35 protein-coding genes (1 of these 35 running past the window's edge) are annotated in these 57671 nt (G+C 40.4%); 12 read left to right on the top strand and 23 right to left on the bottom strand.

Annotated elements, in window-relative coordinates; all coding sequences use genetic code 11:
* From CWC18_RS07060 to fabR, 13 genes are all read right to left on the bottom strand, one after another.
* Positions 1–4377 carry the 5' portion of a non-ribosomal peptide synthetase gene (locus CWC18_RS07060; RefSeq protein WP_138674983.1) on the bottom strand. Its footprint begins 3615 nt before the window's first position, so the window shows 4377 of its 7992 coding nt (coding positions 1–4377); it begins with the start codon at positions 4375–4377; the stop codon falls past the left edge of the window.
* A gap of 9 nt (positions 4378–4386) precedes the next feature.
* Positions 4387–18177: a non-ribosomal peptide synthetase gene (locus CWC18_RS07055; RefSeq protein ID WP_138674982.1), complete on the bottom strand. Its 13791-nt coding sequence runs from the start codon at positions 18175–18177 to the stop codon at positions 4387–4389.
* Positions 18178–18250: 73 nt separating this feature from the next.
* A complete protein-coding gene (locus CWC18_RS21705) occupies positions 18251–18910 on the bottom strand; it encodes an acyltransferase (RefSeq protein ID WP_138591567.1) in 660 nt (219 codons plus the stop codon).
* Positions 18903–19799 carry a glycosyltransferase gene (locus CWC18_RS07045; RefSeq protein WP_138674981.1) on the bottom strand — a complete coding sequence of 299 codons (897 nt, stop codon included), beginning with the start codon at positions 19797–19799 and terminating at the stop codon, positions 18903–18905. Before CWC18_RS07045 ends, CWC18_RS21705 begins: the two co-directional genes overlap by 8 nt.
* A gap of 16 nt (positions 19800–19815) precedes the next feature.
* Entirely contained in the window at positions 19816–20733 is a 918-nt protein-coding gene (locus CWC18_RS07040) for a GNAT family N-acetyltransferase (RefSeq protein ID WP_138591569.1), read from the bottom strand.
* On the bottom strand, positions 20720–21451 hold the full coding sequence (locus CWC18_RS07035; RefSeq protein ID WP_171041049.1) for a polysaccharide deacetylase family protein: 732 nt from the start codon (positions 21449–21451) through the stop codon (positions 20720–20722). Before CWC18_RS07035 ends, CWC18_RS07040 begins: the two co-directional genes overlap by 14 nt.
* 367 nt (positions 21452–21818) lie before the next feature.
* Positions 21819–22880, bottom strand: coding sequence for a hypothetical protein (locus CWC18_RS07030; RefSeq protein ID WP_138591571.1), 1062 nt, complete (start codon positions 22878–22880; stop codon positions 21819–21821).
* 60 nt (positions 22881–22940) lie between these two features.
* Positions 22941–24413 carry an internalin gene (locus CWC18_RS07025; protein ID WP_138674979.1) on the bottom strand — a complete coding sequence of 491 codons (1473 nt, stop codon included), beginning with the start codon at positions 24411–24413 and terminating at the stop codon, positions 22941–22943.
* 9 nt (positions 24414–24422) lie between these two features.
* A complete protein-coding gene (locus CWC18_RS07020; RefSeq protein ID WP_138591573.1) occupies positions 24423–25268 on the bottom strand; it encodes a GEVED domain-containing protein in 846 nt (281 codons plus the stop codon).
* Between the two features lie 10 nt (positions 25269–25278).
* Positions 25279–26529 (bottom strand): hypothetical protein, encoded by a 1251-nt coding sequence (locus tag CWC18_RS07015; RefSeq protein WP_138591574.1) that lies wholly within the window; start codon positions 26527–26529, stop codon positions 25279–25281.
* A gap of 38 nt (positions 26530–26567) precedes the next feature.
* Positions 26568–28559, bottom strand: coding sequence for a Hint domain-containing protein (locus tag CWC18_RS07010; RefSeq protein WP_138591575.1), 1992 nt, complete (start codon positions 28557–28559; stop codon positions 26568–26570).
* Positions 28560–28678: 119 nt separating this feature from the next.
* The gene (locus CWC18_RS07005) at positions 28679–31960 is read right to left on the bottom strand and encodes a M4 family metallopeptidase (protein ID WP_138674978.1); all 3282 of its coding nucleotides are present in this window, start codon (positions 31958–31960) and stop codon (positions 28679–28681) included.
* Positions 31961–32258: 298 nt separating this feature from the next.
* Positions 32259–32864, bottom strand: a complete 606-nt coding sequence (fabR, locus tag CWC18_RS07000) for an HTH-type transcriptional repressor FabR (RefSeq protein WP_119862195.1) — start codon at positions 32862–32864, stop codon at positions 32259–32261.
* Positions 32865–32969: 105 nt separating this feature from the next.
* Between fabR and CWC18_RS06995 the strand changes: the two genes are divergently transcribed.
* Positions 32970–34106 carry an acyl-CoA desaturase gene (locus CWC18_RS06995; RefSeq protein WP_138591577.1) on the top strand — a complete coding sequence of 379 codons (1137 nt, stop codon included), beginning with the start codon at positions 32970–32972 and terminating at the stop codon, positions 34104–34106.
* Positions 34107–34148: 42 nt separating this feature from the next.
* Entirely contained in the window at positions 34149–35585 is a 1437-nt protein-coding gene (gene sthA, locus CWC18_RS06990) for a Si-specific NAD(P)(+) transhydrogenase (RefSeq protein WP_138591578.1), read from the top strand.
* Positions 35586–35650: 65 nt separating this feature from the next.
* On the opposite strand, the gene CWC18_RS06985 is transcribed toward sthA, so the two are convergent.
* Positions 35651–36886 carry a hypothetical protein gene (locus tag CWC18_RS06985; RefSeq protein ID WP_138591579.1) on the bottom strand — a complete coding sequence of 412 codons (1236 nt, stop codon included), beginning with the start codon at positions 36884–36886 and terminating at the stop codon, positions 35651–35653.
* Positions 36876–37511, bottom strand: coding sequence for a methylamine utilization protein (locus CWC18_RS06980; RefSeq protein WP_138591580.1), 636 nt, complete (start codon positions 37509–37511; stop codon positions 36876–36878). Before CWC18_RS06980 ends, CWC18_RS06985 begins: the two co-directional genes overlap by 11 nt.
* 202 nt (positions 37512–37713) lie before the next feature.
* Between CWC18_RS06980 and CWC18_RS06975 the strand changes: the two genes are divergently transcribed.
* Positions 37714–39756: a glycoside hydrolase family 97 protein gene (locus tag CWC18_RS06975; RefSeq protein ID WP_138674977.1), complete on the top strand. Its 2043-nt coding sequence runs from the start codon at positions 37714–37716 to the stop codon at positions 39754–39756.
* 360 nt (positions 39757–40116) lie between these two features.
* Here the strand turns inward: CWC18_RS06975 and CWC18_RS06965 are convergent, their stop codons facing one another.
* Positions 40117–40380, bottom strand: a complete 264-nt coding sequence (locus CWC18_RS06965) for a hypothetical protein (protein WP_138591582.1) — start codon at positions 40378–40380, stop codon at positions 40117–40119.
* Positions 40381–41054: 674 nt separating this feature from the next.
* Here CWC18_RS06965 and CWC18_RS06960 point away from each other — a divergent pair.
* Both CWC18_RS06960 and CWC18_RS06955 read left to right on the top strand, forming a co-directional pair.
* Complete coding sequence (locus CWC18_RS06960; protein WP_138591583.1) at positions 41055–41993, top strand: alpha/beta fold hydrolase; 939 nt, start codon at positions 41055–41057, stop codon at positions 41991–41993.
* A 179-nt stretch (positions 41994–42172) separates the two neighbouring features.
* Positions 42173–42856 carry a DUF1707 SHOCT-like domain-containing protein gene (locus CWC18_RS06955; RefSeq protein WP_138591584.1) on the top strand — a complete coding sequence of 228 codons (684 nt, stop codon included), beginning with the start codon at positions 42173–42175 and terminating at the stop codon, positions 42854–42856.
* A gap of 190 nt (positions 42857–43046) precedes the next feature.
* On the opposite strand, the gene CWC18_RS06950 is transcribed toward CWC18_RS06955, so the two are convergent.
* Both CWC18_RS06950 and CWC18_RS06945 read right to left on the bottom strand, forming a co-directional pair.
* Entirely contained in the window at positions 43047–43568 is a 522-nt protein-coding gene (locus CWC18_RS06950; RefSeq protein ID WP_138674976.1) for a GNAT family N-acetyltransferase, read from the bottom strand.
* The gene (locus CWC18_RS06945) at positions 43565–44767 is read right to left on the bottom strand and encodes an MFS transporter (protein WP_138674975.1); all 1203 of its coding nucleotides are present in this window, start codon (positions 44765–44767) and stop codon (positions 43565–43567) included. Before CWC18_RS06945 ends, CWC18_RS06950 begins: the two co-directional genes overlap by 4 nt.
* A 102-nt stretch (positions 44768–44869) precedes the next feature.
* Here CWC18_RS06945 and CWC18_RS06940 point away from each other — a divergent pair, with 102 nt between their 5' ends.
* The gene (locus CWC18_RS06940; protein ID WP_138591587.1) at positions 44870–45754 is read left to right on the top strand and encodes a LysR family transcriptional regulator; all 885 of its coding nucleotides are present in this window, start codon (positions 44870–44872) and stop codon (positions 45752–45754) included.
* 36 nt (positions 45755–45790) lie between these two features.
* Here the strand turns inward: CWC18_RS06940 and CWC18_RS06935 are convergent, their stop codons facing one another.
* Positions 45791–46954: an MFS transporter gene (locus tag CWC18_RS06935; protein WP_138674984.1), complete on the bottom strand. Its 1164-nt coding sequence runs from the start codon at positions 46952–46954 to the stop codon at positions 45791–45793.
* A 115-nt stretch (positions 46955–47069) separates the two neighbouring features.
* Between CWC18_RS06935 and CWC18_RS06930 the strand changes: the two genes are divergently transcribed.
* The 4 genes from CWC18_RS06930 to CWC18_RS06915 all read left to right on the top strand — a co-directional run bounded on the left by CWC18_RS06930 (position 47070) and on the right by CWC18_RS06915 (position 52213).
* Entirely contained in the window at positions 47070–47876 is an 807-nt protein-coding gene (locus CWC18_RS06930; RefSeq protein ID WP_138591588.1) for an AraC family transcriptional regulator, read from the top strand.
* A 142-nt stretch (positions 47877–48018) separates the two neighbouring features.
* Positions 48019–50718 carry a PKD domain-containing protein gene (locus CWC18_RS06925; RefSeq protein ID WP_138591589.1) on the top strand — a complete coding sequence of 900 codons (2700 nt, stop codon included), beginning with the start codon at positions 48019–48021 and terminating at the stop codon, positions 50716–50718.
* A gap of 438 nt (positions 50719–51156) precedes the next feature.
* Positions 51157–51489, top strand: coding sequence for a trypsin-like serine protease (locus CWC18_RS21420; protein ID WP_349304804.1), 333 nt, complete (start codon positions 51157–51159; stop codon positions 51487–51489).
* Between the two features lie 70 nt (positions 51490–51559).
* Positions 51560–52213 carry an XRE family transcriptional regulator gene (locus CWC18_RS06915; RefSeq protein WP_138591590.1) on the top strand — a complete coding sequence of 218 codons (654 nt, stop codon included), beginning with the start codon at positions 51560–51562 and terminating at the stop codon, positions 52211–52213.
* 59 nt (positions 52214–52272) lie between these two features.
* Here CWC18_RS06915 and CWC18_RS06910 read toward each other — a convergent pair whose 3' ends face one another.
* The gene (locus tag CWC18_RS06910; protein WP_138591591.1) at positions 52273–53166 is read right to left on the bottom strand and encodes a bifunctional GNAT family N-acetyltransferase/hotdog fold thioesterase; all 894 of its coding nucleotides are present in this window, start codon (positions 53164–53166) and stop codon (positions 52273–52275) included.
* A gap of 162 nt (positions 53167–53328) precedes the next feature.
* Here CWC18_RS06910 and CWC18_RS06905 point away from each other — a divergent pair, with 162 nt between their 5' ends.
* Entirely contained in the window at positions 53329–54018 is a 690-nt protein-coding gene (locus CWC18_RS06905) for a spermidine synthase (RefSeq protein ID WP_138591592.1), read from the top strand.
* Here the strand turns inward: CWC18_RS06905 and dtd are convergent.
* From dtd to CWC18_RS06890, 3 genes are all read right to left on the bottom strand, one after another.
* Positions 54015–54452: a D-aminoacyl-tRNA deacylase gene (gene dtd, locus CWC18_RS06900; protein ID WP_138591593.1), complete on the bottom strand. Its 438-nt coding sequence runs from the start codon at positions 54450–54452 to the stop codon at positions 54015–54017. The two genes, CWC18_RS06905 and dtd, sit on opposite strands and share 4 nt — an antisense overlap.
* A gap of 75 nt (positions 54453–54527) precedes the next feature.
* Positions 54528–55469, bottom strand: coding sequence for an alpha/beta fold hydrolase (locus CWC18_RS06895; RefSeq protein WP_138674974.1), 942 nt, complete (start codon positions 55467–55469; stop codon positions 54528–54530).
* Between the two features lie 30 nt (positions 55470–55499).
* Complete coding sequence (locus CWC18_RS06890; RefSeq protein ID WP_138591595.1) at positions 55500–56375, bottom strand: virulence factor BrkB family protein; 876 nt, start codon at positions 56373–56375, stop codon at positions 55500–55502.
* Positions 56376–56461: 86 nt separating this feature from the next.
* On the opposite strand from CWC18_RS06890, the gene CWC18_RS06885 reads away from it, so the two are divergent.
* Positions 56462–57109, top strand: coding sequence for a DUF2959 domain-containing protein (locus CWC18_RS06885; protein ID WP_138591596.1), 648 nt, complete (start codon positions 56462–56464; stop codon positions 57107–57109).
* Positions 57110–57671: the final 562 nt, after the last annotated feature.

Here is a 57671-nt window from a genome sequence, read left to right as displayed (position 1 = left end):
AACTCTTGCATTGTTTACTGTATTGGTCACATTTTGGATCAAGGCAGACACAGTCTCTGATTTTGATATATCAGTACGTAACGCCAGAGAGTTCCCAAAAAAGCCGAGTATATCTTGTGTCTGACCATGCTGCCTATTATCTGTCGGGCTGCCGACAATAACATCATTTTGACCACTAACTCGCGCCAATAATATATAAAAACCACTCAACAGCACATTGTGTAATGTAGTTTTCTCTGCTTGAGCGATGCGCTTCAAATCAGATGAAAGTGCTTGTGGCAAGACAAAATGGATATCATCACCTTGATGATCAGGCTTGTCTGGTCGTTGATAATCTAATGGCAATTCCAAGTTTTCATAATCTGTTAAAGTATCAGTCCAATACGTTAACGCTTGCTCTAGTGCCCCATTCTCTAGGTTTTTTCGCTGCCAATACGCATAATCACTATACGCAAGTGTCACTTGTGGTAAGTCCGGTACTGCCTTTTTCATCATGCTTTCATAAACATGTGTAACTTCACCAAATAAAATGTCCTCTGACCACCCATCAAATGCAATGTGATGGATTAGCACTAATAAATACTGCTCATCTGCACACTGATAACTGTGTATTCGTATCGGCACTTCTTCAGATAGTGAAAAAGGCCGAGCGATGTCATCACGTACATGAGAGTGCAACAGTGTTATATCTGATATTTTGCGTAAATTATCCTTTAACAAAAAGTCTGAACTCTGAGTATAATTTTCCCCATCATCCGCATTGATAACAATTCGATGCAACGGTTCGTGCCGTTGTATAACGAGGCGAAATGCCTCATATAGCTGTGGTAACAGTATTTCAGGTTTTAGCTTCATCAAGTAAGGCATATGATACAAACTAGTACCGGCTTCAAGTTGTTCGATAAACAGTACTCTTTGCTGTGAAAACGACAAAGGTGCTAAATCAAGATTCATCCGTGGAATCGTCATTTTGCTCCCATTGGCTAACTTTTCAGCCAATTTAGAGATCGTTTGACTCGCGAATAAGTCAGCCAATGGAATATCAACCTGCAATCGCTTTCTAGCCATTGCACTCATGCGAATAGCCGATATGGAGTTCCCTCCTAAGCTAAAGAAGTTGTCATTAATTCCTACTTTTTCGACCCCTAATAGCGCTTGCCAGATCTGGCATAATATTTCCTCAAGCTCATTACTTGGTGCAACAAAAGCTTGCTCTGACATGACATCAATAATGGGGAGCGCTCGGCGATTCACTTTTCCATTAACTGTCAGAGGGAGATGAGTTAAGGGTACATAATGGTCTGGGAGCATATACGCAGGTAAATGCTCTTTAAGCGCTCGAACAATTGTATGCTCATGCAGTAAAAATCCGCTTTCAGCAACGAAAAAGGCTATAAGTTGATTGCCATGAGGGTTCTGTTGCACAGTCACTAAGGATTGTTTAATCCCTTCAATACGGCTCAAAGCCGCTTCAACCTCCGCAGTTTCAATCCGGTAACCTCGAACTTTGATTTGATCATCATTGCGACCAAGGTACTCCAGCTCACCATTATCCAGCCAACGCGCTATATCTCCTGTTCGATAAAGGCGAGGGTGATGACATGGCCCTATCATTTCAGTAATTATTTTATTCGATATAAACCGTTCATTCGTCAGCGCTTCTCTATTTAAATACCCGTGGGCAAGTCCAGCTCCTCCGACATACATTTCACCAAATACACCTATTCCAGACAGCTTTTGTTCAGGCGTTAATATATAGACATTCATATCCGCGATAGGTTTTCCTATGAGCGATTGGTCCAAGTAATCATTAGGTGTTAACTCCTTATATGTAACATGCACGGTCGTTTCGGTGATGCCATACATATTGAACAACTTAGGCTGTGACACTCTAAAGTGCTGCCACCAAGGCTTAATTTGCGCAAGGTTTAGTTTATCTCCACCAAAAATAACGTACTTTAAACTACGAACACAATCCGGCTGTTCGATGGCCTGTTCTTGAAATAAATAAAACGCCGCAGGTGTTTGATTCAATACTGTCACTTTGTGTAAATGGCATAATTGAATAAACCTTTGAGTATCAAAAGTAATAGCCTTACTCGGGATAATAAGCTTCCCACCAAATAATAAAGCGCCCCAAATTTCCCATACACTAAAATCAAATGTATATGCATGAAACAGAGTCCATACATCCGTTTCAGAAAAAGAAAACGTATCATGCGTTGCCGAAAATAACCGCTGGACATTTTTATGGGGTTGTACGACCCCTTTTGGCTGCCCTGTACTACCTGAGGTATAAATAACATAAGCAGGGTCATCAGGACTTAAAATACAGTTTAAATTGTTCCCTCCCGACGAGATTGGCTTATCTGCCCATATAATGGCTAAATCTAGCTTACCTTCAGATAGAAATAACTCCTCAAGGTTATTAGTAACTGCACGATGGGTTATACACAGTGCCATTTTAGTGTCTTCAATGATAAATTTTATACGCCGTGTTGGATAATTTGACCCAATGGGCACATAAGCAACACCTGCCTTTAAACACGCAAGCATGGCAACTATCATATCAATGCCGGGCTCTAGGAGCAGGCCAACGAATGGGATACTCTGGTTTGTCTCCCTCATACCTGTGACTGAAAGCACAATATCATTCGCCACTCGGTTAGCACGGTTATTTAATGACTCATAAGTAATCGCCAGATCATCAGCTGAACCGTCAACAATCGCTATCTTGTTAGGGAATCGTTCCGCTTGGCGCTCAAATATTTCATGGATCAATTCAGAGGTAGTAGTTTCATGATTATCATTTTGTGACAACGCTAATATTTTTTTACGGTGCTGAACACTCAGTAGGTCAATAGTATCAATTGAGGTATTTGCATCTCCTATTACAGCTTTTAATGCTAATTGAAACATCTCAGAGAACCGTTGTACCGAGCCCTTTTTAAACAATGCTGTCGCGTAATTAAAGCGCCCTTTTAAATAGTTGTCTCCTTGCTCAATAACTAAACTTAAATCAAATTTAGCAGGGCTATAGCGACAATGATCTTCAAGTTCAATACTCTCATTGCTAAACAAAGCATTGCTTTCACGTGATGCCGATACTTGTTCATAGTTAAACATCACCTGAAATAGTGGGTGACGTGATGTATCACGAGTAACCTTAGAGGTATTAACCAATGCATCAAAAGGCAATGCTTGATTCGATTTTGCTCTAACAGTTAACGCATGCACATACTGGACAAACTCAGCAATTGAATCTTTGGGGTTTATCTGACACCTTAATACTATCGAGTTTACCAAACACCCAATTATACCGTGAGTATCTGCACTACTACGATTATCTGACGTAGTGCCAATGATCAGATCTCTTTGCGAACTGAGCCGATGTAATAATAAGTAAAATGCGGATAGAACTAATGTATATGGTGTCGTATTTAATTGCTTCGCTTGGTCTTTTAGCGACAATATGATGGTATCACTCAGTGAAAAAAACACATCATCGCCACGATAATCAAACTTAACCGGTCTCGGTAAATCAAGCGGTAATACGAGCGGAGTATGATCTTCAAGTAAGTCACTCCAACGACTGAGCTGACTTGCCAATTTACCTGATTGTAAACTGGATTTTTGCCATGTAGCATAGTCAAAGTAGTCGACTCTAGAGCGGGGCTGACTTACCACCCCCTCAGGTGGTTGTGCCTGTAAACATGCCGTGTACTCACTAATTAGTGTGTCTATAAAAACACGGTGAGACCATCCATCAAAAGCAATATGATGCCACATAATAAATAAGAATTTAGTTTGTGCAACAGTATAAATATAACACCGTAGAGGTATATCTTTTACCAAATCAAAAGATATCAGCATCTGAGTATTTATATCATCGAACATCTGTTGTGATGTTGCCATTGATACACGCTGACACACTATTTCGTCAGGAACGAATTGTGGATAAAAAACACCGTTAGGGTCAATTTGGTAGATAGTTTTTAATATGCGATGCTGCGTAGCAACACCATTAAGCGCTTGGCTTAAAGTCGTAATATCTACTTCACAGTGTAATTGCGCAATATAAGGAATATGATAAGCATTGTTCTTTTTTTCAAAGTGTTCAAGAAATAACATGCCCTGTTGCGCAAGCGATAAATCTGCAGGCCCAGTCTCTAAACAATATAATTCTCTCTCTAAAAAAGCTTCTTTATCATAAATCAAATTGTTTTTTAACAAGGCTATAAGGGCTGGTTTAGAACACTTAAGTTCCTCGATTAACGTCTTATCAAGTGTTTTAGGATCGTAGGAAACCTTCAAATCTTCGCCACTAATCCAAATCGATATGCCACCATCCTTTAACCTATTTAGCAATGAATACATCTATTTTCCCTACAGTGTTATTATTTCTTCTTCGCCACTCTCAGCAGTAACGTTGACTTGATACCATTCGTAAATGCGTGCAACAGTCTCTAATTCGTATAAATACTCGACTTTAAAAGTCGGGCCCAATAAGCACTGCATCTTTTTAGTCAACGACAAAGCCAAAATTGAGTTCCCCCCCATCCCAAAAAAGTTATCTTGAATACCAATTTTTTTAACATTCAATTCCTGCTGCCATTGTTCACATAATTGGACTGATAATGCATTGTCAGGTGCCACATAAGACTCGATGTAACTTGGCTTTGGTAAACCTTGCTTATTTATTTTGCCATTGATTGTTAATGGGATAGCGGAGATCTTCGTGATAGCAAAAGGAAGCATATAATGCGGCAGTGTGTTTTTGAGTTCACTAAACACCGCCGCTATATCTATTTCATTCGTATCAGTACTTACCACATAGGCATATAACACCGTATTGTCACCCTCACTGTGAGAGATAACCACAGCTTGTTCAATTGGAGTAATGTTGCACAGCACTCTCTCTATCTCAGATAATTCAATGCGATAACCCCGTAGTTTTATTTGGAAGTCATTTCGTCCTAAGAACTCAATTTCTCCTTTATTATTTGAACGTACCAAATCACCTGTTTTATACAAAAGATCAGACGAGTTATTCTGTTTTGAAAACGGGTTTTGGATAAACCGCTCAGAGCTCAGCGCTTCCCTATTTAAATAGCCTTGCGCAACACCCCGACCCCCGATATACAATTCACCTGGGGCCCCAATCGGCACAATCTCTCTATTTACATCTAAAATATATACGACAGTATTAAGCAAGGGCTTACCAATGTTATTGGCGCTATCACCAAGTTTGAACTGATGCATACTTGCACATACCGACGTCTCAGTTGGCCCATAGCCATTAAACACATCGCAAAATTGGCTAAATTTCTCAAGCACTTTAAGCGGTGCACTTTCCCCCGCAGTAATGAGCTTTTTAAGTGAAGAGGCTACGGTATAATCCAGCTGACTTAGCATTACAGGTGGGAGTGTTGCACACTCAATATGCTGAGCCGCGATCAACTCACCTAATGCAGTAGGATCATGACGTTGTTCATCTGTACAAATATGCAACTCATGACCATGTAGTAAAAAAACGAAGATTTCATAAACACTGGCATCAAAGACATAACTTGAAAACTGCAAAGCGCGTAATCTTTTTGGTATATCAAGAACGTCAACTGCAGAAAAAACGAGGCTCGTCGCATTACTATGTGACACCTTAACCCCTTTTGGGGTTCCTGTTGTGCCTGAAGTATAAATCACATAGGCCAAACTACTTGGGGTAATATTGATAGGCAATGTTGCGCTTGATACCTGATCCACTGCCGGGCTATCTAATGCCATCATCGCGACAGAAGCATCCAACGTTTCTAGGCACTGTTCAAGTACTCCAATCAAGTGTTGTTGAGTTAAAATGACACCCACCTCACTATCTTTGACAATGAATTCAACACGCTGGCTTGGGTAGTCAACAGCAATAGGTAGATAAGCAGCCCCCACCTTTAAAACCGCTAACATCGCGACGACCATATCTAAGCCTCGCTCTAAATATAGTCCAATGAGTCTGGTGCCATTCTCAGCTTTTTGAGTGTGGATACCATACGTATGAACCAGCACTTTAGCCAAGTTTTCAGACTTATGAGCTAACTGTTGATACGTTAATGTTTTCCCATCATAATTAAGAGCAATATCGTGAGGTCTAATATGCACTTGCCGCGAAAACAGCTCTGTTAATGTTGTCGCTGGTGCACTTAGCGCCTGTGAATCACCTAATATAGCAAGATCATTTGAACGATTCAGATCTTGCACGCATACTTCAGTTTGCTCTGCCTTAAGTTCACCAAGCGCACTGAGCATCTCCACCATATTTTTCATTAGATACGACATCATCTGCGCTTGCATCTTTGGCTGACATCCTATCAAAGAGGCTATAAAATAATCGGCAGTTCGTTCAACATTGAGCACCAAAGGAATATCTGAACGCACACTCTCATTATCAACTGATTGATATTTCGAATCGCCTGTTTCATCTTGAAAGTAAATATAATTAAAAGCACAATCAAATAACCGTTCATCAGCTTCCCAACAGTCTTCTATATACCGATAAGGGAGTTGTTTACCCTGTAGGATATGTGTTTTTTCACCTGAAATAGCCTGAAGCCACTGTGCAATTAGCTCACTTTTCAGAGGCTTGTTTAAACGAAACGGTAGAGTATTCAAAAATAGCCCAAGCTGTTTATCTCCCCCCTCTCGCTCCAAACGGTTATGCGTCACAAGCCCTATAACCAGTTCTGTTGCATTTTGAAAAGTGCAAAGCGTATAGTGATAGACAGCTAAAAATATGCATTCGACTGGTATTCTTAATTGCTGGGAAAGCACCAGTAATTGTGATGAGTGATCGACGCTAAATGTATGAACCAACTCCGCATGTTCTTTCCCATTGAAATTGGATGTACTGCTAATAATTGGCATATTTGGCGTGTGGTATCCCGCCAAATATTGCTGCCAAAAAGTGCGCTGCTTTTCATCATTGATGGCATTACGCTCTTGGCGTACATATTCGCCATAAACAGGCAAAGCATCTTTTATCCCTATTTCTTTTCCAGTAAGCTTGCTCTGATAGTCAGCCATAATTTCTGACATGAAACTAGCCACGCTCCAGCCATCAAGCAATGCGTGGTGAAAAGAGAAGACACATTGAAAGGAATCCACACCCACATCTATAATGACAAATCGATATAACCCGGCAAGGTGCACCTCAAACCCACGAGCTGATAATTGTGCTTTTAGGGTCTGTATATCTATAGACTGCACATCAATATTTAAAGACACAGACTCAAACTCCTGCACTAGATAACCATAATCTTCATTAATAATGAATGCAGTTCTCATGATAGGGTGACGCTCAATAGCAGACGAGATCACAGAAGAAAAAGACAACTCATCGAAAGGAAGGTGCACAGCATAAACCGTCACTTCGTTATACATTGCGCTATCTTGTTCCGATTCAATGAGCATAGAAATTTGCAATTGGCTCGCAGGATAAGCATCTTGACACGGTAAGTTGTATTGCGCATTCTGCCCATTTAACAATGAATAAGCATGATATGCCTCAACGTCTTTAAACAACGTTACTTCAGGTGCTAATAACGCAATAGTTGGGTATTTAAAAATATCAGCGACCGACAAGCCTAATGATGCCTGCTTACATACAGTCACTAATTTAATCGCTAAGATTGAGTCTAGACCCACGTTGAAGAAATTATCGTAAATTCCAATTTTCTCTATGTCGAGTGCTGTTTGCCAAATCTGAGCAAGAGCTAATTCAACCTGATTTCTTGGTTCACAATATGTACTTGCTGTTATTGTGACTGGCGGTAAATTTCGAAGATCAACTTTACCATTCGCTGTTAAAGGAAGCTTATCAAGTACCACATAATGCTGCGGTAACATATAGGCTGGTAAATATTGTTTTAGTCTTTCAGTTAGATACATTGATAGAGTCGGCACTTGCACTGCTGATTCAAGAGATTGTTTCATCTGCTGGTTTATACCTCCAACAACGATACAGTAATTGGTACCACCGTATGGACGAATACCCAGACAACAGCTCCCAATATCTTGAGCATATAATGCCGTTGTCAATTGCTGAGAATAATAACCAGAGTGAATGAGCCCTTTGATATCCTCTGTCCCGTTAAATACAAATAGTCCAGAGCCGCTTGCCAGCAATTTTTGCTGTTCTGATAATTGCTCAAAGACACTAAGTGAAGAAAAGTCAATTGCCTGTATACCATTACTAAAGCCAGATGGAACCGCTGGGAGAAAGTCAATCTCAGGTATCGGGAGTTCAGAAATAGCAAAGACCGTATCGGCTTTGGAGTTTACCTTGGAATTTAATAGCTCTAAACAACCAAGGTGATAATAATCCCCCTCAGTCTGGTCAAGTATTGTTAAATGCGGTTTCAAATCATATGTAGACAGTACACCGTCTAATAAAGACAACATATGCCCTAACTCTAAACACGCTAACCGAATACTATCTTCTTTATATATCGGTGTTATTGCAGGTAAATATAGACTAAATGTTAAGCTAAGCAAGCTATTGACATCGCTGTCAAAAGGGCCTGTTTTTTTAGTTATAGCCGACAGTGTATGTGCGACTGGCTGATAGTAATAATAACCGGCTTCGAACTCCCTATTCGATCGATTAATACCTACCGTTGTCTGAATCGCATAACAGCTACCAGCAGACGGGTATAAATACTTTGGTAATGAACGCCCTTGTAATGTCATCGCACTCAATGGTGCTAAAATGCCACATAATGTTTGCATATCAATGTCGGTTAAGCGTGTACCGTTTTGTGTTTTTTGAGGCGTAAACTCTAGTAACGAGTTTAAATTGTCCGGGCAGAGCTCGTGTGTGGCAGCTTCAAAAGTACGATAACTTTTCCTACTTCTAAATAGGGCTTCATCTAACGTAACATCCGCTAAGTTATAATCGGCCCGAGTAACAGCTTTAATACCTAATTGCTGAAGCTTAAATGCTTTAACTTGTGCTTCATCAAGCTCTGACTCTTGATGAGAACTCGCGACTAAATAGGCTATTAATTGATTATCTTGCACTACAATTGGCGCTTGCTCAACACCAGCTTCAGCTATAAGTTTCGCCGATATCTCATCTAATTCAATACGATAACCATTGACTTTAACCTGACTATCAACACGTCCTTCAAACGTCATATACCCATCTGAGTGCCATTTTCCTAAGTCACCTGTTTTATACAATCGACCAAGCTGTGGATGAGTAATAAAACGCGCCTGCGTTTTATCTAAATCCTGCCAATAATTCATGGCGACACCAACACCACCAATGTGTATTTCCCCCATAACACCAATCGGGCAGTGTTCTCCAAAGTCATTTAAAACAAACATTTTCTGTGAAGGCATTGCGTAACCATAAGGTATGGCAGACCACCCTTCTAGTACATCGACCACCTCATACCAGATTGACCAAATGCTACCCTCAGTCGCGCCTCCAAGACTCACTACTCTCATATTTGAATAGGTCTCTTTGAGCTGTTTAGCTAAATTAACAGGGATCCAATCCCCGCTGAGTAAAACAACCCGAAGTTCTGCCACTGACAAAGCAAAGTCTGTCGTATAATCAGTCAATAACTGCATTAACTGCGGTACTGTATTCCAAATTGAAATACGATAACGCGCAATCAGCTCACACCAATGACTCGGCTCTTTAGTACGAGAGGTGTCAGGAAATACGATTGTACCGCCTGCAGCCAATACACCAAAAATATCGTACACTGATAAGTCAAAGCTTAATTCAGATAACGCTAAAACATTATCCTCTGATGACACAGCAAAACGCTCATTAACAGCCAAAATTGTATTAACAGCCCCTTCATGCGAAATAGTCACCCCTTTAGGCTTTCCTGTACTACCAGAGGTAAATATGACATATGCGATATCGTCTTTATTAACTACTGGTAATGCGACCGAAGCGCTCGCTCCACCTGAATGAGTTATCACATCTTCAAGGACTATCCATTGATACTTATCAAATATATCACTTGATTTTATCAGCTGGGCATATTGAGTTTGAGACACTAAAACACGAGATACTCCCCCCTCAACTAAAACTTCATTAATACGTCCAATTGGCCAATCAATATTCAGTGGTAAATATGCTTTACCTGCTTTAATACTGCCCAGCACAGCGATTACTTGTAATGCGCTTTTTTCGCTTAATACTGCAATTAACTCTTCTTCTCTCTTCTGCTTTTCATACAAATAGCCTGCTAGGTAATGACTCATTTGCATTATTGCACGGTAACTATGTGCTCCTTTTTCATCAATCACAGCCACAGCGTCTGGATTAATGATCCCCCCCTGTTCACATATTGATATTAAGGTGTCTCCCACTGGAGTACGCGACGCATTATTTGCCTCAGCGATAACCTCTAAATCTCTTTGAGCCAGCGAAAGTGTAGGTTGCACATCTTGCCAATCCATCAATGACAATTTGATCACCAGATCATAGTAGTCATTCTGCATTTGCTCGATCGTTTCACACTCAAAAAGCTCCGATATGTAGTCCCATTCGATGACCATCCCCTTGGATGTTTCGAACACTTTATTATCTAGATATACTTGTGAGGTTTGTGTAATTGAATAGCCATGCTCAAGATAGCCGTTCATGACTTGCTCAGGTTCAGCAGCCTGACCCAACAAACTGGTCAGCACAACGGGACACAGCGCCTTATTTTGCGGAAACTGTAGCTCTTTTCTTACTAACCTTTGGAAATCAATACCATCGAATAAATTATGTTCAATATCTTCCCATAGTTGCTGTTGAGATTCCGTTAATGCCTGCTGCAACGACGGTGCATCTGTCCGCTGAAAGTTAAACAGCTCGAGAACCGTAAAATCCCCCCAGAGTTCGTTGATTTTAGAATGCAAAGGTAGGCGGTTAAATAACGTCAAATTAATACAAAATGAAGATTGCCCACTCCATTTGCATAAAACTAAGCCATATAAATACAACATCACGCTGGTCGGAGATATTTGATACTGCAATGCCCTTTTTTCTACTTTCTGCCATACTTCTTTTTCAACAACCCGTGAACGGCGTTTAAAAGTAGGCGACGTGATCAAATTAACTTGGGTAATTATTGGCAATTGAGCATCAAAATTATAATCGGCTAATTTGTTTTGCCAATAAGCCTTCGCATCATGGTACAACTGACTTGAGCGAATCATTTCATACTGATACATGTACTGACTAAATGTAATATCGAGCGTATTAGGAGCAACATCATCCATATTTTTGGCGTTATATAAACGAGCCAACTCTAAGAACATTGCATTAAGGCTGGTTGCATCCATAATCAAAGCATCGATACTAATATGTAGAATCGAACGATTATTAAAATGACTTATTTCAATATCAAATAACGGGAACTTGGTTACATCATACACTTTGTATGCCAAACGATTACGCAAAGCCATAAAAGCAGATTCTGATAATTGACCGTGCTGGCAGATGGGATAATAAGGTACATGCTCGAGAACGCACTGACTCTCTTGATCAAATATCGTCCTCAACGTAGGTTGCTCTGAAATAATACGATTTAGCACGCGCTCTAACCGCTCAGCATTTAAGCTGCTAAAAATAATTTCATCATAGCAGTGCGTTGCCACATTCCCCATTTCAAAGCTATCAAGCCGTCCATATAAATATGCTTGTTGAATATTTGTCAGGGGAAAAGGTTTGTCAAAATTCTCATTACTACAATCTACCAACTGATAGCCCGTATACTTGAAGCCTTCTGACATCGTCACTATTTTTTTAACTAGTTCACGAATGGTGGTATTTAAAAAAATGTCTCGGACATTAAGTTGGGTATTAAACGCAATATTAACTCGAGTGATCAAACTAATGGCAGTAAGTGAACTTCCTCCGATACGAAAAAAATCATCTTCAACTCCGAGCTCTCTCAATCCTAATACCGACAGCCAAATGTCTCTCATGCGCTCTTCTAGCGCTCCCTCCGGTTTTACAGTACGCCCTGATGTGTGTGATACAAAATGTGGCAAAGCCGTTTTATCAATTTTACCATTACGTGTGAGTGGAAGAGACTCAATAAATATAAACACAGCGGGAATCATATGTGTGGGTAATTGCTGTTGAGCCCAATAGAGTATGCGCTCTTTTAATCTCTCTGACTGCGTACTAGTTCGATATACCACTTCCTTTTCAGGAACAACATAACATACTAATTGCGGACTATTCTTCTGCTCAATTAACTGTGTAACACATGCTTTTACGTCTTTATGACTCACAATGTGATAATTAACCTCTTCAAGTTCAACGCGAATTCCTCGAATTTTTACTTGCTGATCAATGCGGCCACAAAACTCAAGCTGCCCATCAACAGACCAATACGCTTTATCTCCTGTCTTATATTGAACCTTTGAATCACCCGGTCCTGTTGTCACCAGGTTAAATTTTTGCTGTGTTAAATCTGCATTATTTAAGTACCCACGAGCTAACCCGACTCCACTGATACATAGTTCTCCTTGCGTCCCTATTGGTACAATACTGCCATGTGAATCTACCAACGAGACAGCATATCCTGGCAGTGGTCTGCCAATGGGGGGCATATAGTCACATGTCGGATCGGTAATAACAAAACTTGTTGCTACATGTGACTCCGTTGGCCCATACTGATTCACCAAAGTCGTATCACTGTTAGTTAGAAAGTCACAGAGACGCTTGGATAAACTTAGCGCTTCACCCGAAACAATAATTTCTTTCAGCGTACCTAATTGCAAGTTACCATCTGCAACCTCTTCAATTAAACACTGAAGTAAAGCTGGGGAAATAAACAAACGACCCACACCTAATTCAGAAATCAACCGGGTGATGAAGCCAATTTCTAACCGCATCTCTTGCGCAAATATAACTAACTCACTTCCTGTTGACCACGTCGTAAAAACTTCTTGTACAGACACATCAAATCCGATTGAAGCTAATTGTAACGTTTTTAACGGTGCTAAAAGTACATTATCTCTCTGCTGTGATTTTAATAAATGCGTCAGTGTCTTGTGCTGCTGTAACACCCCTTTAGGCACACCAGAGGAACCTGAAGTATAGATAACATACGCTAAGTCTTGTCCTGATACACTGCGGTCATTAGCTGATATATTATCAACTGGTTGTGATGCTAATTGAGGCTGTATCGATATATCATCTAAACAAAGTAATTCATATGAAGATACAGTTTGTAAGTTACTTAACAGGGCATGTGTTTCATGAGTGCACAATATCAACGACAGCTCTGCATCATTTATCATGTGCTGTAACCTAACTTCTGGATACTCGAAGTCTAAAGGCACATAGGCACCTCCCGCTTTCAAAATAGCCAGTAACCCGATACACATATCAAGAGAGCGCGGAATACATAAACCAACTAATACATCTGCTTCTACCGCATAATCGATTAAAGTATGTGCGAGTTGATTCGCTCGTTGATTTAATGCCTGGTAAGTTAACTGTTCATGCCCGAATGTCACAGCTATCCGATGTGGGGTATTTATCACAGTTTGCTCGAATAAATGCTGAATACATTCGATACCGTTATTACACCGTGAAGTATTTACCGAAGCCCATTTGGCAAAATGTGCTGTGTCGAACGCCGTCAAAACTGGCAACTGAGAAATTGGCTGATCCTGCTGCGCTACGACAGCATCGAGTACTTGTATAAAACTCTGATTTAACCTCTCAATACGTTCACTATTATATAGGTCAGTCGCATATTCCCAGTTTAATCGTAAACCCTGCTCTGTCTCTAACACTTCCAAAGAAATATCAAACTTAGCGGTACGAATTTCAGGATCATCAACTGTCACTTCTATATTGGGTAAGTCAAAAGCTTGCTCAATATTATTCTGTAAAACCAATAGCACCTGAAACAACGGAGCGTGAGATAAACTTCTTTCTACACATAACGCTTCTACAATTTTTTCAAATGGAAGTTGTTGATGTTCGTAAGCATTTAATGCACATTTTTTATTGCTATCTAACAATTGATTGAAGGTTGGATCACTCGATACATTACTGCGCAAAACGACTGTATTAGTAAAAAAGCCAATCAAAGAACTCAAATCGCTATGATCTCGATTGGCAACAGGTGAGCCAATCACAATATCATCTTCAGCAGAATAACGACTGAGCACAACGGTCAGTGCACTATGTAAGATCATAAAAAGCGTTACATTGGCTGTACGAGCATATTGTTGAAGTCTATGGGTTATATCTACCTTCACTACACTTGTGATCACTGCACCACAATGGCTTTGAACCGAAGGGCGTGGTCGGTCTGTGGGAAAACGATGAACACCCGGTAGTTCATCTAATGCGCTTAACCAATAATCGAGGTCAGCCTTTAAATAATCAGTAGTGAACAGCTGTCGTTGCCATATCGCATAATCTCGATATTGAATAGGTAATGGGCTTATGTCACTTAGAACTATACCTGTATAATGGCGATAAAGTGTATTAAGTTCATCGACTAGTACCGCAAACGACCATCCATCAGAACAGATATGGTGTGTACTCAGTAATAATACCTGCCTTGTTTCACTTAGTTTCACCAGCGAACTTCTCAGCATGAGATCTGTTGAGAGAGAGAATGGACAAAGTGCTTCCTGCTGCTTTAACTGTGCTAATTGTACCTCTTGCTGTTCCGGGGCCAATGTCGATAAATCAATTTCCGACATCGTAAACACATCATGTTCTAATACTGATTGGTAGGGTTCATCGCCATCATTTAGGTAAACCGTTCTAAATATATCATGCCGCCTGATTATATCATTCAGGCAATCATTCAATATGCTGACATCTAGAAGACCTTCAAATCGAAATGCTTCACAAATATTGTAGTGTGAATTCCCTGATTCAATTTGATCAATCAGCCATAGTCGCTGTTGTGCAAATGATAATGGAGCCTTTGAAATCGCACTTGCTGAAATACAATACTGAGACTGTACACTCGATGTCTCATGCAAGTGGCGGGCGAGCGTTTGGATAGTCGTATACTCAAACATATCACGTATCAATAGCGTCAGCTGTAAATCTCTACGAATTTGCGAGATCACACGGGTTGCCAACAGTGAATGCCCCCCTAGGTGAAAGAAGTTATCAGTCGAACTGATATGTTGCTCTTTCATACCTAAAACATCAGCCCAGATACGTCGTAATGATCGCTCAATATCGTTATTAGGCTCGATACAACGCCGATCGCTACCATGTAGAGGAAGCGGTAGTTTTTTTCGGTCTATTTTTCCGTTAACTGTAGTAGGGAGTTTTGGCAGAGAAATAAACACTGAGGGCACCATATATTCTGGCAATTTATTGCTTAGGAAAAGCCTTAATTCTGGTATTAATATCTCAGTATCGTACGTCGTATCCGAGGATACAAAATAAGCAACCAACTGCCTATTTGATTGCTCGTTAATACTTACCACTATGCCTTGCTTTATGCCGATATGCTGATTTAAGCACAACTCAACTTCAGCAAGCTCAACACGAAACCCTCGGATCTTTACCTGTTCATCTATTCTTCCAATAAACTCTAAATTCATATCCTCTTGATATCGGACCATATCTCCCGTTTTATATAGTCGTGCGTTACAAGACGCACTAAACGGGTTAATGATAAAGCTCTCTGCTGTCAAAGTAGGGCGATTCAAGTATCCTCGAGCTAACCTATCTCCCCCTATCAGTAACTCACCGACGCCACCTGGCGGCACCAATTGCATACTATGATTAACAATGTAAAATTCAGTTCGGGGCAACGGTTTACCAATCGCAATTGCACTCGTATCAATGGTTGGCGGCACAGTAAACAATGAGGCGGTAATAGTTGCTTCGGTGGGTCCATATGCATTCAATAATTGACAGTTATTTGCTAATTTACTGTCATTCCACATTACAGCTAACTTCATGGGTAAAACTTCTCCCCCCACAATTAGCTTTCTTAATCGATTACAACGTAAAAACGTGGCGTCGTCAGCCACTTGCTCAATAAACTCTCTGGCGAAGCTGGTCGGTAAATCAGCAATAGTGACTTTATTCTCTAACAAAAAATGCTTAAGAATATCAATATCTAATCGCTCTGACGGTGCTAAACATAATGTCGCACCTGAGGTCAACGAACTAAAAATTTGCTCTGTCGCAGGGTCAAAACCTAAGTTATTAAATTGTAGAACAATGTCTTGTTCTGAGATTTTGAGGTGTTGCCTGAATGCTTGAATATGTGAACTCAGTGCACGGTGTTCAACCATAACCCCTTTAGGCTTTCCAGTAGATCCTGAGGTATATATCACGTATGCCAAAGCACAAGGATCACTCTGCACTTGAAGGTCACTTGATGGCTGGCTGTTAACTAAAGTTTGGATAGGTAAGCTATCTCTCACAACAATGCGTAAATTATTTCCAATATTATCTAGCGCAGCCAACCTTAGTGCATATTTTTCCACACTTATTAGAAGTGCAACTTGGGAGTCTTCTAACATGTGCCTTAGCCTTTCATCTGGGTAAGACGGATCGATAGGTACGTATGCTCCACCGGCTTTTAACACCGCCAGTAAAGTAATAATCATTTCAATACTTCTTTCTTGGCATACCCCAATCAATGAGCCCGATACTATACCTTGTGTAAGAAAATATCTCGCTAACCGATTAGCACGGCTATTGAGTTCATGAAAAGTTATATACTCAGCACTATTAATAACCGCTATAGCATCAGGCTTTTTTTGAGCCTGTAACTCAAAATGTTGATGAATACAGCGAAGGCTAAAGCATTGCACAGCGCTCTCAGAAACCACAATACCTCGTTCCTGATTATCAAGTGCGTAAATATCCTTGATCTTTTTTGTCGGTGAATCCACCAGCGCCTTAAAATATGACATCAAACTATCAATAAACCGCTGTGCTTCTGCCGGTTTGAAGTGGCTCGTTAAAAAGTCCATTTGAAGTGTTAGAGTATTTTTTTCACTCCCCTCTTTTAGGGTCAGAGTCAAAGGTCGATTATCCTCTCCTTCGTCTAATTCAGTGATATGCTGATGGCTCAAGCGCGGCACCCTTAGCGCTAAATCATCATATTCTATGGCAATATCTGATTGACTTATTTCCAACCTTTCAATCACTTTAAATGGGTAACGTCCATGAGATTTGGCATTTTTATACGTGTTTTCAATATCCTTTATTAACTCTAACAGTGAACTATGTATATCAATATCAATGACAATAGGTACAGTGTTTTCGAGCACCCCAATTATTGGGCTTAACTCTGCACTGCCTCTGTTATCAATTGTCGTGCTAACGTACATGCTACTTTGTTGATTCAAAGTCGATATATACACACTCACGACACCAGCAAACAAAGTCCACTCACTCAGTTGATTATCAGCAACATATTGGCGCACTCTCTTCGTCAACGTTGCAGGAAGCGCTAAGGAGAAGCTCTGATAGCCTTGATGAGTATACTTTGTCGATAAATGAACTGGGTGACTTAAATTCTGACTCTGCCAAAAAACTTTATCACGCATATATTCATCACTCTGAATATAATCCTCATTCTGGCACATCGCTTTTGCATATTGGGGAAGTATCATAGTCTGATAATTCGTATTATCGGAATCTAGCTGCCTATAGGCTTGTTCAAATAATCCCCATAGGTATGCCCAGCTCAGTTTATCTAATAACAGTTTATGAGCGCGTAATAATATTACACTGCGATGCCCTGCTATATTAAACATCGACAGCTGATACAAATGTCCTTTTTCAACATTTATTAAGCACTTATGATCTTTGATGAATTGTTGAATTTCGGCATCATTCATTTCTGGCAAGCATAGCGTATTGCTAAGCGCACATCGCGGCTGTTCAAAATAACACTCGACTGAGCTTTCAGAGTGATTATCACTTAGCCTAATTTTTAAAACATCAATGGCTTCAATTAGCCTCAACCAAGCCAACTCTACCACCGTCGCTTGCAGTGGCTCTGAATAAGTTACATATTGAGTCACAATATTATCTCTATCAGAGATATGCGCTCGATACTGATTCTGCTGTAAAGGATGAAGGCGCAGCCTCTGACTATCGGCTCTTTTTGCTTTGAGCTTTGAATTGGTTTTTATACTAGGCACTTGCATTTATATTCCATCCTTAAATCAACAAAATTGGTTTTAATCTCTCTTACATAAAATATATGAGTAACAGTTATACTCAGCGATGCGATAGACGTTTAACTATTTGGCATGGGTTTCCTGCAACTACAGTCAGCGGAGGAACATTTTTGGTAACGACACTCCCCGCTCCGACTACAGCGCCTCTGCCAATTGTGACGCCAGGTAAAATAATGCAGCCATAACCAACCCATACATCATCTCCTACAGTGACTGGCGAAATTTTTATGCGCTGCTCTTCGTTGTCAGCCCCCCTGTCGGTTAATGCATGGCCACTTGAATCCATAATCACAACATTAGGGCCAAACATCACATTGTCACCGATTTCAACGGAGTCATAGCTGCAAATAGACGTGCCTTGTAAAGTGCAATTGTTACCTATGTTAATTTTGCCAAGGGGCCTACTAACCAATTTATTACATGACAACTTGACTGGAGGATTAGGAAATGCAGCAGCTTGTGTCGAGTCCATAAAACAATTTTCACCAATAATGATCGAGTTTTTAATCTCTTCTTTTGAAAATTGATAGCTGGGCGAGGCTTCATTGTAAATTGAGGTAATATAGACTCTCGGACACCCTTTAATTAATGCCCCCCGACCTAAGTTGAGTTTATTATTTATTGTTTTCTTCAACATAGCATCTGACAGTGATAAATCTTGAGTGGGGCATAAAATAATATTATTTTTATATCTAAACATAATCTTTAAGTAAGGCTTTATTGTTATAGTTATTTTTCACAATGGATTCCCAACCTAGGTTTTCATCACTTAAAATTTTAGTAATATCACATGGATGCTTTTTATGAATATAGGCACAGTTTGATGTAGATGTTTTAATATTATCTATCGTCGTTCTAGTATGCGGAGTATGTATTGCTTTTGTTTCTGACATAAATAGAAAATGACAATGTTCCTTATGCAACCGAATACCAAGCTCAACATCTTCACCTCCCCAACTTTGAAAGTACTCATCAAAACCGCCAATCTTTTTTAAAACATTTCGAGAAATAGACAAATGGCATGTCCAGCATAATAGCCATGGGGTAGTTATATTTTCAAAGTCAACATTCATACTTACCAATGAACGCTGTCGAGTATCAATGTAATCTACATTCCCATCCAGCTCAAAAAATAGGTTTTCTAATGATTTTTTATCTGAGAAAGTATGGGGCATATCACGCTGTGAAGGTTCAAACTCTTGCATTCCATAAGCACTACCAATGGCAACTAGTTTATTAGTTTTATTATGCTGATAATAATGTGACAAAAGTAGATCTGGCGCTGCCACCATACCTGAATCTAAAAACAAACAAATATCATAACTTGCTCTTCTAATACCTTTGTTTCTTGCTAGCGCCACTCTAAAACCAAGATCCTCTTGATAAATATATTTCATTGATAATAAATTAGAGTAGTTCTTTACCACAGAACTAGTATCATCGGTCGAACCGTCATCAATAACAATTACTTCAAATTTTAGCTGCTCATCATTTAACATGATATTTTGATAGCTCAATGATTTTAATGTGCTGCTTAGTAATTCACTACGATTATAGGTAGGAATAATAACCGAAATCCCTTTACTCATAATAACTCCAAAACTTTTATATGCTTATATATTTTGAAAGGTGAACATAATCCCATGCAACAGAAAAACCAAACCTTCCATAAATAGCAGCAGCATCTGATTGATTTATAAATGCATTTTTTGCTCCCTTTACTTTCAATTTCTTAATAGCGAAATCAAATATAAAAAATGCTAAAGATCCACCTCTATGTTCATTAGCAACACCAAGCACTGATGGTGCTCCACAGTCGGGCCCCATTAATTTAACCCAATTAGAACCTGAAAAAATTTCCCCAGGGTAATGCAACATACAAGTTGCCACGATTAAATTATTTATTCTTAGCACAACGATATTTTCATATTTTCCTTGGTCGATAAAATCCTTATAAAATGGATACCAATGAGGAAAATAACGAGAATGAAAATCCAGTAGCACATTAGTTTCTTCAGGTCTTACAAACCCTAAATCCATGCCTTGTGGTTTATGTTTACGTGCTAAAAATGCGGGAGACTCATAACGCTCAATATTGCAGATCTGATCTAATGAACTCCCTTTATTCACCCAGTCATTTGCTAAGAAGAATGCAATTGCTTCAACTCTGTCTTTAGGCATCGCACGCCACAATGGAGAGCTCAAAAAGCTACACAAGGTGGCTTTATTTACGCCCTGCTCCATAGCCTCATGCATAACTCGATTTAATAATGTCGTAGCAAGTCCACTTCTTCTGTGCTCAGGCACAACTACAATCACATAAATACTGACTTCACACTCAAAGATCTCATAGCTAATATATGCAATAGTCTTATCTTTAATTGCAATGGCTATCATTTTCTTTTCTTGTAACAACGATTCATATAAACCTTTTTCAATCGGCCATGCCTCCCCTAATACTTCATCCCATATACGGTATGTTGATCTATACCCTTGGTGAAACTCAAGTTCAGAACCTAGCATTTTTCATCCTTATTAATTTCTTTTTTTTATTACTGACCAGTGCATCAATCGTAACAAATCGATATCCTTGCGCTTTCGCTTTTCGAATCAGAATATCAATAGCTTTCGTAGTCGAAATACGAGATCCACCTCCATCATGGAGTAAAATAATGGCTTCATTATGTAAGTTTGAAAGTGCATTATTTGCTATTTTTTTAGGATTATCATCATAAAACCAATCTTGAGTATCAATCGACCAACCAATAACTTCACACCCATAGCGATTTATAATTTTTAGCTGAAGATCTGTGATATCACCAAATGCAGGACGAAAATATTGTGGTTTAAAACCTAAAACATCCTCCATTATATTTTGAGTTTTACGTATTTGAAGGTACATCAAATTAAAGTTGTTTTTTTGTGATGCCCAAGGGTGAGAGAAAGTATGGTTACCAATTAAATGTCCCTGCCTATACACATTCTTCGCTATTACTTGGTCTCTATATAAGCTTTTACCTGTCATAAAGAAAGAGGCTTTGACATTATGCTTTCTGAGAACAGACAATATATCGTTGGTATATTTAGATGGGCCATCATCGAACGTCAAAGCCAAACTTTTAGAGTTTCCATTCCCACACAAAATAAATTTATTTTTCAGAGATGACTGGCGTGAAAATTGCTGTAGCGGGACTTGACCCCACCCAGGTAAGTAAGGAGTTCTAACGTACTGCTTCTGCAAAATAAACCAGCCAAAAATTAAAATATAAAATGTATTATTAGATTTAACAAAATATAGGGACAATATCCACTAATAAAAAACCCAAAAAAAACACATAAAAAAAACAAAACCCTAAAAAATATATAAAAAAAAACAAAAGTAAAAATGAAAAATACTCATACAAGATGTTAGTAACAATGACAAAACACGAATACTCGTATAAAAACACAAAGTTCATAAAAAAGTTAAAATAATAAGCTTATCAATCATGTGTATATAATCGACAATCTTATTATTTTATTCTGCAGGAAAATTCATAATGAAAGTTAGGCGTGATTGACATGAGTAGTAAAGGAATATCGCGACCCCACTACATCAATGTCATTTTTTATAAGCATTGTGCTAACCAAGGAGATGTCATACATACACTGCGAATACCTTCCATATCACTTAACAAAGTGGTCGCACGTTCTACTTCCAATTGCGCAGCGTCGAGTTCACCGTCATTTGCAATCGCCAAAAATGCCCTCGCTCGCTCTAAACGCCTAACGGCTGCACCATATCGGCTTTCTATTTTTTTCCAGACTGTGTCATAGTGCGGATCGGTTTGTATATTGTGGGTTTGTAAAACATAATGACCTGACTCTTCATAAGAACGTGTAGTAATGCTTCTCGGTGCTTTCTCGATAGCTTTCAGATCTTTAGCCAACCCTGAATCTCCAAAAGCATAATCAGACAAACGCTGCAACGTCGTTAAACATGGCGTAATATTACTACCTCGACAATGCTGTGTATTGTTATTCAGCAAGGTGGTTAATTGTGCTGGTAAAGGCGCGCTTGAATTGGCGTCAATACTTAATACCGCATTCGCTGCATACTTCTCTATTAACTTGACCTTAGTGATCGTTTTTTTGAAAAAGAGTAACCGTATCTTAATTTTCGTTACAAAACGTTTGTAGTCAGCCTCTGAGCGAAAATGTAATCGGGTATTGATAAACACATCTCGGCCATAATCAAGCTGATATATAAACGAATTACCACAGTCGTTATTTTCATACCCTACCACTAACTGGCGATTTTCTAAGGTGCTATACCCTTCATCGAATTTCAGATGCAATTGTGACGTTAGGCTCAATTTATCGGTCGAATTACGGTGAGTGATCGAGGTAGAAACACTGCCAGCAATGATAAATAAGTTAACACCGCCATGCACTTCACCAAACGTTCTGCGACGCACTTGCGTTGCATTTAATCGCTGTAAATAGTCAAGCTCACCTGACATAGCGCTGTGATAACGGACTTGCCCTGTTACACATTTAGCATCAGGGGTATGCGACAGCAGGTTAAAGCCTCTCCCCAAATCGGCTTGCGTGTACGACTCAGTATAATAACGCTTGGAAAACACACTAAATGAACAACACAGTATTAATAGGCTCACTAATATTCTCATGCCTACTCCTTAGCATGGGCCAAAGTCATTCACTTTGGCCCAAAATTGTTAGTAGTCAGATTAAAACGCTGTACCATACGTGCTTAATGCACCTTCACACAAACGCCAATTTAGAATACCAACCGCGGGGGTTTTAGCATTTATGAAAGTAGGTGCCCAACGCATATTGCGATATTTAACACTCTCATCTTCAGCAATCACACCTGCTCTCACCGCTTCTTGACGAGCAAGCTCACACTGCTTCCAGTCAAGCCTGTCTGAAGAAGGCAATTGTAGTTGCGTTACATCATACCCTGCAGGGCACGTTTTACCGCGACGAGTACAATCATCTCTCATTTTCTGAACTTCAACCTCGCATGATGTACCAAATGGATTGTCACGACAAAATTGCGCTGCATTGAATAAGAACCATGCATTGTCATATGCCAGCTTTTGAATTTGCTCTACCGCATTGCTCTGAGCGTCAGGTAAATAGGCGTAATAGCTGGTCAATAGACTTGTTGCACGTTGCTCATCAAGTACTGCTTGTTTAAAATCATCTTCAAGCTCACTGATCAACCACTTAGTCGCATTTCTAACGGGTTGATAATTGGCTACCAAGGGTCTCACAGCTAAAGACGCACTGTCATAACGTGTCGTGTAATACCTCACCACGTTATAGTCGCTTAGTGAGTTTAACTGTGCTCTAAAGCCATCTTTAGAGTACTTCACAGCCTCATAGAACATATCAAAACATGGCTTAGGATTATCCAGTGAACACGTAATAATATTGTTTGGAATAATACTCAGTAACTGCTTTGGATCACCCCCATGTTGAATGGCACGCACTGTGATCTTCACAGATGATTTGGTGTCATCTTGTAAATATTTTAACTGGCCACCCACGTTGAATATGCCACCATATAAATCAACATCAAGGTATCCGCCAATTTCAGACTTATCACGGTTACTGCCATAATCGATTTTTAGGTTCACCATTATATTGGCGCCATACTCAATACCGCTGACAAACTCATCCCCAGCTAATTGCTGTAAACGCGCTTGATATTTATTGGCAATTTCGCTTCCTGCGGGCGATAAGGTATAACCTATGTTACTGTCCTCAGGTAAAAATAATCGTTTCTTCGGGGTACTGGTTGCACTGAATGTATATGAACTAGAATACGTACTTGAGGCCATCTCTTTTGCTAATGATGCGCCCGCTGATACGCGTACCACGGGAAAATTTACATCAATATCAACACTGCCATTTAATGTGCTCAGCAAGTCGTCATAGCTCATGTCGATGCCCGTTTTAAACTTGACTTCTGTGTTACCAAAAGTTTCATCTACACGGCCCGCTATCGGCTGTACATTCAAAAATCGATTCGTCTGACTATCATACGCCGTACCAATCGCCACGTGGTCATTGATCAACCCAGAAATGGTTGAGCCTGAATTCGTAGACACTTGATTATCTACGCTTGGTGCTTTTGCTAATGCATAGTGACTAGCCATGCTCAGTAGGAGCACTGTAGAATATAATGGTTTCATAATTAGTCCTTAACGAATTGTCACCAGGTAGTCTTCAACTTCACCATAATGAATACGGTTACACGCATCATCAGAGCCACCGCCCGCATCTGTCGCTACGCGCATTAACGTCACACCATCTAACTGCTCTGCAGGCACATTGACTGCAAATTTGAATATGCCGTCTGATGCTGACTTAAACACCATCTCAGATGTTGAGAACTGTCCATCTTGGTCCCAATCAATCCATACCCTCGCGGCGACAAATGATGGGTAATCAGGTTCTTTGTTTCCAGGAGTAATAGTCATTGATACCGTACGACCAGCAGACAGAGTCACAACTTTGCCAGATACCGCCGTGTAGTCTCGGCCGACTGATTCATGAGTAAAGTTATCAATGGATACTTTAGATACCCATTCCCACTCATTATCAAATGCAGTATTGTCGCAGTATTGATGGGCCAATATCGTCGTTTTTAAGGCAACAGGCACATATTCTGGCGGCATAGTGCTACAGGCATCTGTCGCACTATTACCAGCATGCCAATCATAAGGATTGGTAAAGTCAGTATTCGCAAATGTCAGGTATTGTGCTTTGCCTTGTGCAAGACGCTGCGGAGAAAGCCATAGCGCTTTAAGCTGGTTTAGCTTCTCTTCTTTACTGATAATTTGCGTAGTATCGAACGCACGTTCCCACACTTCGACTAATAAACCGTCGTAGCACTTTTCTAGCCATGCGAAGCGACCTTGCGCCTGCGAAGCCGTGAGTAAATCGCCTAATTCATTATAATTTGCAGTCTGTTCAAGCTCCGTGTTTGCCAGTGCACTTGATGCAACGCACAACACAGACGATGCTGCTAATAGTTGTTTTATCATGGTTATATCCTTATTTTAAAACTGCACTAAAGCTACTGTAATCTCGGTAATAACTGAGGTTTTGTGCCTCATATTCAATACAGTAATTGCCTTCCGGATTTTGCTCACAATAATCCACCATGTCGGCAAATAAATTTGCATTACTGCGGCTTGATGTCTCAATTTCACGAAGTTGTTCTAGTTCAGAGGTAGAAAACTGTGATGCGTAGTAACGCTGTAAATTTTTCGCTCTACGATAGGTAAGGCGCTCTTCAATCCAGCGACTGGTTAACTCTTTTACCACTAACTTTGTTAGGTAATTAACCGCAACGTAACCCTGAGCAGGCACAAGTTGTTGTAACTGCGGGCCAGAATCTTGGTAATCAGCTAAGTAGGTATCTGTCACGTTATAATCATCTAGCGAGTTAAACTGATTGATGTAGTCTGTTTTAAGGTATTTAACAGCCGATTCAAATAATGCGAAGCAAGGTTCTGGGTTTAATAACGTACAGCGCATAATGCCATTAGGGATAATGCTTAATAGACGATTAGGATCGCCACCACTTTGATAACCACTCACAGAAATCTTTATTGACTGACGTTTACTGTCATCTAATTTCTGTAATTTACCATCCACCTTAACTTTACCGATCCAGTCAACACTTAAATACCCGCCAATGATCCGCTTGTCCGATTCGTTGCGATAATCAATTTTCATATTGATCACAACATTAGACCCATAAGCAAACCCATGCACAAAGCCATCACCTAGATTCTTCGCTTTATTACCGGGCTGTGCCACGGCTAAGTCTAGCGCGGCCTGTGTTGGCAGGTACCCTGTCGTCGAAGACGGCATTAACATACGCGCTTTGGGTTTTACCGATGAATAAACCGTATAAGTACCGGTATACTTATCAGCACTGATGTCTTTGGCATAATTCGCACCTGCATCCACCCGTACCGCCGGAAACTTAAAGCCGGCATCCACTTTACCATCGATCAGCTTTAACGCTTGCTCATAACCTAAATCGACACCGACTCTAAAGTCGATTTTAGAGTTACCTAAATCTTCAACTTCAGCCCCTGTAACCGACTGCAAGCCAAGAAATACATTGCCTTTACTTTTATATGCCGTCCCCAGTGGTACCGTATCAAGATTATCAGTTCCTTCAGATGAGATAGTTACATCCGTCGCTTTATCAAATGATGGGACCATGGTTGCAGCAAAACTTGATGTACTCATCAGTGCCAATAATATAGGGGTATAAACAAAAACTTTCATAATGTCCTCCTTGTACGGCCCCGTAGGGCCGCCATCATTTATCGAATGCTATTCAGGTAATCTTTGTGCCAAGGTTCCGGCAAACGATTTAAGACATCTTGTTGCGTTTCAACTTCATTCTTAAACTCATTATCACTTTGCATCCCTAGGTCACCGACTTGAATGCCATTGGCAAACATACTGAATGTTTCACCCTCTATTTGAATATCGTCGTGTTTATTACGTTTGAGTCGCAGGTTATAAACCTTTCCGTCAAATTTCACTTCGTCTATTTTGGTAATAAACTCTGTTTTACCCTTAGTATGAATACGTTCACCTAGTTCTAGATCTTTTGCCCAAACCGATTGACCAGATTGGGTGATCACAGGATGCGACTCAGTTAACAGTAATTTTTTCCCTTCACGCGTGGTTAACTGGATCATAGGGATCGCTTCAACCCCGATAGAAATATCGGCAATTTCAAGATCTAATCTTTGTGCTGGGTTAAACTGGCTCGCACCAACAACCGTGTCACCGACTTGTAACATCTCGATAGGTAATTGCTTTCCACCCGGCAGGGTGATCAAGCTCCCTTCAGCTAAACAGCTATAGACAATTTGCATTTGTGGATAATCTGTTTTATCCCAAGATGAATTTAAACCTGACGAACCAATGACATGTACTTCAGGACGCGCACCTTGGCTTGCTCGAAGCTCATTATCTAATGCAAGATTCATGATCCAGTTAGCATCTTGATAACGGCCATACAATGATGCATCACCAAATACGCCTTGATTTCTTGGAATATTCCAAGAAATCTTGGTCATGATCCTTCTGCCAGTGCCTATATATTCAACATTTAGATTGTCAGCAAAGAAATTCTGAATATCTGTATACTGATGACCTGAAATAGTAGACGCACCGCCACCTTCTTTCGTTTGAACAAAGATATTGGTGCCAAAATCAGCAGTGCCTGGTTTCTCTACTTGCCCACCATCGACTAACTTAATCGTCCCATCACCATTGTCTTGTACATTAAGTACTGTCCAATCAGGGCGATAAATACGCGTCACTTTACCGCGCATCACATATTCGCCCACAAATGGAATTTTAAGTTTTAATTGGTCATTTGGTGTATTAGTTGGATAAATATTTTCATAGTCACAATCACCATAATTACGGTTTAAACACACGATAATTTTTTGGTCTGGTGTTGTAGCACCCGCTTTTGAGCGGACATCTTTTGGATGAATAATGGTAGCCGTATTACCATTTAAAATACCAATATCAGCAGTAATACTCATATCTGTGTCTGACTTCGCAGCAAACTCTGGTGCCACATAACCCAGCTCAGCCAAGATTGCTTCTTTTGAATATTCTACTTTTGAATTACGGTCTTCAACGACTTCATTACCATTAGCATCGGTTGTTACCACAGTCACCCATGCATCTGCGTAGACACGCTCAGCCGTTTTCAATTTAGCCAATACATCTGCGACTTTTGCAGCGGAGTAAATTGATTTACGTTTTTTCTCTGAACCATCACCAAAAAATTCAGCATAACGAGGTAACGTGATCGAGCTTCCCTTCTCATCAACTAAGGTAATATCAATAAAGGTGTAGTCAGTCGTCGTAATCTCACTATTTAATGCAGAAACAACCAAGTATTGATCATTTGTGCCTGGCCAATTTAATACTTCATAGCCCATATGTTTAAAGAACGTGCATAGACTGGTGTGATGTGCATCACAGCTCGCAGAGTTTCCACCAATCATTTTCTGGTTTAATGACGCGTCAACTTGGTGACCATTTTCTAATTGTTTATTAATCAAAGAAAACAAGTGCGGTCGGTTCTGCTTATTGAGGCCGTATTTGTTTAATCTGTCTTTTAAAGCTTGATTTTTAGTTTTGTCGGTTAAATTGGCTTTTTCAAACCCTTGCGCAATATTAAAAGGTGCAGCGGTTTGTGTACTTAACTCTGATTGAGTTGCATACGCTGAGATAGACGCACACCCTAGTGCAAGCGCAATTGATAAACTGAGGACTTTCATCACTTTTCCTTATTATTTTGTAACTAATCAAATTGAATTTTGAGCACGTGCCCAGGGTCCTCATATCTTTGATATGAGGACCTTACTGCTGTAAATTGGTTAAAAACTCGATGGCTGGATTAACTGCCGTTGACTGTGAATTCAATATCTTCAACTTCGCCATAATCAAAGTTGCGACATCCATCGCTGCCATGTTCTGAGGTTGGATGCTCTTCTAAACGTGCTCGCAGTACATACTTTCTGCTTTTCCACCATGAGATCCATGGCAGACGAATAGACTGACTGGCTTTAATACGACACTCACCATTACGGCAATCTTTGGTGTAATTACTATTTACATCGTAATAATTCGCTTCACCGACTTGAAATGACTCATCGCGATCTCCATCAAGCCAAATCGTAAAGCGCACATCACGGTTATCACGATTCAATAAATTATCAATGGTGCCTTCATCCAGCACATTACTGCGGATATCAACATTCAACTCAAGACTATCTTTAAACTCCAGATTTGTTTGATGCTTCACATAGCCATTAGCGTTGGTGCCCGAAGAGCCTGTAATTAAATGGCGTGAATAAATTGAAGTCCACAGGTGCATTTCATCAATATAAATTGTTTGTGCGTTACTCGGGTTGTTTATCCCTACCTCACACTGTGCAGGTGCGCTCAAGGTGATTTGCTGTGAAAACTCATCGAATTGGCCACTATCATCCTGATAGTCAACTCGTAAATTAACCGTGTAGTTTCCATCAACAAACGGGTATTGCACGTCATCAGGGTGCTTTTTGGTACTGCCTTGATTATCGAAGCCAAAGCGCCATGTATAACGAGGCTGCCTAATGTCATTAACTTGTGAGGTATTGGTAAATGTAACACGATTATCAGCAGCAATTTGATAGGTAAAGCCAGCCTCAAGTGGGAGTTCAGGTATTTCAACATCCGCTTTTAAGTCTACAATCTGAGACGCTTTTGCATAGCCACAGGCGTCGTAAAATGCATATTGGCCACCTAATGAAATACGCATTAATCCAATACCTGCCGAAATCGTGTCTTTGAGTTTAAAGGTCACCTGGCCGTTCGTGATGGTTTGATTAGAGACCATCATTTCACTGTCTGAGAACAAGCCATCGCGGTTATTATCTAATAATACCGACACCAATTTACCATTAAGCGAGCTATCAAACTTAACCACTTGCTGAACGTGTTTATTTAACACATGTGTATCAGTTAGCACACTTTGATATGGCTGAGTGTTTAATGGTATTTGCTGATCATTCACCGTAATCGAAGACAAACTAGACTGCCCTTGAGCCTGTACTGGCGGGCACGCAGCTTGTACCGCTCGACTATAATAATGCCTGTACCCGACCAATTCAGTGTTGTCAGTTTTTAATACGCTTAGCTTAAAGCGGATCAAATCATCAATATTTACCAATCGCTCTCGCTGTAAAAATGCATGAATTGCAGTGGCGCTGTTTTTTTGCCAGCGCTCAATAGTTCCATCCCCCCACTCAACCTTAATGGCTTTTATTTGGTTCGCAGGAACAGTACTTAACGTATAACTTACAACGTCGTATTGAATCGAACCTTCGAAATCAAGTGTCGATAATTGACTATTTTGCGCAACAACACCTACAGAATGTAATGTGGCATCTATTTGCTGTTTAACTTCGTTATTTGTGCCTTTATGAGTAAAGTAACTTGCCTGATCAATCAGGCACATACCAGCATCTTGAACTGACATTCCTTTAAAAAAGCAATTAATATTGGCACGTAAGAAGAGTTTAAACGCATCTTGAATAGACCAATTTTGAGTTTTAACCAACTCATAAAATGCCTTTCTAAATACCCCTGAGGTTTCGTAAATTGACTGACTTGGGTTGTATGACTTGAAATGATCAATACTTTTTCCATCCCAAGATGGCATAGCAAAATATCGTCCACCGGTGTCTTCGTACAATACATCCCAACCAAACCACCATTTACGATTTCCTCTATGATTGGTATCACTGTCTAATGACTTACGATTAAAAGCTCGAGAGTGTGCATAAGAGCCTGATACGTTTTGCGATAAGTAATCAAACACTGCAATACTAGCAATATCTGAAAATGCCTCATTTAATGCGCCATCCTGGCCTGTTGCATTAAGCTGGCTGTTCCAATATGTCACCGCGTGGCTTGCTTCATGGGATACAATATCTAAAGTTGTATGATAATAATGCGTACCGCCATAGTTACCGGTGCCATAATTTACATAGGTATCATCCCAATTTGCTTGCGAATTACCATGAGTGTTATTACCCACATTTTGCACCAGTTGTTTAAGACAAAAGCCTTGCGCATCACATTGAGTTTGTTGATTAGGATACATTTCAGCCAATAGCTTGTGATAGTACTGCATCACCAAACCCGCATTGAAATGCGCATCATTCACACCTGAATAACTAAAATAATCATAATATTGATCATCCACGCTTGTTTGCTCAAAGTGCTCATTATTACCGGCACATTGATAACTGGCCGCGCGCGTTTTATCACCTATATAATCAATCGTTTTGACGTACGGGTTCTCTAGCGTACATACCCCTTGCTGTTTTGACACCACAAAAGGGTAGCCTGAAAAGTCGGAAAATAACGACGCTTGGGGATCTGTAAAGAGTAATTCAGATGCAGCAAGATCTGCTGGGTCAAACTTATACGATAAACAGTTTTGCATACTTGCAGGCGCTGGAGAGTAACAAATAGCCCCTAATTTCTCATTGCCGCCAATACCGCCACCCGTAACAAAGCTTTGCTGCGATGAGAACCCATCAATATCATTTTCTTGGCGTAAAACTTTAAAACTCTGAGCATCCACTATCAAATTAACACGGTTCGAAGGAGTGATTACATTCGCAACAAATACTGCCCGCAAATCGTCACCTTCCAAGGAAAAGGCTTTGCTCACTTTAGGCTCACTCACAAATGCAACGCCATCAGTGTGTAAACGTTGAACCAGCTTTTCTTTTATCTTTTTGTCACTTAACTTGAATGGTGCTGGGTGAGGAATGCTAAACCCTTCTTCAACTAACAGCGCATTACCTAATCCTTGTTCGATATTTCCAGCCTTATCAACCAATAAGACAAATCGATTATCTAGTACCGGAATATTGCCAAGGTAGACTTGGTAATGCTGGTAGCGCCCATTTGCGCCTATTGTTTTTACTGCCTGATAATTAACTGTGAGCTCGCGCTGCTCTAGTTTATTAGCAGCACGCTTGCCTAGTTTAGGGTTCAGAAGGTGCGCTTGGACTTTAGGCCACACATGACTTTCATTGACTAAAGAATACTGTTCGATAGCGTGGCTGTTCAACGTCACTCCCATCAAACCGCTTAATGTTAACCACAACCGTTTTTTCATTCCGACTCCCTCGATATACCCGTTATAGAACTTTTTAATTTACGTAAAAAAAGTGTAAACATTCTATTTAGAGTAAGGTATCAGAATTAACAAATGAATAACAAAAAAGTCTTATATCGGATTAAAAAACAATCAACACATTGATATCAGGGAGTTAGGCTTAAAACAAAAAATTAACACCGCTACAGTGAGAAAAATCAGCCTCAGGTAGTTTGAATACGTACCAAAAAAGTACTAGTAGAAATTATTTAATATATATTACAATGAGTTAAAAAACACTGTGTAAAATAAAATACAGTTAATGGCTACCATAATGTGCTGATCCCCTCGCAATATAACGCAGTTGCCATACTAACCGCTCTGTTAGCTCCTCTAACTGCTGGCTATCTTGATCTAACGCATCAGCCCCCGCGTTAAACACCAGAATAACCATTGCTTCAGCTTGCATATAGGCGTGATGTTTATCGCATGGCGTCTCAGTTTCTAAATAATGCGCTAACTCTAAAGTAAAGTGTTTAATTTCTCGCGCCACAGCAGCACGAAACGCTTTAGATGTGCCTGAACGTTCACGAAGTAATAGTCGAAATTGGTTACTCGATGTATCAATAAACTCCATGAACGTCTGCACTGAAGTGTTAATCACACTTCCCCCACTGGCAATACGACGTCTGGCTTGTCGCATTAATTGACGTAGCGTCAAACCCGCTTCATCAACCATGGTTAATCCCAATTCATTCATATCTTTAAAATGCCGATAAAAAGAAGTCGGGGCAATACCAGCTTCACGCGCAACTTCTCGTAGGCTTATATTTGAAAAACTATGCTCAGCGCTTAACTGATTAAAAGCGGCTTCAATAAGTGCTTGTCGAGTTTTTTGTTTTTGCTGTGCACGAACACCTGACATTTTTCATTCCATATTTAATTAGATCAAACATTGTAGAGTCTAATACTTGACGGCAGCAGAATGAAATACTATTTTAGCGTACAAGTGTACGCTGAGATTTAAACAATGAAAAAACCGCCGATTATTTGGACAAATTTGCTGTTCTTTAGCCTGACTTTTCTGGCAGCCATCACATTAGTGCCCTGGTATGGCTATGAATATGGCTATACTGCTACACATTGGGCTGTATTCACAGCTTGTATGTTCTATGCAGGATTATCAATTACTGCTGGTTATCACCGCTTGTGGGCCCATAAAGCCTATGATACACACCCTGCTGTGCAGTGGGTATTCGCCATTGGTGGAGCATTTGCATTACAAAATAGTGCCTTGCATTGGAGTAGCGACCACCGAGTTCATCACGGTCAAGTCGACGATCCAGTTAAAGACCCCTATGCTGCAACAAATGGCTTTTGGTATAGCCATATTGGTTGGATGTTACGAGACCATCAGGGCGAAAACTATGGTGACTACAGTAATGCCCGAGATTTACAGCGCAACAAGATCGTGATGTTCCAGCACCGCCACTACCTAAAACTCGTGCTAGCAACCAATATTGGCATTCCCTTACTACTTGGCCTATTAGTGGATGATGTCATTGCCATGATGCTACTCGCTGGTTTACTGAGATTAGTATTGAGCCAACATTTCACTTTTTTCATTAATTCATTAGCGCATATTTGGGGCTCTCGCCCTTACACAGAAAAAAACACCGCGCGCGATAATGGCTTTTTAGCGCTTTTTACTTATGGTGAAGGGTATCATAACTTCCATCATATTTTTGCTAGTGATTATCGCAATGGCATCCGCTGGTATCATTACGATCCCACCAAATGGATGATCCGCGCCATGGCAGCTTTGGGTTTAGCGTATAAACTTAAACGTACGCCTGTAGAGCGTATTGAAAAAGCCAAAGCAGAAACCTTGCTCATTAAAACCAAAGTTCGCTTAGCAAAATTGCCTTTAGCGCAAGATAAGCTTACATTGTTACAACAAGAGTATGAATTGCTTATAAAAAAGCTCCAAACATTTTGCTCTGTGCAAAAAGAATTATTAGAAGCAAAAAAAGATTCCATGCGCGAACAGTGTGATAAATCAACACTCGCAAAACAGTACCAAGAATTAGAAGCTGCTTGGCACGAGCAAAAACAAGCATGGTTGGCATTAAACGCGAGGCTGTTAAAACCGTCATTTAGTCTATAACTAAATTTCACAGCCTCTTAAGAGACAGATTGAGGAGAGGCTGTGACTAAACCAAAACAAACCCCTGAAACCCCACAAGCACCAAATTATCAATATGATGCAATTATCATTGGGACTGGCCCAGGTGGTGAAGGCGCAGCAATGAACTTGTCAAAGAGTCAAAAGCGCGTCGCAGTGATTGAGCGTCAACGAGCAGTTGGTGGTGGCTGTGTACATTGGGGTACCATTCCTTCCAAAGCATTGCGTCACTCAGTTAGCCGGCTTATCGAATACAAAGCCAACCCGCTATATCGCTTTACCGGAAAACCTCAACGTCATACATTTCAAGATATTTTGAATCACGCCAGTGCGGTTATCTCTAAGCAGTCGAATTTACGCAGTAGCTTTTACGATCGCAACCGTATTCACCTATACCAAGGTGATGCCAGTTTTGTCGATGCCCATACCATCAAAGTTCAACATGAAGATGGCTCCCAAGAATTACTCACCGCACACACCATCGTTATTGCAACTGGCTCTCGCCCCTATCGTCCCCCAGAGGTTGATTTCAGTCACCCTCGAGTGTATGACAGTGATACTATTTTAAGCCTTAAACATAACCCTCAACGGGTCATTATTTATGGTGCAGGGGTAATTGGCTGTGAATATGCGTCAATCTTTAAAGGGCTTGGCGCCAAAGTAGATTTAATTAATACCCGAGATCGATTACTCGCTTTTATGGATGCGGAAATATCTGATGCATTAAGCTATCACTTTTGGAACAGTGGTATTGTGATCAGGCACAACGAAGAGTTTTCTAAAGTAGAAGGCAGCGAAGAAGGCGTTATCTTACATCTTCAATCAGGCAAACGTGTAAAAGCAGATTGTATCTTGTTTGCCAACGGCAGAACAGGTAACACCAATGGCCTAAATCTTGCTGCTGTTGGTTTAAAAGCGGATGGTCGAGGTCAACTTAAAGTCAATGAAAATTACCAAACTGAACTCGATAACGTCTATGCTGTAGGTGACGTAATAGGGTATCCAAGCCTAGCCAGTGCTGCATTTGATCAGGGCCGCATTGCCGCAGATGCGATTGTGCAAGGCGATAGCGCTGATAAACTCATTATTGATATACCCGCTGGCATTTATACGATTCCCGAAATGAGTTCTGTAGGTAAAACAGAGCAAGAATTAACCGCAGCAAAAATTCCCTATGAAGTTGGCCGTGCACAATTCAAACATCTCGCCCGGGCACAAATTACGGGCACTGAAGTTGGCAGTTTAAAACTGCTGTTTCACGCAGTAACAAAAGAGCTACTCGGTGTACACTGCTTTGGTGAACGAGCCTCTGAAATTGTTCACATTGGTCAAGCCATTATGGAACAAAAAGGGCCCGGAAATAACGTAGAGTACTTCGTTAATACCACATTTAACTACCCAACCATGGCAGAAGCATACCGGGTTGCTGCGCTCAATGGCTTAAATAGGTTATGTGATTAAAATGAGCAATATATGATCAATCGACGTCATTTCCTAAGTACGGCTAAGATTGATCATTGATTACTCTAGAATTGGTATTTAGCCGTGAGCCGCCAGAGGTTTTCGTACGCATTTTCATCTCGACCTACAGGAGGTCTAAACGATGCCTGTGTATCTAGATATTGCCATTCTGCGCCGACTTGCCAATGAGCAGAAAGCTGTTTCTTTAGATTAACAGTTACAGAGTTCGTCTGACTGGCATTTGGATCAAATTGCCAAATATCTTTGTCTATCACTTTAGAGTGCTCTACACGCGCGCTGATCCGATAACGCTGCCAAGTATGGCTGAACATCACAAACCAGCTATTAAAATCATTGTCTACGCCGCGACGCTCGCCCATTGCAGTATTGCCAAACATCGCTTGCATAATGAATTGCGTTTGCCTCGACAATTTACTCCGCCACGCAATATTCCAGAACTTCGTATCCCATGCATATTGCCGTGTTTTTTGGTTAAGTACTGAGGGATCACCGTTGTTATCATACCAATATAACCTTAGCGTATGCTTTTTTAAGTATTCAACATGTGTTCCTACATAATAACCAAAGCGTCCATCCACTTCACTAAACGGCTCTACAAATTGCCCTTGCTGCGCTAATTGGGGTGCCCTTAATGCGTATAATGGCGCAAATTGTATACGCTCATTGATCACTGATTGCCTATCATGAGGCGCAAAACCTCGCCACGCAAGTAAGGTCCCAGCCGGATCATTTCCCTTATATATGGCCCCTAAAAAACTCATATCATATTTGCTACGAAATCGTCTCGCAGGGCGTTTTAACTCAAATTCTGCACCAAACGTGCGAACTTCTTCCCCAATCCATGCGTTAAGTGCTGAGTACTGGTAGGTGTATGGAGATGACCAAGCAAGCGCTGGATTCTCTAATGACATACGCGGGTAAAAGGCACCAATACGAGAACGAAACTGATATCGTTTTGCCAAAGGTTGATAACTTAAATATGCCTCTGTAAAACCCAACTTATGACTCGGATCAGGAACATATTGCGCTACAGCATGGCCCGACCAAGCTGAGCTTAAATCAAGCCTCCCTTCAAGGGTCGCCCTAGACACGTTCAGTCCATCACTGTGTTTACCAAACCGGCTCATACCCCAACCACCAGATGTCCATGATGTTTGCTCACCACGTTCATGGGCACTGATCTCTACCGTACCATGTAATTGCCCTTCAAACGCACTCGCTTGATATGCTAGCCATGGCAATAAGTACAGAGCCCATATCTTGCCATTTTTAATATCCATCTGTTTCGTCCGTTAAAAAGTCGAACTTTTCAAGCAAAGGCTGCTTTAACTGGTACTGTACTTTTTGTGACACATCTTTAATTGTCAGTACCTGTGATTCTGGTTTATCCAAATCCTCAAATCGCTCATGCCATACATGTAAGTTTACACTGCCTAGTTGCTCAGGGTTTAATGGTAAATCAATCTTGCCTTGTTTATCCGTTAATCCATACACGCCCGAATTAACTACCAATATATAACCCAACATCCAGTCATGAATATTACACCCTAATTCAACCACCCCGGATTGTGTAAACTTAATAGGAGCTTGTGGTTTATCGCGGTATAGCTTTAATTCAAACGCTTTTGGCTCAGAAAATGAGTACACATGATGTAAAATAGAATCAAAGTTAGGAAACTCAACCTGTGCCTCTTGAGGTATGATCAACACATGCGGTATGAAATTACGATCTTTTTGCCCCATATTATATTTTTTTAATAGTGATGAAGGTTCTACGGACCATAAACCTCCTTCTAACCAAACAGCGGCACCTGCCAACGGCTGACCCAATGTATCCTTCACCGTTACTTCCAAGGCTTGACAAGAAAACCCAAAAAAGCATGCTAACCCTATAACTTTTTTCATTTTTTACCAATCATACTATGTTAAACCGTATGTTTTTCAGTATAGATTATCGACTCAAAAACTCGCATTTTTACAGAGATATAAACAGACCGGTCTAACCAAATTAATCATTCACCATGAATACGTATGCAGCCTATTCACCCACTATTTCTAGCAACGTATGCTTAGCCTTACTCGTAAAATGATTATTAAAAAGGCAGTTATGTACTTACGCATCCTAATGTCAGTGGGTATCACCTTGTTTTCATCACTCGCATTTACTGCCAGTCACTCGGTCTGTTCACCGAATAAAGCAATTACAGTCACTGTCAATGATGATAACGGGCAACCAACGTATCAAGTCCGATTTAAAGATCAGCTCATCATTGATAACTCAAAGTTAGGGTTTGATTTTCTACGTCATCCTGCCATGCGTAATAACCTCACTTCTTCCCAAGTACATACTGTCTCTCACCATGCTCAGTGGCAGCAACCTTGGGGTGAAACACGGTTGATCACGGATCACCATAACGAGTTAACCCTCTCATTCGTCGACAAAGACACTGACGCCACGGCTTATAAATTACATGTCAAAGTATTTAATGACGGCCTTGGGTTTAGATATGAACTCAATAAGCCTCATGCCCTTAATATTACTCGAGAGCTTACAGAGTTTGCCTTTGCTAATGGTGACAAAAGCACCGCGTGGTGGATCCCCGCACGAGGTTGGAATCGATACGAATATACCTACAACACCACTGCGCTGCATGATGCAATGCATGTGCACACCCCTTTCACTTTAAAAAATGCAGCGGGTGTACACATCAGTATTCACGAAGCGGCACTGATAGACTACGCAGCCATGACACTAAATCAACGTCGACCAGGTACCTTCATTGCCGACTTAACCCCTTGGTCAGATGGTATTGCAGTGAAAACAAACGGCACCTTTAACACCCCTTGGCGTACGATTCAGATTGGTGAGCATGCCACCGATTTACTCAATTCACACTTAATACTCAATTTGAACGAGCCCAATAAGCTGGGTGACGTATCTTGGGTAAAACCGGGCAAATATTTAGGAATATGGTGGGGCATGCACATTGGAACGCACACCTGGAGCAGTGGTGAAAAACATGGTGCTACCACTAAAAACACCAAGGAATATCTTAACTTTGCTGCGCAATATGGCTTTGATGGGGTGCTTGTTGAAGGATGGAATACAGGGTGGGATGGAGACTGGTTTTTCAATGGCGATGTTTTTAATTTTGTTGAGAGTTACCCTGATTTTGATATAGACGCGATTAGTCAGCACAGCAAAAAAGTAGGTGCACAACTCATTGGTCATCATGAAACATCAGGGAATGTCAGTAATTATCGCACGCAAATGAAAGACGCTTTTACGCTTTATCAACAAGCCGGTGTATCACAAGTCAAAACAGGATATGTCGCCGATGGTGGTAACATCAAGCGCATTGATGAGCGAGGTCATGCCCGCTTTGAATGGCATGATGGGCAATTCATGGTCAACGAATACTTAGATAATGTGATACTTGCAGCGAAATATAAACTCAGTATCAATACCCATGAGCCCATTAAAGACACAGGATTAAGGCGCACCTACCCAAACTGGCTTTCCCGCGAAGGTGCACGCGGACAAGAATTTAACGCATGGGGCACACCACCTAACCCTCCTGAGCACACCACATTACTACCTTATACACGTATGCTAGCAGGGCCAATGGATTTTACCCCTGGCATCTTCGATATGAGCTTTAATGGTTTGGGCGATAACACAAACCGTCCACAAACCACGCTCGCCAAACAACTCGCTTTGTACGTTGTCTTATACAGTCCTATTCAAATGGCTGCTGATCTACCTGAGAATTACCTCGCCAAACCAGATGCCTTTCAATTTATTCAAGATGTGCCAACAGACTGGGAACAAAGCATCGCATTAGCAGGTGAAGTGGGGGATTACATCGTATTTGCTCGTCAAGAACGACAACGCGGGAAGTACGCTGGAAAAGATTGGTACCTCGGTGCTATCACGGATGAGCACCCTCGAGTAACCAAAATTAAGTTAGATTTTTTGGATAAACACACAGAATACGAAGCCCATATCTATCAAGATGGCGAAAAAGCGGAATGGAAAAATAATCCATACGACATACACATTAGTAAAAAAAGAGTGAAAGCAACTGATTCACTGACTTTGAAGTTTGCATCAAGTGGCGGCACTGCCATCCGTTTTAAAGCGCTGTAATCATTGGAGAATATAGAAATATCAAAATTGTCAGTTTAACGACTAAGTTAAACTGACAACCTAGTTATGCTAACGCGTTATTGTTGAACTGCTGGAGCGCTGCTATTGAACGGAAAATCGTTATATCGTTTATCATAGATACCTGTTGCGCAATAGTTATTACTTTCCCAGGTGCCATCCTGATAAAGCACACGTGTTACACATGCAGTTGCGTCTGAAATGAAATCTTTGCCATAACGGCCATCTTCGCTAAAACTACAATATGTTGAAGTATTACAGCGCCATCAAACACATAACTATAAATCACAACATCAATTACGTGCGCTGGTAAAAATGTCATCGCGCGATCACTGTCGAGCATCATTTCAGCGGTATCTTGATTGGTAATATTACGTACATCCTGCTCAGTGAGTAATGCTGAGCAAGCTTATTTAATGCGACTTTGCGACTTGCTTTGATGGCTTGTTGACCATACAGATCGAGTACAGGATTTGTGCCTATAAACCCAGTTCTTTCTTGTGACACTGGGTTTTGCAACCAACATGGCAAGCGTGACTCTTTTACGGCCTCTTTTATTTGTGTTATTGCTTGCTGATAGCGCTCAGTAATCGTGTTGCAGCCCACTACTGATGCAAATCATTCCCGCCTAAAATTGACCTTACAACTGGGGGACTCATTCGCTTTTTTTGCGCCTTAAAAGGCCTTGATACACATCAAGGCACAGCCTACATTTTATTCCCTATAGAAGCTAAGCCCCATCACTAGACAAAGCACACCGACGTTACGTCACAGAGTACGATAAACGTGCAAGCATGGTACGTATTTCATACGCAAAGCGCCTAGCATATATACAAAATTTAAAGATCTTTACCGCCCATAGATAGATCATTGTGTAATAACTAACTTATAAGACTCAAAAAACATAAGAATATCAGTAACAAACCCTAAAGAAATAACTTGTTAGCAAACGAAAAAAAACACCCAACATGGAAACATAAAACACACTCAGCAACATAAAAAACACCTAAAAACATTAAATAAACACACCGGCAACAAAACCGGATCACATAATGAGCAACTTAACAATCAAGCTGGTAATTCACGCAAATGTTACCAGTGAGAGCGTTCTCTAAGATTGGTACTCATTGCCTTTAAAAAGACGATCCACCTTAGATCCTTTGATTTAAATTGACCTTATCAACCACGTTCTTTTTTTAGACTCAAGAGGCGCACAAAATGTATACTAGCCAGCTATACTCACTCACACGTTTAATCGATTAAAAAGTCATACATACAACGTGGCAATACAACAGATCCAAACAAAAAGTGGCCTGTATATTCACTACCAAGACGAAGGGAAGAAAAGTGCACCCGCTATTATTTTGATTATGGGGTTAGGTGCGCAAATGACAGTGTGGCCTGATGGGTTTTATGATGCTTTAGTAAATAATAATTTTCGGGTAATACGATTTGATAACCGTGATGTTGGGTTATCTAGTCAACTTAATGAGCGCGATGCGCCCAGCTTATTTTCAATCTGGCTTAACAAGCACTTTTCTTTGGGGAAAAGTGCACCTTATTCACTTGAAGATATGGCAGAAGATGTGATCTGCCTGATGCAAGAACTAAAAATATCACGCGCCCACTTAGTCGGAGCATCTATGGGAGGCATGATCGCGCAAATCATTGCGGCGAAATACAAAAAGAAAGTCTTAAGCCTCACCTCTATCATGTCGACTCCCAATGTAATAAGCTTTTCTGCAACCACTTTAAAAACAATTGTAAAACTTGCCCCATGGAGCCTAAAGCCAGCGACACGTGACGCTGCAATTAATTACAACGTCAAGCTCAATCAAACAATAGGGAGTCCACTTTTTCAACCTCAAGAATCAGTCTTAAAAGCGCAGGCAGCTGAACAAATTGATAGAGCACACAATCCTAGTGGCATAAAACGACAGCTCTGTGCGATCACAGCCACTGGAAAAAGAACGCACTTAATCAAAAAAATTAAAGCACCCACCTTGGTGATCCATGGGGCTGCTGATCCACTTTTTCCTATTTCTGAAGGCATTAATACCGCTAAACTCATTCAAAAGTCCAAGCTTAAAATAGTTCCTGAGCTTGGCCATGATTTTCCGCCTAAGCTCATGGAAAAAATAGCGCACTGGATCAGCAAACATGTTCGCTACGCGGAAAAAATACGCATCCAAAAAAAAATTAAAAAGCTCACAAAATAACAAGCCATACAGAAATATGTCAGCGCGTTTTTTAACTATAATTTAGTCATTATTACTATATTATAGTGTGTAAAATAACATCAAAAATTATAATATACTGATAGTAAACAATAAAATAAATGGTCTTAATATTGCTTCATACTGTGTAAGTTCACTCACCAGACAATAACGGAGAATGTATGTCAGTCCCAACATCAGATAGACCCCTAGAAAAAGTAAAAGAAGAAGTCATTGATCAACTGATCCTAAATTATAGCCATGGTGAGATCTCGGCAGATGCGTTTGAACGCCGACTAGATCAAGCATATGCATGCGACGCTCCAGACGATCTTACGGCACTAACAGCCGATCTTCCGCTACAAACAGATCCACGCTATCAAGCAGAAAAACTATCGTGCGTACAACCTAAATTCACGGCATCAACAGAAAATAATGCCCAGCTAAATATTACCTCAATTTTGAGTTCTGATAACCGTTCTGGGGCATGGGTAGTACCTAAAGATATTTATATTAAAAATTATTCAGGCTCTGTCACACTCGATTTTAGAAATGCAGTATTTACACACCCTAACGTTACGATACATATCGATTGTATTTTGGGCAGTGATGCGTTCATCGTCCCTGATAATATAGACGTCACCACCAGCACTAAAAATATTTTAGGATCGGTTAACAGTGATAAGAGCTCGCTTGAAAACGTCACAGTCACTGGGCAACGGCCGCATTTACATATTAAAGGCAGAGTGATTTTGGGCAGTGTTGATGTCACGATGAAGCAATCTATGAAGCAGTCGCTAAAGCAATTTGCTGATCATCTTAAAGATCTATTTGATGATCAAAGTAAGCGTAACAAATCACATTAATGTCATTGTATACAGTACAAAAAAAGGCGCTTTAACTGGGTGACTGAAATCATAAAGAAAATTACTCATACGGTTATTCTGTATGAGTAACACACTCCAATGAAAGATTGACTTTCCCCCCTTAGAATGATCACGTTCATTTCAAGCTCATATTACTGATATGAATAAAGCGCAAAGCAGAATAATATGCTTAAGGACGACAGATACCATAGCTATAGGCATCTAACCGCTCACCTCCAATTAAAAAGTGAGATTTAAATACCCCCTCTCTTTGCATCTGCAGTTTTTCCATTAACCGCCATGAGGGCGTGTTATCAACAGCACATACCGCCACTATTTTTATAACCTCGAGCTGTGAAAATAACTGTGTAATGAAGGCATCGACGGCTTCAAAAGCATACCCTTTGCCTATCACCTCTTTTTTTAGTCTATATCCTATCTCTCCGACTAAACTGGTCTTGTTGATATACTTAAACATCACTTCCCCGATCAGCTCATTCGATCCATTAAGTGTAATGGCCAGCGCCAATCTCTGGTTTTCTTCACCTAACCAAGGCTGACAATTCTCAACTAAACGCTGCTTTGCCTGTGCAAAAGTGATCTGATCGCTGATATAACGAGATGTTTGTGGACAACTACGGTGCGCAAAACTCGCGTGAAGATCCGCCATAGTCATCGGTCTTATTGTTAATCTGGATGTACAAAATTTCATTCTCTATTCCCTACTACTTTGCGCGCTATATGCTGAAAAACATCATTAAAGAAAATCCTCTGGGGTAATAACTTAAGCCAAGCGAATAATAATAACGCAGCGGCTAACATAGTTACCCAGGCAAGGTCATTAAGCGAATGTATGAAGTAAGCATTGCAGCCTACAGCCAATAAAGTGAACCCCAATAACTCAACCGCCCCCACCAATGCATTCGCACTGCCGGCTTGTGCAGCATAATGCACACCAAGCAATTGCATATAAGCTGCAAAATAGCCCCCAAAAACAACCATGATAAAACCATATCCAAGCAATGCATTAAATAGACTAAATGGGAGTAAGCTGTAACACATGGCGCTTACGATCAATAAAGGCCAAAAAAACGCAAACAAGGCAAGTTCATTCATCGTTTTATGCAAACATTTACTGATAAATGCACCGATCAACAACCCACTCATTGGCAACATCATCACCATGCCAAATTGCTGTTCCGTGAGTTGAAAATACTGCTGTAATAAAAACGGAAAGTACAATTGAGTCGTTAAATAAAGAAAAGTGGGCAACCATTTAAATGCTGCAATCGCAAGAAACTGACCTTCTTTTAGTAATTGGCCATATTGTCTTAGCAAATACTTTGGTCGAATGGAGTTCATCGCGGGCACATAAGCTCCGATGGGTAATATCCACCAACCCACCACGGCTGTTACACTAAAATACCCCGCTAATAACCATGCTATAAATTGCCAATTTGCCACATACGCAAGCGTTCCCCCGATGAGAGGAGCCAATATCGCAACACCACTGGATACCAACGCCAACTGAGCCATCGCCATTTTTAATTGTGGGCCGCTTAAAGTCGCGATTAATAATGTTCTACTTATTAATAAAGGCGCTGCTGCACCAATGCCTTGTAAAACACGCCCCACCGTGAATAACTCTGCGGTCGTAGCCACTGCACACAATAAAGTGCCAAAGATGAAAGTACTTTGACCCGCAAAAAAAATAGGCCTATCACCGAACTTATCTCGCAGTGGTCCTACAACTAACTGCGATGCGCCCAAGCATATAAAATACCCCGTGACCATCGCTTGGCTTTGCACTGTACTTAACGCCAAACTGTCTGCTATTTGAGGTAATGCAGGTAAAAAGATTTGGCTGGCAAGCTGCGAACATGACAACAATAAAATAGCCAATCCCAACATATACTATGTTCCATACAGAGTGATTTTTATACACTATAATCTTTACTTTACTGACTAAAAACACTGTAATTGGCAAAACATTATTTCTTACTAGGAATTAATATGGATTGGCTAACTGCAACCCGCAGCTTTACTGCACTCGTTAAGCATAAAAGCTTTACCGTAGCAGCTGAACACCTAGAGATCTCAGCTTCGGCAATGAGTAAACGGATCGACTGGTTAGAAAAACAATTGGGTTTGAGCTTGTTTACACGTACTACTCGACAAGTAAATCTCACTGAAGAAGGACACAGTTTTTTACCCAAAGCAAACGCACTTCTCAGCCAATTTGAAGAAATGATAAATCACAGTCATGAGAGCACCAAAGTACCTACAGGTACCTTGAAGATTGCAGCAACACTAGCTGTAGGCAGTCGCGTGTTACTGCCACACATTAGACAGTTCTTAAGCCTTTATCCAAAAGTGAACGTGCAGCTTAATGTTCTTAACCCTGGTGCATTACCAGATTTACAAAACGATTTAGTGATCACTCGACAATATGATGAATTTGATTCATTAGCACATAAAGGAACACGGCTATTAAACTATCAAATGCAGTTGTTTGCCTCACCAGATTACATTGATAAACACCCACCAATAAAAAACCTCCAAGAGCTTCAAGCACACAAAATGCTGCTCAGTAACTATTATCAAAAAAAAGGCCATATTGAGCTGAGTGACGGAACGCGCTTCTTATTTCAGAATTATAATTTTGTGTCTGACAATTTAGACTCAATTTTAGAAGCGGCTATTCAAGGTATGGGAGTTATTTTTATCTCTCCTACTTATATCAGTAAGCAACTTGGTGAAGGTAGCTTAGTGCCTTTATTCCCTTCTTTACACTCCGCAACCAAACAGCTTTGGGCTTACTACCCTAAAAGCACCTTTGTGCCACTCAAAACCCGTTTATTTATCGATCATATAAAAGAAGGGCTAACGGCGTTATAGCCGTCAGCCAATAAGAAATCGATGTTCACTGATACATTATGAGCCGCGTAATGACAGCTTATCTAAATGCAGCGTAACAAATTGGCTCAATAACAGTGAGCACGCAGCTAGCCCCGCACCAAAATAAAATACTAGGGCTTGGTCGTACAGCCACACCATACCGAAAGCTGCAGGAATAACCACTGCAGCAATATGATTAATGGTAAAACTCACACTGGCCGTCGCCGCAATATCTTCAGAATCTGCAATTTTTTGAAAGTATGTTTTTAATGCAATGGCCATCGCGAAAAACAAATGATCGATTAAATACAACGCCGCCGCAAACATAGCAGAGTCAACGACCGCATAACCAATAAAAACCAAAACAAGGCCCGAGTACTCAATAGTTAGCGTTTTCTGCTCACCTATTTTACTAATCATCTGTCCAATCTTTGGTGCCACAAAAATATTTATAAGATGATTAACCATATATAAGGCGGTGATCTGCGCCACGTCAAACCCAAACTTTTCAACCATCAAAAAGCCCGCAAATACCATAAAAATCTGTCTACGTGCCCCAGAAAAAAATAGCAGTATGTAATACAAACTATACTTTTTACGTAAAACAATTTTTTTATGCTGGGTCGACGACATGGTAAAGGAAGGAAAAGCAATAATAAGGTATATCGTGAACAATAGCCCTACCCCGCCAATTGATAAATATAACCATGGGTAGTCTGTCACAAAAAAGGTAACAGACAACCAAATCGCAGCATAAGTCAGCAATGAGGCCATTGACTTAATTGACATCAGCCGTCCTAACTGTTGCGGGGCTTCATTTTTATTAAACCACTGTAAACTCAGCGATTGATTGATTGTTTCAAAGTAATGAAAGCCAATCGACATTAAGACCGTTGTAGCATATAACCCATAAATAGTGGGAAATAGGCCTGTCACCGCAACCCCTATTGACAATAAACACAAGCTGACCAAGGCAAATGTTTGCTCCTTTAAAACTAATAATACAAACACGGCAGTAAAAGCGAGTAAGCCGGGGATCTCTCGTAAGGATTGAAGCACCCCCATATTCGCACCGGTAAATTGGGCAGCTTCTATTGCAAAGTTATTGAGTAACGCCATCCATCCAGCAAACGTGATTGCCATAATAGACGTAGCGATGGCTAAAAAACCAAATGGGGAACGCATAGTAACCAAACTCATTTTGTTATTCATATTACCCTTCCAAAGCACAACAAAGTTTATGATCAAAATCTATCGATTGTTTAAAGAACGTGATTATTGTATGCTCAAAAATAAATGACCAAAATTACCTAAAATGACAGATGGTTTATCAGATCAGACACAAAACCCGTGGCAAAGTGTAAAAGCTCGCATAAAACTTACACAGATCGATAAACCCATTTATCCACGACCAACAACTATGCCGCCTTGGCAACACGTACAGACTCACCAACATACTTGGGGTCAATTAGCCTATACAAGCAATGGCGTATTGACGGTTAGGACCCCTGTTGGTCGCTTTGTTATTCCACCTGACCAAGCACTTTGGATCCCACCTAATCTGCCCCATGAGACATTTTGTCGCTATGGCGGGCACTTTCGTAGCGTCTATATTGAAAAAAAGTATGTTGATGTTTTAGGTGCCGACGCAAAAATACTCCATGTTGATGATCTATTAAAAGCGATGATTTTAGAAGTGTGTCGGTGGCCAACCGATTATGCTTTAGACGACAGCACGCTGCGCTTTGTACAAGTATTCATCGACAGGCTCAAAATGGCACAAACCAGTGCATTTTTTCTCCCCACGGCTCAAGACAAGCGCCTCATACCTATCATTAGTGAACTACACGCAAACCCAGGTAACCCCAACACATTAGAACAATGGAGTGAACAAGTTGGCGCCTCAAGTCGCACACTTAATAGGCTGTTTAATAGAAGCTTTTCGATGAACTTTAGCCAATGGAAGCAAAAGCTCAGAGCATTGCGCGCAGTTGAAATGCTCGAGGCAGGTCATACTCAGCAAATAATTGCTGAACAACTCGGCTTTGAATCAAGCTCTGCGTTTAACACGGCATTTAAAAAAGCATTTAACTGCACGCCAGGGCAATATTTAAGAAAATAACGAGGTCCCCCCCTCACATCTCATATTATGCATGGTTCATAATATCCTAGATACATATCGTAAAATGATTACTTTCATACCTATAAATAGTACAATTGCCATTGAAGACTTCTTTATTAATGATACTAAGAACTAGGGAACTATGAATAGATTACATACATCTAAAGGATTAGCAGTATCGCTTCTTACTTTAGCTTTAACCGCATGTGGCGGTGGCAGTTCTAACTCATCTGCTCAAACACCAGTCACAGGTACAACACCTACAAATGTAGCACCTGAAATACCAGATATCTCTGATTTAACCGTTATGGAGCGAGCAGAGCTGACTATTACTGCAAACGCAACAGACTCTGACGGCACAATTGCAAGCTATGCATGGGAGCAAGTTTCCGGCACTACACTTACAATAACAGGTTTGGAAACGGCAAGTATTCAATTCACAGCACCTGATATAGATACATCTGAAAATATTGTTTTGCGCCTCACTGTGACAGATGATAAAGCAGCGACTACAAGTAAAGACTTCTCAGTATCACTTGAAGCATATGAGGCTATCTCTGAAGAAAAAATTAGTGATCAAGCCCTATTGAGCTGCGCACTCAGTACAAATATGGATATGGGTTCAGATTCACTGACATGTATTAACAGCCCAGTATCAACATTGGATGACTTGAACAAATTTACAAACTTGAAATCAGTACATTTAGAAGGTACTCAAATTTCAGACATTGCGCCTTTAGCCAATATAAGTTCACTACAAAACCTCACCTTAATAAATAACCCAATTGATGATATCACTGTTGTTGAACAACTAGAGTCTTTAACGACATTATCAATTGTTCAAGGTGCCTACGGCTTTGAAAACCAGACAATCAGCCTAGATAAGTTTAGTAATTTAACACAGCTGACATTTAATGCAGAGCAGCATTATTATCATAGTAGATTGCATATCAAGTTCAATACACTGCCAAATACTCTGACACACCTGAACTATGTGAAAGGTCGTGACTTTGATGAAGCGCATTTAAGTACACTCACTAATCTCACCCATTTAAAATTAGACTCTGTAAGTGTAAATGAAGCCCATATAAAGCCCCTTATTAACCTAGAAAGCTTAGCGCTGCGTAAGATTAGTAACTTCCAATCATTGTCATTTCTTACTGTAATGCCCGCAATGAAAGAGCTTTCTTTTGAAAATATATCAGCTGCCGACTCAACCGCACTCTCTCTTTTAACAAATTTGACATCTCTGTCATTAGTAAATCACAACTTCACAGATTTAACCTTCATTAGTGCAATGACTGACTTAGAAAAGTTAGTGCTCCAAGGTGGATATTCAAGTTCTGATTTTGATACTGCGCTTCTTAGCGATCTAACTGAACTAACCGAATTAGTAATTACTAACTATGCACTGGTGAGTCCAGAAAATTTGGCAAACTTGACCCAAATGACATCTCTGATACTAAACAATACTGATCTGAACTCAGTCAGCTTTGTAAAAAGTATGCCAGAGTTATTAAAATTTGATGTGCGCAACAATTCAGAATTAAATGACATTGACTGGTTAGAGTTCACCCCAAAAATAGAGTACTTGAATGTTGAACGTATTGGCAGCATTAGTAACTTATCAGTTATCAGTCAGCTACCAAATTTATCAGAGCTAGCACTAAGTGCAAGTTCATACTACAGCACTCATTTAGACGCAACTATTTTGCAAAACTCATCTCAGTTAAAAAAATTAAAAGCTGAAACGAGTACAATTGAAAATATCGAAGTCATAGAAAAAATAGTTGCATTAGAAGAATTAAACCTAAACTTGAACACTCTGGATACATTACCAAGCTTGGGGGCGCTACCGAACTTAAAAAATGTATCGATCCGCACTGATAGTAGTGAGCTTACTGATATCTCTCAATTATCTCAAAATGCCCGTCTAGAATCGCTGGAGTTAAGCGGGTTCAGTAACGTAACCGATATCACCGTATTATCTGGCTACTCTAACCTAAAAGCGCTCAAACTAACGAGTTTTGAAGTATCAGATATAGCTCCACTCACACAATTAACCGGCCTGACCAGCCTCTCATTACGCTATTTTGATGAGCTTTTATCAGCAAAGGCATTATCCAGCTTAACCAATTTAAATACATTAGATTTAGAGCATTCATATAACATTCTATGTGCCGACTTAGAGTTCCTAAAAAATACGTTCGCGGATATCAATTACAAACAATCTTATAACTGTATTGAACAACCAATTAACTTTGAACTAATTACTGATCCAGCTATAGCTGAATGTCTAAAAGATGTAAGAGACGCGGCCAAAGTGACACAAATTAGGACATGTGGTTCCTCAGCGATCGAGTCTCTCGCGGGTATAGAGCAATTTTCAAACCTTACCTCTCTAAGTTTCAGATATCTTAATTCTGGTGAAATACTGAACAGACCGGTGCTCGCTCAACTCGCACACTTGAATAACATTGAACTGTATAATAGTACATTAACTCATTTAGAAGGGGTGACACTGCCTGGGCATGTCAAAAGCCTGAGCATCAGAAGTACGCAAAAATTTAGCATTAGCACATTTATTGCTCCTTCATTAACGTCGCTAAATTTAGAGTATATCAACTTATTAGACCCTGCAAAGCTCAGCAGCTTTCCAGGGTTAACACACTTAAACTTAGAACACACTGATATTCGTGACTTGTCTGCCTTGCCTACATTGAGCAAGCTAGAGCGCTTATCACTGAGTTATAATTCTAACCTACCATGTGCTGATATCGACGCTCTAAAGGCGGCTAGGCCTAATTTATACCTTCGTTTATGGAATACAAATTGCGGTTAGTAATTTAGCAACTTGTATTATTTTATGAGCTTCTTAAGTCATATTAATTGACGCTCTTTTAATCATAGTGCGCCTACAACTTTGAAGGCACACTATGATTTTTTCAAGATAGCATTTCCTTGTTATATCTTTGAAACCTTTTCTTCAATAAAAAATATAGCCCCCGAGCAGTGCAATTGGCATAAATATCTCATAAAGAAGTGAAAATTGAGATACTCTCACCTGTCCCTATTTATAATTATATGAAATAGAAATTCAAACAACGCATTTACATTTTGCTTGTATTTGTATGTCAATCCCCACATTCTCGTTGGCTGATACAACACACAGCATGAAAAAATTACAATGAACAAGCGAAATTCATTATTTAAAAAGGTGTCTCCAAACATCGTCGGTGGCCAACCTACTGATACCAGCCAATGGTAATTTTACACCCAGATACTCAATTCAAATGGCTCAACTACATTTTGTGGTGTTAGCTACATTGGTGATGGCTATGTATTAACAGCCGCGCATGGCGTTAAGAATAAAGCGACACGCTTTTTACACGTTAAAGCCGCTGGGTTTATAGTTGGCGGTAATAACGGTGACCGTATTCAAGTAGCTGAGAAGTTTGTTCACACACAGGACAACTCAAACACGCTAAATCATGACGTCGCACTTTTGAAGTTAGAGCGCACACCAACACTAGGGCTTCAAGTTGCACTTGCGCAAGGGCATCACACCAGACACCCCAACTCCCTTAACCCACTTTTATCTGTATCTATTTAAAGAGATTAGATAATATAGCGGCCATTAATCAGTCACTTCAATACCGAAGTAATTAAATATAAGTGAACATATGAACACCGCTTTTTCTCGACGTTTTTGCGAATTAGTAGAGCAATTTTCAGGGGGTAACAAGCGACAATTTGCCGAGCTTACTGGTAAGTCTCCCTCTCATATTTATCGTATTTGTAGGGGGTTAAGTCGCCCTTCCATGGTGTACTTAGAACACCTTTACGGGCTATTTAAAATTGATTTAAATTGGCTACTCACTGGTGAACAACCACTCGATAAACCTTATCATCATTCCGATGAACAATTGTTACTAGTCCCCAAGCTGGATGTCGAGGCGAGTGCCGGTTTTGGTAGCATCAATGGCGCAGAAGATGTCACCGAGCAATTTGCACTGAACAAACACTGGTTAAGCTCACAATTAGGTGTGCATGGAGAGCAATTAGCGTTTGTTTCAATTCGTGGTGACAGTATGCAGCCCACATTGCATCATGATGATATGGTCCTCGTTGACTTAAGCCAACAGCACCCCACTCATGAAGGTGTATACATCATACAAACCCATGAGGGTTTGATGGCGAAACGATTAAAGAAAAAAGCTGACTCAATTGAGGTGATCAGTGACAACACTGACTACCCTAGTTGGCAAATAAACCATGAAAATGCTGAACAACATGCGGTTGCTGGCAGAATTGTATGGTGTGGCAGGAACATATGATGATTACGAGTTAAAGCCCTAATAAAGTTGCTTTAACTCGTATCCACACACTCTTGTAATTAGCGTTTGACGACAAATATACCTTCGAATTGCGCAACGACCACATCTTCATCATAAACTGTGACCGGTACAATGTATTTCGCTTTACCGTGTGTTTCTAATTCTATTAATTTACCCCTGCATTCACTAATACACACAGTGGCTCTTGGCGCTGTTGTGAGTGGTCTTAAATATTTAATATTGGCATCAGCCAGTACAATGTTACCCTCGAGGTTTAACTCTTTTAAAGCCAAGTAGGTTGCACCCCAGCCTGTCAACGTTGCCATACTATATACGGACCCCGCAAACATAGAGTTATGTAAATTCAAGTTAGCTTTAAGATCAGCACGCGTTGAAAACTGCCAATCAGTATAACTTTCTACCTTAATACCCATCGCATCACTGATCGGAATAGACTCCCGCCAAGTGTCTTGTAATACTTGTGTCCAATCAGGGTGACGAAACCAACCGGGTTCTGACGGATTTTGTTTGACCATTTTCCAGTGTTGAATATCACCAAATGCCAAATGTGCTTTTTCAACCACTTTGTAACCATGGCCTTCATAAAATGCCAATGCGCGCTCACGAGCATACAAGACCAACTCATCGGCATTCTGATTCCATGCTAACTTTTCTAATTCATGAAGTAACCGGCCACCTAAACGCTGCCCTCTGTGCTGCTCAGAAACCGCCATATAGCGCACTTGAGCTTGTTGTTGGGTATTAAAGTGTAACCGTGCAACTGCGAGTACGTCACCCTCATTATTTTTAATAAAGCGATGTTCCGATTCTTGTTCTAAATCGTCCTGTTCAGAGCCTCGCGGTTGCTCCCAAGGGGCTCGAAGCACTTGCCAGCGCAACTGATAATAATCTTGCCAATCTTCGCTACTTTGTGGTGCGGTTACTTGAAACATAAAAATTCCTGTTGTTGTCCATCTAGAGATGATTTTTATGACCCTCACCTTACTAAAAATTCACGTTACTGAATATAACATTTAAGTATTACCCGCTTTTCTTGCGTAAATATTACTTAACAAAGTGGCATTGTAGGAACGCTCTACTATGCTGATGTAATTATGATGAATTTTATGACTGCCGAGGGCACAGTCGCTAACCAATTTGTTAAACAAAGTCATGAATTGGGTCATCTACTTTATTGGCATAAGCATGGCAGTGTTAGCATACAAATAAGGCAAGACAAAACCTTACGCTGGTTACTGATCAACGACACCTTACAATCTGTTGTGGAAAGAAACCACCCAGAGAATCTTCTGTTTCCACATTTACAGCAACTCGCCCGACTTTGGCATTTATACACACCACCTAGTAAGGTCCTCGAACTCGGCCTTGGCGCTGGTGCAATCAGAGATTATCTGCATACAACTTATCCAGAGTGTGATGTACTGTCGGTTGATAACAACCCTGATATTATTCGCTGTTATAAACGCTACTTTAGCGGTGATCACACCTGCGCCGTGGCCTGTATGGATGTTGATGATGTATTGACCAATAATAATCAATACGATTGGATCATTCTCGATTTATTCAGTGAGTTTGATGCCCCGTTATTTTTATTTCAACATCAGTTCTACCAACAACTCAGAGCTTGCCTGCGCCCTAGTGGAAAGCTGTTTATTAATTTTTTAGCCGAACATGAATCACAGCTAAAACAGGTCACACATTTACTTATTACCAATTTTGGTAAAAAGCCTCACATAGAGCAAGTGCCACTCTATGCCAACCATATTATTGTAGTCAGCCGCTAACTTTCTAGCATAAACGTCACAGGTCCATCGTTATTCAACGTCACCTGCATATCGGCACCAAATTGCCCATTGGCGACTTTTATTCCAAGTAATTTAGCGCGCTCAGTAAAATAGTTATACAATGCTTCTGCTTGTACAGGCGTTGCGGCAGATGAGAAGCTCGGCCTCATCCCCTTTTTAGTATCCGCCGCCAACGTAAATTGCGATACAATCAGTAACTCACCTTGAATGTTTTGCACACTTAAGTTCATTTTTCCCACTTCATCCGTGAATATTCGGTAATTGGTAATTTTGTGGAGTAATTTGTCTGCCGTCGTTTCATCATCATGCTTTTCTACACCTAATAACACTAAAACTCCTTGTTGGATCTCACCAACTGTTTGCCCCTCTACCATCACACTGGCATGTTTAACTCTTTGAATTAACCCTTTCATACACTTTTTTTATTCGTAAAAAATCATACACAAATGGTATATTAAAGCCCCTTCGCTGCCTATTCATTATCGGTATTAATGACATAATTTGCATGCGAGTAAATCGGCAGCCCTTCGTACAGCCTCAACATACACATCATTAGCATTGCAGTGGCCTAATCCATCCAGCACAAATAATTGTGAGTGTGCTTGATGTGCCAGTCGCTGTACTGGCGCAAATCGGCAAACTAAGTCATGCCGACCATGAATAAACCAAGTAGGGATCTCTGTTAGGTGCTCAGCAACAGATTGTAATGGACGAAGCTCAGACATGACCTCTGGACTGAAATAGTGGCACATCAACTTCGCTTGTTGCAGTACACTCTCGTTATCCTCTAAATGATAACGGCCTGCTAATGCACCAAGCGTTAGCTGTCTATCCCAAGCATGCCAGCGCTGTGCTGCTTTATGCTGCGATAGCTCATCCTCACCAGTTAATGCGAATAAATAGTGTTTTAAGATATCTTGGAGATCCGATTTTTCACTTTTAAACGTTTGATATTGCTCTGGGTAAAACTGCGCCCCCGCACTGTTCGGCCCATATAACCATTCAAGATCATGATCTGTGCCTAAAAAGCTCGCCCATAAAATCAACCCCTTCACTTTATGTGCAAAGTGGCACGTATATAACAGAGCTAAAGTTGCACCCCAAGATCCGCCAGCCAGAATACATTGACCAATCGCCAAATGCTCGATTAAACGCGAGATATCATCGACTAAATAACTCGGAGAGTTATGCGTAAGCTCTAAAGGAGTTGAGGCGCCACAGCCCCGTTGGCTAAACAAGATAATACGATATCGTTTAGGATTAAAGTATCCAGCACTTTCACGACATAAACCAGCACCTGGGCCACCATGGCATACTATGACAGGCTGCCCATGTACATCGCCATATTCTTCAACATGGATCTGATGACCTTCACCTACAGGTAAATGAAAGCTTCGTACTGGTTCACTCACGGCATAGCGTTGAGTCATATTACACACCTTTTTTGTTAAAGGTGCCTTTTAAGACTGTTTATTCTCCAGAAGAGAGCGTGTTTGGCGTTCCCCCAAACACACCGTAAATTCCGCACCAAGTAATACAACAATCCACGATAAATAAACCCAAACAAATAAAATAGGCACAGTTGCAACAGCGCCATAAATCACTTCATACGAAGGAAAGTGACTTATGTACATCGCAAATCCTTTTTTGGTTAATTCAAATAACAGCGCAGCAAATAATGCCCCGGGTATAGCAGCTCGAAAAGACACACGGGTATTAGGCACTAAAGTATAGAGCATAATAAAGCCAGCCATAGAAATTACATACGGTAAAAGCTTCAATAAGAAACCACTAAAACCAGGTATCCCCTGATCTGCAAAAGAAACCAAAGAAACAATGTAGGAGGTTACCCCAATACTCGCCCCTAATAATACCGGGCCTAGTGTTAAGACCATCCAGTATATCGCAAATGAAATCATCATTGGTCGCTTCTCTTGTACTCGCCAAATCCGATTTAACGCACTATCCACGTTCCTGATCAGTAGCAACGCAATGGCTGCTAAAAAGCCAATACCAACGGCCGTCATTTGGTTAGCATTACCTGTAAACGCACTAATATGCGCTTTAATAGAATCTGTTGAGGTCGGCACAAAATTTGTAAAAATAAAATTTTCAATCGCCAATCGCGTCTGTTCAAATCCAGGGAAAGCCGAAAAAATAGCCACACCTACCGCAATAAGTGGCACTAAAGACAGCAAGGTGACATATGCTAAATAACCTGCATTAACAGTAATCTGGTCTTCTTGACAGCGCTTCAAATAAGAAAGCCACCATTCAGGCTGCCTTAACCCCCATGCTTTAATTTGAACTATACTTTGTTCAACCTTTTTATTCATAATGTACTTAATTCCCAAAAACACTTTGCACATCATAACAATCAGCTACATAATTTACAGCAACAGACTAAGAAAATAGGGTGAATATGAAACGCTTTACACTCGCAGCTGCCTTATGTATTTCCTTGGCAGGCTGCCAAACTGCATACTATTCGGCAATGGAAAAAGTCGGGGTTCATAAACGTGAAATTTTAGTAGATAGAGTCGAGGCGACCAAAGAGTCTCAACAAGAATCCCAAGAAGAATTTCAATCTGCGCTTGAGCGCCTCACCAAGCTGATTAATTTTGATGAAGGAGAGTTACAATCTGCCTATGAACAGCTTAATGATGATTATGAGTCAAGTTTATCAGCAGCCAATGATGTCAGTGGCAATATAAACAAAGTAGAAGACGTCGCTGAAGCGCTTTTTAGTGAATGGGAAGACGAACTAACCCAATATTCTAGTGCCGCCCTCAAAAGAGAGAGCGAGAAAAAACTAAAACAAACACAGCGCCAATTTAATAAATTACTACGTTCTATGCGTAGTAGTGAAGATAAAATGCAACCTGTACTTTCATCTTTAAAAGATAATGTATTGTACTTAAAGCATAATTTAAATGCGCAAGCGATAGCAGCCATTCGGGGAGAGTTTAAGAATTTAAAAAGTGATATTCAGTCTTTAATTGATGATATGAATCGTTCAATCGCTGATTCCAACACATTCATTGAGCAAATGAATGCCTCAAGTACCTAACAAAAACTCTTAGATTGTATAGCGAGGTACATATATCTCGCTTTCCCTTCTCTAGCGTATCGTGCATTTCAATGCAATCAAGGTTAAGTCTAATAAACTTTAAAAATACTCCATGTTGAGCTAAGGGCTGTTGAGCTTTGCTGTTCTATTTTTGTTCTCTTTGAGCATACTTTTATCACAGCGCTTAATGTGTGGCCTAGTACTCTAAGCGAATATTAAGCAACAAAGAGAAAAAGGCGCTCAAAAGAACCGATAGACGCAGTATGAGATGTTATTAGAAAATAAATAACATCACTGACTATAAATCGAAAAAAGACTAGCCCTCCATACCTATTTCAGCAGTTAATGCCACCCTGACCATGACTATCAGATAATTTAGCATCATCAGCTTAACTGCCAATGACACTCTTCACACCAATTTCTAAAGACGAACTCTATGAATTTAACAACTTACTGGTATAGAAATTGGAAAACAAAACATTAAATGATAATTATTTTTATTTGGTGTTGACAAAAAGCTAAATCTAACTGATAATCAATATCAACAAGAGTGATGCATACT

The sequence above is a fragment of the Pseudoalteromonas aurantia genome (assembly GCF_005886875.1).
Taxonomy (GTDB): Bacteria; Pseudomonadota; Gammaproteobacteria; order Enterobacterales; family Alteromonadaceae; genus Pseudoalteromonas; species Pseudoalteromonas aurantia_A.
Note: the sequence above shows the minus strand (reverse complement) of the source record. Positions and strands in the feature narration are given on the sequence as shown.

Coding starts and splice junctions, on each gene's coding strand:
- CWC18_RS06950 (WP_138674976.1), bottom strand. CDS start 43,568: ATGAAATTTTGTACATCCAGATTAACAATAAGACCGATGACTATGGCG.
- CWC18_RS07005 (WP_138674978.1), bottom strand. CDS start 31,960: ATGAAAAAACGGTTGTGGTTAACATTAAGCGGTTTGATGGGAGTGACG.
- CWC18_RS06925 (WP_138591589.1), top strand. CDS start 48,019: ATGAATAGATTACATACATCTAAAGGATTAGCAGTATCGCTTCTTACT.
- dtd (WP_138591593.1), bottom strand. CDS start 54,452: ATGAAAGGGTTAATTCAAAGAGTTAAACATGCCAGTGTGATGGTAGAG.
- CWC18_RS06930 (WP_138591588.1), top strand. CDS start 47,070: ATGACAGATGGTTTATCAGATCAGACACAAAACCCGTGGCAAAGTGTA.
- fabR (WP_119862195.1), bottom strand. CDS start 32,864: ATGTCAGGTGTTCGTGCACAGCAAAAACAAAAAACTCGACAAGCACTT.
- CWC18_RS06955 (WP_138591584.1), top strand. CDS start 42,173: ATGTCAGTCCCAACATCAGATAGACCCCTAGAAAAAGTAAAAGAAGAA.
- CWC18_RS07015 (WP_138591574.1), bottom strand. CDS start 26,529: ATGAAAGTTTTTGTTTATACCCCTATATTATTGGCACTGATGAGTACA.
- CWC18_RS07030 (WP_138591571.1), bottom strand. CDS start 22,880: ATGAGAATATTAGTGAGCCTATTAATACTGTGTTGTTCATTTAGTGTG.
- CWC18_RS06910 (WP_138591591.1), bottom strand. CDS start 53,166: ATGTTTCAAGTAACCGCACCACAAAGTAGCGAAGATTGGCAAGATTAT.
- CWC18_RS21705 (WP_138591567.1), bottom strand. CDS start 18,910: ATGTTTAGATATAAAAATAATATTATTTTATGCCCCACTCAAGATTTA.
- CWC18_RS07055 (WP_138674982.1), bottom strand. CDS start 18,177: ATGCAAGTGCCTAGTATAAAAACCAATTCAAAGCTCAAAGCAAAAAGA.
- CWC18_RS06975 (WP_138674977.1), top strand. CDS start 37,714: ATGTACTTACGCATCCTAATGTCAGTGGGTATCACCTTGTTTTCATCA.
- CWC18_RS06995 (WP_138591577.1), top strand. CDS start 32,970: ATGAAAAAACCGCCGATTATTTGGACAAATTTGCTGTTCTTTAGCCTG.
- CWC18_RS06935 (WP_138674984.1), bottom strand. CDS start 46,954: ATGAGTTTGGTTACTATGCGTTCCCCATTTGGTTTTTTAGCCATCGCT.
- CWC18_RS06940 (WP_138591587.1), top strand. CDS start 44,870: ATGGATTGGCTAACTGCAACCCGCAGCTTTACTGCACTCGTTAAGCAT.
- CWC18_RS06915 (WP_138591590.1), top strand. CDS start 51,560: ATGAACACCGCTTTTTCTCGACGTTTTTGCGAATTAGTAGAGCAATTT.
- CWC18_RS07020 (WP_138591573.1), bottom strand. CDS start 25,268: ATGATAAAACAACTATTAGCAGCATCGTCTGTGTTGTGCGTTGCATCA.
- CWC18_RS07040 (WP_138591569.1), bottom strand. CDS start 20,733: ATGCTAGGTTCTGAACTTGAGTTTCACCAAGGGTATAGATCAACATAC.
- CWC18_RS06945 (WP_138674975.1), bottom strand. CDS start 44,767: ATGTTGGGATTGGCTATTTTATTGTTGTCATGTTCGCAGCTTGCCAGC.
- CWC18_RS06980 (WP_138591580.1), bottom strand. CDS start 37,511: ATGAAAAAAGTTATAGGGTTAGCATGCTTTTTTGGGTTTTCTTGTCAA.
- CWC18_RS07025 (WP_138674979.1), bottom strand. CDS start 24,413: ATGAAACCATTATATTCTACAGTGCTCCTACTGAGCATGGCTAGTCAC.
- CWC18_RS07045 (WP_138674981.1), bottom strand. CDS start 19,799: ATGAGTAAAGGGATTTCGGTTATTATTCCTACCTATAATCGTAGTGAA.
- CWC18_RS06885 (WP_138591596.1), top strand. CDS start 56,462: ATGAAACGCTTTACACTCGCAGCTGCCTTATGTATTTCCTTGGCAGGC.
- CWC18_RS06985 (WP_138591579.1), bottom strand. CDS start 36,886: ATGGATATTAAAAATGGCAAGATATGGGCTCTGTACTTATTGCCATGG.
- CWC18_RS07010 (WP_138591575.1), bottom strand. CDS start 28,559: ATGAAAGTCCTCAGTTTATCAATTGCGCTTGCACTAGGGTGTGCGTCT.
- CWC18_RS06905 (WP_138591592.1), top strand. CDS start 53,329: ATGATGAATTTTATGACTGCCGAGGGCACAGTCGCTAACCAATTTGTT.
- CWC18_RS06895 (WP_138674974.1), bottom strand. CDS start 55,469: ATGACTCAACGCTATGCCGTGAGTGAACCAGTACGAAGCTTTCATTTA.
- CWC18_RS06890 (WP_138591595.1), bottom strand. CDS start 56,375: ATGAATAAAAAGGTTGAACAAAGTATAGTTCAAATTAAAGCATGGGGG.